The sequence below is a fragment of the Amycolatopsis acidicola genome (assembly GCF_007713735.2).
Classification (GTDB): domain Bacteria; phylum Actinomycetota; class Actinomycetes; order Mycobacteriales; family Pseudonocardiaceae; genus Amycolatopsis_E; species Amycolatopsis_E acidicola.
Genome location: NZ_VMNW02000019.1, coordinates 56,526 through 113,227, shown reverse-complemented (window position 1 = coordinate 113,227; position 56,702 = coordinate 56,526). Strand labels below are relative to the sequence as shown.

The window sequence follows — 56,702 nt, the reverse complement described above, 5'->3', positions numbered from 1 at the left end:
CAGGCCCGACGACGGAGGGCTGCTCGCGTCGGTCGTCAACACGCCGATCGACGGGCACGAAGCGAGCGACCGGGAGCTGCTGAAGTTCGTGCTGCTGCTGATCGCGGCAGGCAACCTGACGACCACGGATCAGCTCGCGAGCACCTTGCTCGTCCTGGCGCGTGACCACGAACTCCGCGCCCGCGTGGCGGCGGATCCGGCGTTGATCCCCGCGCTGGTCGAGGAAAGCGTGCGCTTCGAGTCCGCCGTCGCGGCCACCGGACGCACTGTGCGCGCGGAGACCAGGCTCAACGGCGTCGGCCTGTCGCCGGGCGATCGGCTCCTGCTCACCTGGGGCTCGGGCAACCGCGACGAGGACCATTTCCCCGACGGCGCGAGCTTCCGCCTCGACCGCGGCCGGGTGCGGCACCTCGGCTGGGGCGCGGGCCCGCACCGCTGCATCGGCCTGCACCTGGCCCGGATGCAGCTGCGCGTGATCTGCGAAGAACTCCTCGCGGCGATCCCCGAGTTCCGGCTGCCACCGGATTTCGTGCCGGAGCTGACCTACGGCGTGATCCGCGGCGTGCGCTCGCTGCCCGTCACCTGGCCACCGCCGCTACGGCCCGCGTGACGAACGGCATCGTGAAGCTGCCGCCGATGCTGTCGACGGCCGCGCCCACTTCGCCCAGGATGTCGGCCAGTTGCGCGGGCGTGACGCGGGTGAGGCCGCCCGTGGTGGGCAGGAAATCCAGCCACTCGTCCCGGGTGTAGCGGCCTTCCCATTCGAAGGACCACTGCTCGGGCTCGCCGACCGCCTGGCCGAGACCTTCGCCGAACTTGGCGAACATCGCCTCGTAGATCTCCGCCGTGCTCCGCGAAGACACAGCGTTGAACAGCGCATCGGGCAGCACGCGGCGGAACGCGGACTTGAGCGCAGCCCCGACTTCGGGCGGCGGCTCGTAGACGTGCGCGAACAGGCACACCAGCCCACCGGGCCGCAGCAGCTTCGCCGCTTTCGCCGGACCGGCGACGGGGTCGACCCAGTGCCACGCCTGCCCGGCGACGACGGCGTCGAAGGTGCGGCGGAGCGGGTCCCAGTCCTCGAAAGTCGCCACCTCGACCTCGGTTCCCTTGCGGCGCGCGAACTCCGCCATCCGCTCGTCGGGGTCGACGCCGAGCACGCGGCAGCCGGCGGCCTGAAGCTGACGGGCCTCGATACCGGTGCCGCAGCCGACGTCGAGCACGTCCGGGCCGGGACTGGCCTCGACGATGCGTTTCACCAGCGCATCGGGATAGGGGGCGCGCGTGCGGTCGTAGCGTTCGGCGTCCGTGCCGAACGACTCGGCCATCCGTCTGGCCCGGTGCGGTTCGGGGGACGGCGGTAAAGTGGTCATGCGCCCACTTTAGTGGGCAAGCGCCCACTATCCAACCGGCCGCCGGTTCGCGCTGAGCGAAAAGGAGAATGGACCGTATGCCGACAGGGGTCCACCTTCGCGACGCGCGCCAGCAACTGTTCGACGCCGCCGAGCGCATCCTGCGCCGGGACGGGCCGAGCGCGCTGACGAGCCGCGCCGTCACCACCGAGGCGGACTGCGCGAAAGGCGTGCTGCACAAGCATTTCACGGACTTCGACGCGTTCCTCGCCGAGCTGGTGCGCGACCGCGTCGCCCGGGTCGGCGGCCAGTCCGCGGCCCTGCGCGGCTCGGCGGGCACCGGCACCGTCGAGGGCAACCTGACCGACGCGCTGCTGAACGTCTTCGACCCGGTGGCCGTCGGCATCGTCGCCCTCGTCGTCTTCCGCGACGAGTTGCGAGCGCGCCTGGGTGGCCCCGGTATCCCGGTCCTCACCGAGGCCACGGCGATGATCTCCGGCTATCTCACCGACGAATGCGAACTCGGCCGCATCGCCCCCGACACCGACGCGCACTCGCTCGCGCTCGCACTCATCGGCGCCGGCCATCTGCTCTTCGCCGACGAAAACCCGGACACCGAAGCCGTGGAAGCCGTGGTGCGCGCGGTAATCGCCGACGTGACCCAACGACGCCTGCTCTGAACGGTCAATCCTCGTCCCGCCGCGTAAGCTCCTCGTCCAGGATCGCACCGACCCTGGCAGACGCACCGGCCAACGTGCGCAGGCAGTACCACGCAAGCCCAGCGGCCGAGGAGACGAGCAACGCCAGCCTCGGTGACGGCAGCAGCCCGGCGGCTCCGCACGCACCCACGCCGACCATCACCACCGAGACCGGTAACACCGTCCACATCGGACTCTGGGCGGTCATCAGTCCGCCGCCGCTCCGGCACGCACGACGTCCGCGCCCCGCCGCGACGGGCTCTTCCAGCGGCCGGTGGACCGCGCCCGCCACGCGAGCGGGATGGCGGCGAGCCCGATCACCGCGTCGAGCACCCGCAGTGGCAACAGGAACGGCGCCGCCAGCAGGTACCGGCCCCGGCGTTCCACTGCGGCGACGGCCACCGTCAGCACCACGTCCGGCAGGAGGACGCCGAGGCCGATCGTGCTGAGCGACAGGTACTGGTGCACCCCGTGATACGCCTCGGCGAGACCGGGCACGGTGCCCAGCGGCGGCACCAGATCCGGCAGCGAGAGCACCAAGACCATCACCGGCAACAGGATCAGCAGCACGCTCGCCAGCACCATTTCCGTGATGTAGCACAACAACATCACCGAGAACAGGTTCCACCCCGGCCGGAACCGCCGCACGGTCTGCCAGAACCCGAGCGCCCACCGGCGGGTCTGCCGGACGTAGTCGCGCCAGACGTCCGGATCCTGGGTCAGCGCCCGCGCGCCGAGCGAGAACCCGACCTTCCCGAGCCGCCGCCGGTACACCTCGAAGGTCATGTTGAAGTCCTCGATCACCAGCCCCGGCGGGTTGATGTCGATCCGCGGCAGCACGCGGCCGCGGTACAGGCTCGCGAACCCGGGCACGATGTAGGTCGCGTTGGTGTGGCGCCAGGTCTGCCCGAACTTCAGCAGCCGCTGCAGCAGCGCGTAGACCCGCGACCGGTGCGCGGTCAGCAGGAACGCCGCCGCGCCACGCCGGGACGAGCTCCAGTCGGTCACCGCGCATCCGGCCACGGCCACCACGTCGGGGTCGTCGAACTCCGGCAGCGCCGCGGCGAAGTAGCCCGGGTCCAGACGGGTGTCCGCGTCCAGCAACAGCACCGCGCCGTAGCGCTCGGCCAGCACGAACCGCCGCACGCCTTCCTGCAACGCGCCGGCCTTGCCCACGTTGTGCGGGGTCTCGGCGACGTGAACCCCTTGGCGCATCGCGATTTCCACCGTGCGGTCGGTCGAGCCGTCCGACACCACGTACACGTTTTCCGCCGGCACGAGCGCGGTGATGGCGGCCAGCGAGTCCGCGATCACCACCTCCTCGTCGTGCGCCGCCATCAGCACCGCGACCTCGCTGAGGCTGACCTGGCACGAAGGCACGTCGAAATCCCGCTCCGGCCACGGCCCCGGCGGTTCCGGCGGATGCGGGCCCAGCCGCCGTTCGATCGCGCGCAGCAACCCTGCCGTGCCCCACACCGTGAAGTTCACGCCGAAGAGGAAGATCGCGAGCAGGAAGACCGGGATCACGACGACTCCCGGCGCCCGCGCCCGGCCAGGTACCAGTGCTGCCCCAGCTTCGCCCAGATGAGATCGTCCTCGGGCCCGAACATCCACAGGAACACCCCGCCGATCCGGAACTCCCGCGCCAGATCGAGCTTCGCCGACGCGCTGTAGGCGTTCTCGAACCACAGCTCGTGCCGCACCTGCTGACCGTCCACATAGGTCAGATGCGGCGATTCGCTCACGCCGTCCCATTCGACCTGCGCCTGGAACTCCCGCGACCGGCCGTACACCTGCAGCCAGCTGACCGGGGTGCCGTCATGGCCCACCCAGTCGTAGCCGTAGAGCGGGATGCCGAGCACGATCTTGGCGCGCGGGATCTGCGTCACGGCGTACTCCAGCACCGAACGCACCCACGACACGGGCGCGATCGGGCCGGGAGCCGAGGTCTGCCAGTGGTAGTCGTAGGCCATCAGCCGCACCTGATCCGCCGCGCGGCCCAGCGCGGCGTAGTCCTGTGCCTGGTTCCGCTGGTCGTAACCGGCGTCGGTGGTCTTCGCGAAAACGTCCACGGAGAGCCGTTTCCCGTTCGCGTGCAGCGCGTCGGCGAGCTGCGTCACGAACCCGCTGAATGCGTCACGGTCCGCGCCCGTCAGCTCCTCGTAGTCGATGTCGATCCCCGTGTACCGCTCACGCTCGACGAGCGCCACGACGTCGGTCACGTGCCGGCGCGCCGCTTCGGGGTCGTGCAGGATCCGGGACACCAGCGCCGACTGCCAGTGCCCGTCCGACACGTTCGCGATCGTCGGGGTGACCTCGATCCCGGCGTCGCGCAGCCGCGCGATCTGCGCCGCGCCGTCCGTGCGCGCCTGACCTTGTTGCAGCACCACGTTCCCGCGCTCGTCCAGGCCGTAGAGCCAGGGCGAGGCCTCGGTCAGCTCGTCGGGGTGCGCGAGCACGGAATCCGTGCCGCCCCTGATGTTCCAGTACGGCGTCGACGCGATCGTGTGGATCGCCGACGACGCGCCCGCGCCGGAGTCCGGCAGCAGCGTCACCGCCAGCAGTTCACAGGCCAGCAGCAGCGCGATCGGACCCCGGCGCGGGCCGGGTGGCGCGTAGTAGGTCATCTGTTCACCACGGCCGCCCGTCGTTCCGCCAGCACGCTGTCCAGGATGTCGGCGAGCCGCCGCGCGGGCCGGAACCCGATCGCCTGGAAAGCCCTGGTGCAGTCGGGAATCCGGCGTTCCATGTCCTCGTAACCCGGCCCGTAGGCCTCGGCGTAGGGGACGTGCACGATCCCGGCCGCCGATCCCGTCCTGGTGAGCACCGCCTGTGCGAGCTGCTCGATCGTGACCGGTTCCGGGTTGCCGAGGTTGTAGACCGTGCCGTGCGCGCTCTCGTCTTCGAGCAGCATGACCAGCGCGGGCACGATGTCGAGCACGTGGCAGAAGCACCTCGACTGCCGCCCGGTGCCGAACACCGTCAGCGGCTCGCCCGCGAGCGCCTGGTCGACGAAGCGCGGCACCACCATTCCGTAGCGCCCGCTCTGGCGCGGGCCGACGGTGTTGAACAGCCGCACGATGACCATCCGCAGCCCGTGTTCGACGGCGTGCAGGTGGGCGAAGGTCTCGTCGAGCGCTTTCGCCTCGGCGTAGGACCACCGGTTCTTCAGCGGGGAGCCGAGCACGCGGTCGTCGTCCTCACGCAGGCCCGGCTTGGTGTTCTTGCCGTAGACCTCGCTGGTCGACGCGACCAGCACCCGCGCGCCCGCCCGGCCGGCCTCGGTCAGCACGGTCTCGGTGCCGGTCAGGTTGGTGCGCAGGCTTCCCAGCGTCCGGTCGAGGATCGTGAACACCCCCACCGCGGCGGCCAGGTGGTAGACGGCGTCCGCCCCGGCCACGCAGGCCGCCACGGTCTCGGCGTCACACACCGAACCCGTGACCACGCGCAGCCGCGGATTCCCGGCCACCCCAGTCAGGTTGCGCACACTGCCGGTGCTGAAATCGTCCAGCACCGTGACCTCGTGGCCGCGGCCCAGCAGGTGTTCGGTCAGGTACGAGCCGATGAAACCGGCCCCGCCGGTCACCACACATCGCATCGTCGTAGGCCTTTCAGACGAGCGCGCGACCGGGCGCGGCGGTGAACGTGTAGGTGGCGTCGAGCACGATCGGGCATTGGCGCACCCAGTCGTAGTCGTAACCGGGATGCACGGTGTGCACGAGCGCGAGATCCCACTCGGCGCCGTGCGGTTCGGGCACGTTCTCCAGTACGCGACCGCCGCGCAGCAGCACGTGCCCGACCATCGGATCGTGGTAGTCGACCTTGGCGCCGAGCGCGAGCAGGCCGGTGATGATCTCGAGCGCGGACGACTCCCGCAGGTCCGCGACCCCGGGCTTGTAGCTGACGCCGATCACGACGACGCGCGCGCCCGCGAGCCCCCGCCCGGCCGCGGAAAGCGTTTCCAGCGCACGGGTGACCACGTGCCGCGGCCGGTCCGCGATCAGCGTCATCGCTTTGTCGACCAGTGGCGCGGTGACGCGGGCGGCGCGCAACTGCCACAGCAGGTACTGCGGATCACACGGGATGCAGTGCCCGCCGACGCCAGGGCCGGGGTAGAAGGGCATGAACCCGTAGGGTTTCGTGGCCGCCGCCTTCGTGACTTCCACCGGGTCCAGCGAAAGCGTGCCGCAGATCCCGGCGAACTCGTTGGCCAGCGCGATGTTCACGGCCCGGAACGAGTTCTCGTACAGCTTCGTCAGCTCCGCCGCCTCCGCCGAGCTGACGACGTGCAGCGAGGGTGTGAGCAGTTCCAGTACCGCGCGCGCTTTCTCGGCACAACGCCACGTGCTGCCGCCCACCACGCGCGGAGTCGCGCGCTGCGTGTGCTCGGGGTGGCCGGGGTCGATCCGCTCCGGGCTGAACGCGACGAAAACGTCCTCCCCCACCGTGAAACCCCGCTCCGCCAACGGTTCCGCCAGCAACTGCCGCGTGGTGCCGACGAAACTCGTCGAGGTCAGGATCAGCACCTGGCCGAGCCGGGCCTGCTCGACGACGGCGCGGCAGGCCGCCCGCAACGGGCTCAGCTCGGGGCCGAGGTGCTCGTCGAGCGGGGTGGGCACGCAGATGATGACCGCGTCGGCTTCGGTGATGCTGCTCTGGTCGGTGGTCAGCGTGAAGCCGGTGTCGCCGCGGGCGCGGGACAGGCGCTCCCGGTCCGCCTCCACGAGGTCGGGCTCGCCCGAGGCGATCGTGCCGAGCCGTTCGGCGCTGACGTCGAGTCCGGTCGTCCGGGCACCGGACTCGTGCAGGGCCAGCGCGGTCGGCAGGCCCACATAGCCCAGTCCCACGACGGCGACTGCTGGTGTACGGGGGATCGTCAAGGCGACTCACTCTTTCCGTGGTGGTGGGGTGAATTCCGCGGGCGCACCCGGTTCGATCCCGGCGGCGCGCGCCAGCTTGACCAGTTCGAGTCCACTGTGGACGTCAAGCTTCTTGAAGATGTTGCGCATGTGCGTGCGCACGGTGTGCCGGGAAAGCCGCAGCCGCACGGCGATTTCGGGTGCGCCGGCGCCGCTCACGACGGCACGGAGCACCTCGTTCTCCCGTTCGCTGAGGCTGTCGAACGGCTGCACGCGGCGCAGGTCCGCGGAACGCCACCTGGTGAACACCGCCGCCAGCAAGGACGGTGGGTACCAGGCGTGCCCGTGCCACGCGAGCCGCACGAGCGAAACGAGCCGTTCCGTGGAGCTTTCCTTGGGAATCCACACATCGAGCCCGGCGTGCGCGGCCTCCGCGGCCAGCTCGGTGTCACTGCTGCCGGTCAGCGCCGCGAACCGCGCGTTCGGTACGACGCGGCGCCAATCCCCCACGTGCGTGGCCAGCCGCCCGGCGAGTTGCTCGACCTCGACGGTCACCACGTCCGGCCGGGCCCCGCCGAGGAAACCGGCCAGCTGTGGATCGCACGCCGGCCGGTGCCCGGCCACCCGCACGCCGGGCACGGCCCGCAGGCCCGCCGCGAGCACATCGGCGAACAACTGCTGGTCCTCGACGAGGAACAGGCGCGCAATGTCCACGGTGCACAGCAAATAGGGCGGCGGCAGCGCTGTCGTCGTCCAGCTGCACGAGATTCGTCTCCCGCAAATGAATGAGGATCGGCCGCTTGCGGTAGCGGCGCTCATCCCCGCGGGCGAGTCGCCGCCCCGCCCCGCCGCCCTATCGTCGGCGCACAAGCGATCCGCCCACACTCTGGTGGCATGACATGAAAAGAAAGAGAAAACTCTTCGGGGTGGCCGTGCTCGCGGCCGCGGCTTCGTTGACGCTGGGCCTGTTCACCGTGCCCGCGGCCGCCGCGACCACGACCGCGGTCAGCCTGACCTTCGACGACGGCAACGCCGATCAGCTGCAGGCGAAGCCGATCCTCGACAAGTACGGCATGAAGGGCACCTTCTACATCATCACCGGTTCCATCGGCGCGCCCGGCTACCTCACGCGCACCGACCTGCAAACCCTGTCCACGGGCGGGAACGAGATCGCCGGGCACACCGTGACCCACCCCGATCTGACCACCGTCCCCGCCGACGAGGCCAGGCGGCAGATCTGCAACGGCAGGGCCACGCTCGCGAGCTGGGGCTACCAGGTCACGAGCTTCGCCTACCCGTACGCGGCGCTGAACAGCTCCGTGGAGAGCATCGCGCAGCAATGCGGTTACAACAGCGCACGCGGGCTCGGCGACCTGCGCTCGGCGCACGGCTGTTCCGGCTGCCCGTTCGCGGAAACCGTGCCACCGCCGGATCCCTACGCGGTGAAGGCGCTCGACGAGATCGACACCACGTGGACGCTCGCGCAGCTGCAGAGCGCGGTGACCAACGCCGAACGCACCGGCGGCTGGGTGCCGTTCACCTTCCACCACGTGTGCTCGGGCACCGGCTGCGACTCGCTGTCGATCAGCCCGACGGTGCTCGACCAGTTCCTGGCGTGGCTGTCCGCGCGCGCTTCCCGCGGGACGACGGTGAAAACGGTGAACCAGGTCGTCGGCGGCACGGTGAAACCGATCGTCACCGCGCCGGCGTCGACGAACACCGGGCTGGTGAACACCTCGCTGGAGAGCTCGACCAGCGGCACCGGGTTCCCGGACTGCTACATGCCGGGCGGGTTCGGCACCAACACCCCGACCTGGGCGCGCACCACCGACGCGCACACCGGCACGGCCGCGCAACGGCTGACCGTCACCGGGTATTCCAACGGTGACGCGAAACTGCTGCCCACGTTCGATCTCGGGGCGTGCACGCCGAAGGTGACCGCCGGCCAGACCTACACGGTTTCGGTCTGGTACAAGTCCACCGCCATCACGCAGTTCGCGTTGTACTACCGGACGGCGGACGGGTTCTGGACCTACTGGACGTCGGGGCCGTGGCTGGCCGCGGCGGCGAACTGGACCCAGGGCACGTTCACCACGCCGGCGGTGCCCACGGGCGCGGTCGGGGTCAGCTTCGGGCTGGCGCTGATCGCCAACGGCACCCTCACCACCGACGACTACGGGTTCGCCTCGGGCACGACGGCCGCGGCGCTCTCGGCTTCGGCGGCGGTGCCCAACAGCGCCCCGGCGATCGCGGGGCCGATGCAGAGTCACAAGTGGGGCCAGCACGCCAAACCGTCCGTGCCTCGCGTACCCGGCCAGATCATCCCGGCTCCCGCTCCGGGTGACTGACCGGTTCCTGGTGGCCGCCGTCGTCCTGGTGGCCGCCTGCTCCGGGCCCGCTCCCGCACCGGGACCGGGCCCGGAGCCCTACCCGTGGCACACCCGCATCGTGTCGACCACGTTCTGGGTCGGCGAGGTGTTCGACCCGCGCGCCGAGGACGGCAGCCAGGTCGAATCCAGCTACGACGCCCAGTGGCTCGCCCATTACGGAGGCTGCGACGGCGTCGAACGGGACGAGCGGTGCGACACCGAACCGAGAACCGCCGCGAACGGCTATTTCCCGACCGTTCTGGCCCCACGGGAAAATCCCTTCTACCTCGATCTGCCCTTCGACGACGTGAATGATCCGGGCGCATTCGGTGAGCGGGCCGTGGTGGTGCCATGGGCCGGCCGTCCGGAATTCGCGGGAAAGGCCACCGACCCGTCGGTGAGCCTCATGAAGAACCGCTGGGTGGAAGTCCGCCGCGGTGACCGCGTTTGTTACGGCCAGATCGAAGACGCCGGTCCTGGCGTCTACGACGACTCCGCGTACGTCTTCTCCACCACCGACACCCGCCCCGCGAACAGCCGTTACAACGGTGCCGGGCTCGACGTCTCCCCCGCGCTCAACGGCTGTCTCGGCTTCGGCGAGCTCAACGGGGAAACGGATCTCGTGGACTGGAGATTCGCGGAGAACGACGAAGTACCGCCCGGCCCCTGGCAAAGAATCATCACCACGAGCGGGGTCACCGGATAGCACGGGAAATCTCCGAAAACAATTCGGTGAACACCACGGAAAAACGTCGGCGCACCGGCCTTTCGTGTAACGTCCGCGTTTCGGCAGCGACTTCGTCTTGGGGGAGCGAGCCCGCCGGCGGAAGCGGGCCCGGGCGGGGAGGCGAGGGGATGGACGGTGCACGCGCCCGGCAGGCCGCCGAGGCGACCGGGAACACCACACCGCGGGACGTGCTGCACGACATCGGGCACGAGATCGTCACCCTCGGCTACCTGATCGAATCGATCCTGGCCGAAGTGGCGCTGCCGGTGCCGGTGCGCCGCCGCGCGCTGCTGATTTCGCAGCAGGCCGACCGGCTCCGGGCACTGGTCGACGACACGATCTCCGGCGTGCACCGGCAGGAGGTCGTGGCGGTGCGGCCGTTGCTCGAAGAACTGGTGACCCAGGCGGAACTCGCGCACCCGGCGCGCGTCGTCCTCGCGCCGGCCGGCTCGCTGTCCCTGGAAGTCGACCGGACGGCGTTGTGGCGCATCCTGTCGAACCTGCTGACCAACGCCGTGCACGCGGCCGGGCCCGGCGGCAGGGTGGACGTCGCGATCACCCGGCAGCTGCCGCCGACGATCGAGATCTCCGACGACGGCCCCGGTTTCGACGGGATGCCGGCACGGCGGGCCGGACGGGGGCTGGCCACCGTCGCGCGACTGAGCCGCGCTTGCGGCGCGACGACGAGGACTTCCGCGCGCGAGCCGCGCGGAACCCGGGTGGAGATCGTCTTCACCGGGGTGGCGGCGGAAGGGGTGGAGCATGACGACGATCGTGTGCGGTGACGACCACGCTGTGTTCCTCGAAGCACTCGTGCCCGTGCTGGAAAGCCGCGGGATGAAGGTGGTCGGCACGGGACTGAACCTGGCCGAGGTCGTCCACCAGGTGGTCCAGACCACCCCGGACGTCTGCCTGCTGGACCGGCGGTTCGGCGACACCAGGGCCGACGGGGTGGCCTCCGTGCTCGCGGCGAGCCCGCGCACCAGGGTGATCATGCTGACCGCCGACCCGGACCCGGCCGCCGTCCTCGGCGCGCTGCGCTCAGGCGCGACGGGGTACGTGCACAAGACGAGGGGACTGGAGCATCTGATCGGCACCATCGACCGCGTGGTGCGCGGCGAGGTTCTCGTCGAACTGCCCGCCCCGCGCCAGTCGTCCGGGATGCCGCAGGACCTCGCGCTGCGGGCGCGGCAGCTGACCACCCGCGAACGGCAGTGCCTCGCCCTGCTCGTCGACGGGCACACGACGGTCGCGATGGCCACCCGGCTCGGCGTTTCCGTCGCGACGATCCGCACGCACGTCCGCGCGCTGCTCACGAAACTGGGCGCGCATTCACGCCTGGAGGCCGCGTCACTGGCGGTGCGGCACGGTCTGGTCGAGCCCGAGGACGAAAGGCCGGAAGCCGCGGCGCTCTGAAGGCCGATCACGACTACGCATCGTTGAGCGGCCATCCGGGTGATTCGCCTCGGGCATCCGGGGTTTGGCGGGAATTCCGCGCACAAGCGCGGCGCACCCGTTCTAATGTGCCTTCCCGGTGAGCGCCGAGGGTGGTTTTCTCCTGGGGCGCCCGGACGATCCCGACACGTGGCGCGCGAGGGTGCACGACCGCGAAGGCCGGATCCTGGGCGCCGGCGTCCTCCTGGCCGGGGGCGCCGTCCTGACGTGCGCGCACGTCATCGCCGCGGCCGTGGGCGATCCGCTGGAGACCGAATTGTCCGTGCACCCCATCGGTTTGCCCGGGGTGCCGTCGATGCCCGCGCGCGTGCTGCCCGGCTGCTGGGCCCCGCCGGACAAAGACGACGGCGCCGACGTTGCCGTACTGGGGCTTGATGGGCACAACCTGGCGGGCCTGCCCGGGGCGTCGCTGCGCGAGCTCGCGCGGCCGCGGCGCCGCAAGGTGCGCATGTACGGCTTCCCCGACTCCCACGACAACGGCATCGAGGCGACGGCCGTCGTGTCGGCGCGCAGCGGGCCGGACGGGCAGTGGTTCCAGCTCAACGTCGTGGAGAACGGGAGCCTGCTGCGCAAGGGGTTCAGCGGCGCCGGGGTGGTCGACGAGCGCACCGGGGCCGTCATCGGGATGCTCGTCGCCGCCTACCGCGCGCCGCAGGATCAGGTGGCCTGGATGATCCCGGTGAACACGCTCGCCGAGCATGTGCCGGCGCTCGGCAAATGGGTCGGCGCCCCGGTGCCGGCGCGGCGGTGGGAGCCCTCGATCGGCGTGATCGTGATCGTGCAGGCGCTGGCCGGCGGGCCCGGCCTGGTCGTGGACGCCGCCGGCAAATCGGTCGACGAAGTCTCCCGTGTGGTCCAGGAATCCGAGCACGCGGGCTCGTTCGGCCTGGCAGGGCTGGAAAGCGCGAGCGACCCGCGGGAAGTTCTCGACGGCGTGGTCGAACCGCTCGTGCGCAGCGGCGCCAGGGTGGTGCTGCAGCTGGATGACGAAGACTCCCCCGCCGCGCGGCTGGCGCGCCGCCGACAACGCGAGGCCTTGCGGGCGCGGGTCGGAGCGCTCGGGCACGGCGTGGCGGAGCTGGCCGAACGCGAGGCGATCGCGCGGGACAACCGCACGCGCATCGCCGCACGCCTCTCCCCCGCGCCCGAACTGCCCGGGATCCCCGCCCTCGCGGCGCCGCTCCAGTTCTCCCTGCCCGCGTTGGAGTCCATTGTGGACGACCACGACTCGGTCAGGATGCACCGCAGGCTGCGGCATTACGAGAAGAAGCTCGAACGGGCACTCGACACCGTGGACAACCTCGACGACGAGAACGACGAAGCGATGCTCGAACACGAACGCCTGCACGGCCTGCTCGTCGCGTACGACGCGAGATCCGTGCAGCACGGGCTGATGGAGGACGAGGAGCTGGGCGCGCTCTTCCGCGCGGCGCACGCGGCGCTCGAAGCCGAGCCCTGCGTACTCAGCGTGGCGGCCGGGCACGTCCGGGCGTATGTCGAGGCCGTACGCGAGAAAGTGGCAGGTGCCCGATGACAGCGGAACCACCGGAGGAAGAACCGACCACCGAAGAACAGCCGGCGGACCTGTTTCCCGGCCCCGGTTCCTCGTGGTCAGCCCTGTGGTCCGACGACGAGATCTTCGCGCTGCAGGAGATCGAAACCGCCGAGCCGGGCCTCGACCGGACCAAGGACTACCCGGTGTCGCGGCAGTTCTGCGGCAATCCGGACTGCCGCAAGCCGGTCGGCCGCGCGATCGGCAGCCAGCCGCCGATCCGCCAGGGCTTCTGCCCGTACTGCGGCACCCCGTTCTCGTTCCTGCCCAAACTCGCCCGCGGCGACGTGGTGGCCGGCCGCTACGAGGTCGACGGCAGGCTCGCGCACGGCGGGCTCGGCTGGATCTACCTCGCGCGGGACCGCAGGCTGCAGGGAATGCCGGTGGTGCTCAAGGGAATCATCAACGCCACCGACGGGCGGGCGCTGCGCCTCGCGCACGTCGAGCGGGACGCGCTGATCCGGCTGGACCACCCCAACATCGTCCGGATCATCAGCTACGTCGAGCACCCCGACCCGCACAGCGGGCGCACCGACGAGTACATCGTCATGGAGTTCGTCCGCGGCCACACCCTCCAGGCCGTACTCGACACCGGCGCGCCCGAGCTGCGGCTGGAGGACGTCACCGCCTACGGCCACTGGATCCTCGCCGCGCTGCAGTACCTGCACGGCGAGCAGCTGCTCTACTGCGACCTGAAACCGGAAAACGTGATGCACGGCGGGAACCGGCTCAAGATCATCGACCTCGGCGCCACCCGCGGGATCGGCGAGACCGGCGGCAGCATCATCGGCACCGACGGTTTCCGGGTCGACCGCGACGAGATCCGGCGGCACGGGCTGACCGAGCGTTCGGACGTGCACACGGTCGGCCGTACGCTGGAGAAACTGTTCGACGCTGCCCGCGCGAGGGAAGCCGACCCGCGCGTGGCGTTCGGCGTGGAATCCTTGCGGCGGCTGCTGAATCGCGCGGTGGCGTCGTTCGAAAGCCGGTTCGCCTCGGCCGCCGAGATGGCCGAACAGCTCGACGGGGTGCACCGGGAACTGCTCTCGCTGCGCCGGGGCAAACCGTACGGGATGGCGTCGACGCGGTTCGAGAACACCGCCGAGCTGCTGGACGCCGGGCTCGGCGTGGTGCCGGGCCTGGACCGCTGGACGGCGGAGGAAACCCCGGACGGCACGATCCACGACGGGCTGCCGCCGCCCAAACTGGCCGCGAGCAGGCTCCCGGTGCCGCGGGTCGCCGAATCCGACCCGGCCGCCGCGCACCTCGCGAACGCGCGTGTCCTCGCCGAACCACGGAAACTGTTGTCCCGCTACGAGGATTTCGGCGACCGGTCCGTGGAGCTGGACCTCGCGCTGGCGAGGGTGCACATCGAGCTCGACGGGCTCGTCGCCGCCGCGTACCGGGTGACGAAGGCCGCGGAGCAGCTCGGCGAATGGGCCGCCCACGACTGGCGGATCACCTGGCACTACGGCCTGCTCGGGCTGGCGAAGGGCAACATCGGCGAGGCGTTCAAGGCCTTCGATTCGGTGTACTCGCAGGTGCCCGGCGAGGCCGCGCCGAAGCTCGCGCTCGGGTTCTGCTTCGAGCACCTGGAGGACGACGAACAGGCCCGGCGGCACTACGAAGTGGTGTGGCGCCGCGACAACGAGCAGGCGAGCGCGGCGTTCGGACTGGCCAGGGTCGCGCTGCGGCAGGGAGATCGCGACGCGGCTGTGCACATCCTGGACCGCGTCCCGCGCTCGTCACGCCACTACGACGCCGCGCGGATCGGCGCCGTGCGGGTACTGCTGGCCCGGTTCGACGGCGCGCTGCCGGGCATGCACGACATCGCCACGGCCGCGGAACGGTTGCCGGACCTGTACCTCGACAACGGCGAGCCGGACGGCGAAGCGCGACAACGGCTGGTGGCCATCCTGCGCGAAACAGCGCTGGCGCGGGTGCTCGCTTCCGGCCCGGGCGCCGGGGCCGACCGGAGCGGCGGACTGCTCGGCGAGCACGTCGCCGAACCCGAGCTGCGTGTGCTGCTCGAACGGTCCTACCACGAACTGGCGCGGCATGCGCGGGACAGGCAGGAGCACGGGGTGCTCATCGACGCCGCCAACACGGTGCGGCCCTGGACGAAGAGGTGACGGTGAGCCGGTTCTCCCTCGAGCTGGACCAGAACAAATATCTGTCCTCTTCGGACACTCACGTGCACGCGGTGCTGACCGTGTGCGCCGAGGACACCAGCGTGCCGGGCACCACGCCTCCGGCGGGCGCGGAGGTGCTGCTGATCGACTGCTCCAGTTCGATGGGCTGGCCCCCGACGAAGATCGCCGCCGCGCGCCGGGCCGCGGCGGCGGCGATCGACGTGCTCCCGGAGGGCACGCGCTTCGCCGTCGTCGAGGGTACGGGCGCCGCCAGGATGTGTTACCCGGCAACCGAAACGCTCGTCGTGGCCGACGAAAACACCCGTGCCGAAGCGAAAGCGGCGGCGAACCGCCTCATCGCGAGCGGCGGCACCGCGATGAGCACCTGGCTTTCCCTGGCGGGACGGCTGTTCGAGGCGCATCCCGACACCGTGCGGCACGCCCTGCTGCTCACCGACGGCCGCAACGAAAGCGAGTCCCCAGTGCGCCTGTCCGGTGTCCTCGGCGAGGTCGAGGGCCGGTTCACCTGCGACGCACGAGGAATCGGCGACGACTGGGAGCCCGAGGAGCTGCGGCGGATCGCGGCCGCGCTGCGCGGCACGGCGGACGCGGTGGTCGACGAAAGCCGTCTCGCCGAGCATTTCCGGGAGCTGATCGGTTCCTCGGTCGCCCGCACGGTGCCGGATCTGCGGCTGCGGATCGGCGTCGCTCCGCACGCGCGGATCAGTTTCCTGCGCCAGGTCGCGCCCGTGGAAACCGAGCTGGTGAAGGACGCCGACCACGGCATCGAGCTGTCCACCGGCGCCTGGGGCGACGAATGCCGCGAGTACCACCTGTGCCTGGAGGTCGATCTCGCCGATCTGCCGCACGACCAGGACCAGGAGCTCGGCTGGGTCGAACTGGTGCCGGTCACCCAGGACACGCGGGTACCCGCCGGGCCGGCGCGGCTGCTCGGCCACATCACCGGCGACCTCGCGCTTTCCGCGCCCCTGCACGAAAAAGTCGAGCACTACACCGTGCAGGGCGAGCTGGGCCAGCGCCTGCGGGCGGGCTGGGCACGGTTCCGGGCGAACGACCGGGACGGTGCCGCGGCCGAATGGGGCGAAGCCGCCCGCCTCGCCGTCCGGCTCGGCAACGACGAGGTGCTGGCACGGCTGCGGCGGATCGCCGACATCGAGGACGCGGCGGCAAGCCGGCTGCGGATCAAGGACGAAGTGCAACCGCGTAACGCGATGTCCGTGGCGCTGACAAACCCGAGCAGCGAATTGTCCGATGTGGACAGAGAACCGGCGGGCAACACCGTCGCCGAAGGAGATCCCCTGGCCTGCCCGAACTGCTCGCTGCTGTCACCAGCGGGCGCCGCGGTGTGCATGCACTGCGGGCACCGGTTCGCGGAGCCGTCCCGGTGAACCGCCGCACCAGCACCACCCGCCGCGCCCTCGTCCGCCTGCGCGCCGGGTTGCTGCTGCTGACAGCGGTGACGCTCACGATGTCGGTATGGTCCTTCGCGGGCACCATCGGCGTGCTCGAATCGGTGCGCGACCGGACGGCACCGGCCGTACTCGACGTCACCTCGGCGCGTGCGTCCCTGTTGGAGGCGAACAGCGACGCGATCAGGTCGTTCCACGGCGGCGGGGCGCAGCTCGTCGGTGCCGGGGAACAGTACGAAACCGGGCTCGCGGTGGCGAACCAGGACCTGGCGCGCGCGGCCGAGCACAACGCCGCGGGCGAGCCGGGCAGCCGTGAACTGCAACTGGTCGCGGGACTGCTCACCGCCTACAACGCGTGGATGGGCGAGTCCGGGGCGCAGCTGCGCGCCAGCGGTGGGGCGGAACAGAGCGCGGTCTACCTCTGGTACGCCGAACGCCTGCTGACCGGCGACGATCAGGTCGTCTCGCATCTCGACGCGCTCGCGAACGATCAGCGCGCCCAGCTGGACCACCAGGTTTCCTCGGGCTGGCTGTCGCCCGCGTCCACGGCCGCGTGGGCGGTGCCCGCGCTGGCGCTGCTCGTGCTCGTCGTGTGGACGCAGCTGTACCTGCGCCGCCGCTTTCGCCGGCACTTCAACGAATGGCTCATCGCCGCCACAGTGCTCGTGCTCGGGCTGGGCGCCGCGACGTCGACCGGTCTCGTGCTGGCGGCGCGGGCACACGACGCGACGCAGGCGCTGCACCAGTACGCGCAGAGCGCGGACCAGCAAGCGCTGACGCAGGCCGCCTCGGGCGAGAGCTCCCTCATCGAATTGGTGCGCGCGCAATGCGACGCCAACGGCCCGCAAGGCTGCGGCGAGACACTGCCCGCAGCGGGTCCCTCGGCGGACGCCACAGCAGGCGGCGTCTCGGCCAGCTCCGCCGCGGCCGTGACAGCCGGGTTCACCGACGCGACCGCCTTCGCCTGGTTACTGTGGCTCATCCCCGCGCTCGCCGTCGCGGCGGGCGGCTGCGTGCTGGTGGGCCTGCAACCTCGCATCGACGAATACAGGTACCGCACATGAAACGTCTCGCCACACTGCTGGCCGCGACCGTGCTCGCCGCCGCCACGCTTGTGGGCTGCAGCACGAGCACAGAGACGCTGACCGTGCTCGGACCGTGGACCGGCGCGGAGGAACAGTCGTTCCGCGCGCTGCTGGACGCCTACACCGCGCAGACCCACGTCGAGGTGAACTACCAGGGAAACGCGGCGGTGAACCAGGTTCTGCTCGCGGATGTCCGAAAAGGACAGGCGCCGGACGTCGCCGTGCTCTCCAGTCCCGGCGAGCTCGCCCGCTACGCGCACTCCCGCGACCTGCACCCGATCACCGACGTGGTGACCCTGCCGGACACGGAGTACAGCAGCCAATGGCGTTCCCTGCTGCAGCTGGGCACGGCGGATCTGTATGCGGTGCCGGTGAAAGCCGACCTGAAGAGCCTCGTGTGGTACGACCCCGCGCGCTCCCCCGGCCCGAAGCCCGCCACGTGGGACGAGCTGCTCGCCTACACCACCGACGCCGCGTCGCACGGGGTTTCGCCGTGGTGCCTGGGGGTTGAGGCGTACTCGACGTCCGGCTGGCCCGGCACGGACTGGATCGAGGACATCCTGCTGCACCGGCACGGCGCCAAGTACGAACAATGGGCGGCGGGCGAGCTCCCGTGGACCTCGCCGGAGGTGCGCGACGCGTGGGAGTCCTGGGGCAGGCTGCTGCGGACCCCGAACGCTGTCCAAGGTGGACGGTCGGGTGCGCTGCTGACGTACTTCGGGGACGCCGGCAAACCGATGTTCACGAACCCGCCCGGCTGCCTGCTGGAGCACCAGGCTTCCTTCGCGCCCGGGGCGTACCCCGCCACGGCGAAACCCGACTACTTCCCGTTCCCGGGTGGGGATCCCGAGGAAGCTTCGGTCAACCTCGCGGGCATGTTCACCGACAGTCCGGCCGCGCGCGACCTGATGGCCTTCCTCGCGAGCGCGAGGGCGCAGGCGATCTGGCCGATGCAGACGGGCAGCCGCGCGTACTCGGTGAACCAGCGCGTGCTCGCCGACGGCGTCTACCAGGACGACGTGAGCCGCCGCATCGGGCGCACGCTCGCCACGGGAAAGCTGTGCCTCGACGCGTCCGACGTGATGCCCGCCGACATGGCGGACGCCTTCTCCCGCGGGGTGCTGGAGTACCTCGCCGACCCGGGGCAGCTGGACGCGATCCTGGCCGGCCTGGAGGAAGTCCGCGCGGCCCTGCCCTCGGACGAGCACCTCGCCGTACCCTGCGCGCGTTAGCTCCGCGTGTTGGCCCCTCGCGTTCGCATGTTGGCCGCCGCAGGTGGCCAACACACGCGCCACGCCAGCCAACACACGCGCCCCGTGGGCCAACACGCCCGCGGGAGGGGCAAACACGCCCGGAGAGCTACCCCGCCGCCACCAGGGCCCGATGCACCACGGCACGCGTGTCGGCGGGGTCGATCACGTCGTCGATCTCGCCGACGGTCGCCACGCTGAGGGCCTTGCCGCGTTCGTAGTAGCTGTGCAGCAGTTCCTCGTACCGGGCGCGGCGTTCCCCGGGGTCGGCGATGGCTTCCAGCTCGTTGCGGTAGCCCAGCCGCACGGCGCCTTCGAGGCCCATACCGCCGAACTCGCCGGTCGGCCACGCGACCGTGAGCGCCGCGGCGTGCAGGTCGCCGCCGGTCATCGCCATCGCGCCGAGGCCGTAACCCTTGCGCAGCACCACAGCGACCAGCGGCGTCGAAAGCCGTGCCCCGGCAACGAACATCGCGCCGAAGCGGCGGACGGTGGCGGTGCGCTCGGCGTCCGGGCCGACCATGAACCCCGGAGTGTCCACAAGCGACACCACCGGCAGCCGCCGTTCCTCGCACAGCTGCAGGAAACGCGTCGCCTTGTCCGCGGCATCACCGTCGATGGCGCCGCCGAGGTGACCGGGATCGTTCGCGAGCACACCGACCGCCCGGCCTTCCAGCCGCGCGAAAGCCGTCACGATCCCGACGCCGAACTCCCGCCGGACCTCCAGCACACTCCCGGTGTCGAACAACGTCTCCACCACCGGCCGGATCGCGTACACCCGCACGCGGTTCTCGGGCACCAGGTGCCTCAGCGCACGCTGGTCGGCGCATCCGACCTCCGCGGGCGCCCCGGTGACATCCCGCAGGTAGCGCCGGGCGGTGGCGACGGCGGCCGGTTCGTCCGGGACGAGCACGTCCACCACACCGTTGGGCACCTGCACGGACATCGGCCCGACATCCTTGGGCGCCACCACGCCCAGCCCAGCGCCCTCGATCATCGCGGGCCCGGACATGCCCAGGCTGCTGCCCTCGGTGGCGATGATCAGATCGCACGACGCGGCCAGCGCCGCGTTCCCGGCGAAGCAGTAGCCCGCGACGATCGCGACCGTCGGCACCCGCCCGGCGAGCTGCGCCATGAGCCGGAATGTCGGCACGTCGAGCTGCGCGACCGCGGACGTGTCGGTGTCCCCGGGCCGCCCGCCGCCCCCTTCGGCGAACACGACGACCGGCAGGTTCTGCCGTAGCGCGAGCTGCAAAAGCCGGTCCTTCTTGCGGTGGTTGTGCACGCCCTGCGTGCCCGCGAGCACGGTGTAGTCGTAGGCCAGGATCGCCACCGGGACGCCGTCGACGGTCGCCGTGCCGGTGAGCAGCCCGTCGGCGGGGGTGGCCGTGATGAGGTCGTCGACGGCGCGGCGCTGTCGCTGCGCGGCGATGACGAAGCCTCCGTACTCGGTGAAGCTGCCGGGGTCGACGAGGTCCGCGACGTTCTCCCGCGCCGTGCGCATTCCCTTGCCACGCCTGCGTTCCACGGCTGCCGGACGGGCTTCGTCCAGGGTGATCCGCTTGCGCTCGTGCACCTCGGCGAGATCGGGGCGGATGTGTGCCGGGTCGGCGTCGACAGCCCCGGCATCGTGCTCGGCCGCTTCGCCGTCACCGTCGAGGACCAGCAACGGCGCATCCCGCGCGACGGTGTCTCCGGCCTTGACGAACAGTTCCGTGACGGTGCCCGCCCGGTCGGCGCGGACGACGTGCTCCATCTTCATCGCCTCGAGCACGACCAGCTCCGCCCCGGCCGCGACCTGGTCGCCGGGACTCACCGCGACCTGCACGACCACGCCCGGCTGCGGCGCCGCGACCGCACCGTCGATGTCTTGCACGCCAACGGTTTCCGGCTCCACGTCGGCGACGAGTTCCGCCGTGTGCGCGTCGACGTAGCCGGTGTCGATGCCGCCCGTGGTCAATCCTGGTTCGGCCAGCAGCGCGCGCAGCAACCCGCGGTTGGTGGCGACACCGGCGAGGTCGAACTCGGCGAGCGCCCGGTCGGCACGCCCGGCGATCGACGCGGCGTCGCCGTGCACGATTACCTTGGCCAGCAAAGAGTCGTAGCGAGGGCTCACGGTGTAGCCCACGTAGGCGTGCGTATCGACACGGACGCCGCGCCCGGCCGGCGGCTGGAAGCGCGTGAGAGTGCCCGCGCCCGGCGAGACGGTGCCGTCCGCCTGGACGGTCTCGGCGTTCACGCGGGCCTGCAACGCGGCGCCACGGCTCGTGACGTCGTCGAGCCCCAACTCGGCGAGGGTGCGGCCGACCGCGAGCCCGATCCCGATCTCGACCAGGTCCAGGCCGGTGACCTCTTCGGTGACCGTGTGCTCGACCTGCAGCCGGGGGTTGACCTCGAGGAACACGAAGTCCTTGCCGGACACCAGGAATTCCACCGTCGCGAGCCCGCGGTACGCCCCAGCCAGGTCGGTCGCGGCGCGGTGCAGGGCAGCCCGCAGCTCATCAGACAGCGCAGGAGCCGGGGCGATCTCGACGAGCTTCTGCCGCCGTCGCTGCACGCTGCAGTCCCGGTCGCCGAGCGCGACGGCACGCTGCCCGTCGCCCGCGACCTGGACCTCGATGTGCCGCGCGTTCAAGAGCAGTTGCTCGACATACACGGCGCCGTCGCCGAAAGCCTTCTCCGCCTCCGACGCGCACCGCCGCAACGCTTCGTCGAGGTCCGCCGGATCGGTGACCGGCCGCATCCCGCGCCCGCCGCCACCGGCCCGCGCCTTCACCATGACAGCGCCATACTCGGCGAGGAAGCGATGCGCGTCTTCGGCGGGCGCGCCCGCCGCCACCGGGACGCCGGTTTCTTCCGCCCGCGCCCGCGCGGCGGTCTTGTCGCCGAACAACGCCAACGCCTCCGGCGAAGGCCCCACGAACGTCACGCCGCTCTCCGCGCACCGCCGGGCGAGCGCCGGATTCTCCGACAGGAAGCCATATCCGGGGTGCAGCAGCGTGCAGCCCGTACGGACAGCCGCGGCGACGATCGCCTCGACGTCCAAGTACGCGGCCGCTCCTTCGCCGGGCAACTCCACCGCTTCGTCCGCGCGCGCGACGTGCGCCGACTCGGCGTCGTCGGCCGGGTGGACGGCAACGGTCCTGATCCCGAGCGCCGCGGCGGTCGAGATGATGCGGACGGCGACCTCGCCCCGGTTGGCGATCAGCACCGCGCTCATCGATCACTCCTGCGCAGCACGATCCCGGCCGCCTCGCGATCCCAGACTTCCTTGTGCACCCCCGTTTCCCGCAGGACGTGCTTGTGCACCTTCTGCGTCGGGGTCTTCGGCAATGCGTCGGCGAACTCCAGGTAGCGCGGCACCATGAAGTAGGGCATGCGGTCGATCAGGAAACGGATCAGGTCCTCCGGGTCGATGGTCGTGTCCTCGCGGGGCACGACGACGGCTTTGATCTCGTCCTCGGTCAGTTCCGAGGGCACGGCGACGACCGCGCTCTCGTACACGCCGGGATGGCTGTTGATCACGCTCTCCACCTCGAAGCTGGAGATGTTCTCGCCGCGGCGGCGAAGCGCGTCCTTCATCCGGTCACTGAAGAAGAACCGGCCTTCCTCGTCGGCGCGGAAGGCGTCGCCGGTGTGCACCCAGCCGTCGACGAGCGTCTCGGCGGTTTTCCCCGGCAGGTTGTGGTAGCCGGCCATGACCGTCAGCGGCTCGTCGGGGCGCACCCACAGTTCACCGACTTCGCCCGCGGGGACGTCGTTTCCGGCGCCGTCGACCAGCCGGAGCGTGAAGCCTGGGCGCGGGAACCCGCATTCGCCACCGACGATCGTCCCCGGCGGGCCGTTGAGCACGCAGCCGATTTCGCTCATGCCGTAGACGGACGCGACGTCGATGCCGAACCGGCGCCGGAACGAGGGCACGTCACTGGCGAGCGGCGCCATGATCGCGAGTTCGAGCGGGTTGTCGGCGTCGTCGGGCTGCGGCGGGCGCTGCTGGAGCAGTTCCGCCATCGCGCCGAGCAGCACGGTGACAGTGATGCCGTGTTCGCGGATGGTCGGCCAGAACCGGCTCACCGAGAACGCGGGCTCGACAACGCAGCGGGCGTCGTGGATCAGTGCCTGGTAGACGCCGTACCACTGGCCGGCGAGGTGGAACAACGGGAGCGTGACGAGGATCCGGTCCCCGGCGCGAGGCCGTTCCTGGTCCTCGCGGGAGGCGTAGGTATAGGCGTGCGCGTGCGAGATCAGCACGCCTTTGGACGGGCCGGTGGTGCCCGAGGTGTACATGTACGCCATCAGGTCGGCCGCGTCGATCCGTTGTGGTGCAACGGGATCCGCCGCGGCGATCTCGTCGAATCCGACGACGCGGAAGCGGCCGCGCAGGTCGTCGGCCGCGGCGGGGTCGCCGTGGACGACGATCGTGCGCAACGCTGTGAGGCCGTCGGCGACGCGCGCCACGCGCTCGATCTGCGCCGCCTCGACGATCAAGGTGGCGGCGCCGGAGTCGTTGAGGATGTGGCTGAGGAACGTGCCCTTGTACGTCGAGTTGACGGGTACCTCGACCATGCCGCCGAGCGCGGCCCCGCTCCAGGCGTGCACCGCGTCGAGCGAGTTGTCCAGCAGCAGCGCGACGGGCTGCTGCCGCTCGACACCCAGCCCCGTGAGACCGCCCGCGATGCGCAAGGAGCGCGCGTAACTCTCCGCGACGGTGTACTCGCCGTCCGGGCCGAGCTGGGCGATCTCGTCCGGGCTGGTGGCCAGCACACGCTCGTAGACCGCGCTGATCGTCCGACGCTGGACATCGGGAAGTCCCATACCCTGATACTTTACATCATTGTCAAGTATCGGGAGGTGTCATGCGGGGAATCGGCGGACGGACGCTGGACGAGTCCGAGAAGCGCGCGCTTCTGCTCGACTCGGCCGAGCGGACGTTCTGCCGGCTCGGGTTCACCCGCACGACCATCGGCACACTGGCGGACGACGCCGGGGTCACGCGGCCCACGGTGTACTCGTATTTCCCGTCGAAGGACGACGTCTTCCGCGCGCTCGCCGAGCGGGTGCGGGATGAATTCCTTGCGCTGCAGGAGATGCGCGATACGCGTTCGCCCAGGGAGACGGGCCGCGCCGGGGTGGTCGGCTATCTGCACGCCTATGTGCGGCATCGCGGGATGCTCACGGTGATCGCGCACCAGGCCCTGTCCGACCCCGAAATGCGGGCGCTACGGGCGGAAATCCACGACCGGCCCACGCGTCGGCACGCCCGTTTCCTGGAACGCCTGCAAGCGCGGGGGCTCGCGTCACTGGCCGTCCCGGCGCCCGCACTGGCCGAGATGGTCACCGGCCTAGTCATGCGCTCCGCAGAACTCGCCGACGACGAACCCCGCCGCCTCCCCGAACTGACCACCGACCTGGTCGCCGCCTACGAACGACTCACGGGTCTCGGTTAACCGTTGGCGATCTTTCGGCGTGGTGCCGGATACTCCGTTCTGTGCAAGGCTTTGTGGACGACCGGTTCGCACCGGTCGGTGCGTTGTTCGAGGAGAGTTTGAACGACGGCGCCGGCGCCTCGGTGTGCGTGAACGTCGACGGCCGGACGGTGCTGGACCTGTGGGGCGGATTCGCCGACGCGGCCCGAACCAGGCCCTGGCAACAGAACACGATCGTCGACGTCCATTCGGTCACGAAGACCATGACGGCACTGACCGCCCTGCTGCTCGCGGATCGCGGGGAGATCGACCTCGCCGCACCGGTTTCGCGCTACTGGCCGGAGTTCGCGGCGAACGGCAAGGAGCACGTTACCGTCGCGCAGGTGTTGAGCCACTCGTCGGGCCTGTCCGGCTGGGCGGAGCCGATCGCGTTGGCCGATCTATGCGACTGGGAAAAGATGACCGGGTTGCTGGCGGCGCAAGCACCGTTCTGGTCGCCCGGCACGGCCGGCGGCTACCACGTCCTGACACATGGTTTCCTGGTCGGGGAAGTGATCCGGCGAGTGACCGGGCGGACCGTGGGCACGGTGTTCCGGGAGGAGATCGCGGAGCCGCTGGGCGCCGACTTCCACATCGGCCTGCCGGTGGAGGAGGACGGCCGGGTGGCCGACCTGATCCCGCCTGCGACCGATGTGCAACTGTTCCCCGATCCGACGCCGTTGCAGACCAACGCCGCGACCAACCCCCGATTCGATGTGGCAGTCACCCGCACCCGCGCCTGGCGCGGCGCCGAAATCCCGGCGGGCAACGGAATCGGCAACGCCCGGTCGATGACGGATGCCCTGTCGGTCCTGGCCTGTGGCGGCGGGGGCCTGTTGTCCGAGTCGGGCTGCCGCCGGGCACTCGAAATCCAGGTCGAAGGGGAAGATCTCATTCTCGGCATACCGCTGCGGTTCGGCCTCGGTTTCGCGGTGTCGGGTGGGCTGATGCCCAACCCGAACACCCTGTACTGGGGCGGCCTCGGTGGTTCGCTCGTGCTGGTCGACCTCGATGCCCGGACCACGTTCGCCTACGCGCCGAGCCGGATGGCCGACACGCTCGCCGACGTCCGCGGCCTGGGCCTGGCGATGGCGATGTGGGAAGCGATGGCGCTGCTTTAGAGGATCTCCGCGATCACCGTGGCGGGATCGGGAAGCCCGGCGCTCGGTGGTGAGTCCGCCGGGCTTCGCGGCCCTCGACTCCTCCAGCCCGATGCAGCCAGCGACCGACGTTTCGCAAGTCCGCCTCCGAACCGGATACGCAGAATAAGGTTGCAGCCGCGAGAGGGTCGCAGACGACGTGGGCCACCTACGCTCGGGGCGCCAGACCAGCCTGTGCATCCCTAGCGAAGGACGGTCCCATCACCATGTGCGACACGACGACGTGCCGTCACCAGGACGCCGCGCCACAATCCCGGCATTCACGCCGGAGTGTGCTGGCGGCGCTCGCCGCGACCACGGGAACGGCCGCCGTAGCCGCGGGCGTTCCCGGAATCGCCGACGCCCAGCCGTCGGCCTCACGGCTGTCCGAATCGCAGTCCTCCGGCGCGCAGCCCGGGAGAAACACGCGCCTGGCGGTCACTCTCCTCGGCACGGCCGCCGGGCCACCGCCCTTGGCGGCCCGTTACGGGACCTCCTCCGCCATCACCGTCGACGGGCGAACCTATGTCGTCGACTGCGGACGCGGTTCACTCACCCAGTACCTGAAGGCGGGGCTGCGGCTGCCGTCGTTGGCCGGAATCTTCTTGACCCATCTGCATTCCGACCACACCGTCGACTACTTCTCCTACGCGCTGCTCGCCGGCGGCGCCGCGGGCACCAGTGGCTTCCCCAGCCCGATCGACGTCTACGGCCCCGGCCCCGGCCCGGTTCCCAGCGGTACCCCCACCACCGGGCAGCAATGGGTTCTGCCCGGCGTGCCCTCCCCCGGGACGACCCAGCTGACCGAATCCGCCAACCTGGCTTTCGCGCAGTCCAGCGATGCCTTCATGGCCGAGCATTTCGGCGTCGACCCGGCCACCATGCTGCGCGTCCACGACATCCGGCTCCCCACCGGCATCGACCCCACACCCCAGGATCCGGCCCCGGCCATGGCACCGTTCACGATCCTGGAGAACGACGACCTCAAGGTGACGGCCGTATTGGTCCCGCACGGCGCGGCCGTCCCGTCCTACGCCTACCGCTTCGACACCGACCACGGAAGCGTCGTGTTCTCCGGCGACACCGCGCGCACCCCGAACATCCCCCGTATCGCGCACGGCGCCGACCTGCTCGTCCACGAAGCCACGGCCACGGACGTACTCGCCCGAACCGGGCTGCCGCCCGCGCTGCTCGATCACATCCGCGCCGTGCACACCGAAATCGACGACCTCGGCACCGTCGCCGCCGAGTCCGACGTCCGCGCGGTCGTGGCGACACACCTAGGGCCGGGCGACCCGGCCCTGATGTCCACACAGGACTGGACACGACGACTCCGGCGCAGCGCCCACATCGCCGGCTTCCCGGGAAAGACCACAGTGGGCACCGACCTGCTCGACATCCCACTGCCCTGAAACCAGACTCTTCGCCCGGTTCCCCGCGCCCTCGCACCGGCGAAAGGGTGGACTTTTCCTTGTCAGCGGGCCGCCCGGTATGCGAATCTGTCGGGGCGGCGGCAGTTCGATGAGAGTACAACTGTTCGCCACTGTGCTACATGGAGGTGGCAGAGGTGCGGACGACGTCGGCGGGACCGGACTCACCCCGCGCCGCGGCCTTCTCCACAGTGGGTCTGCCGGCCGCGCAGCGCCTGGAAAAATGGGAGGCCTACAACGCCAGTGCGCTGGTGGCGCTCGCCTGCCGGACCATCAACGGCGCTCCCCTCGAGGCCACCGAGCGCAACCTCTGGCTGCCGCACGTCGAGGTCGCCCAGGTCACCGGCACCCCGCACGTCGTCGAGCGGACGGCCCGGCAGATCGACCGGCATCCCAGCCGCGCCGTCGTGCTGTATCTGGCGATGGCAGGCGAGGCGTTCTTCTACCACGACGACGGAGTCCGGGTGCTCAAGCCGGGACAGGCCGTCCTGTGCGACGCGGATGTGCCCTTCGTCCGCGGCTTCGCCCAAGGGCTGACCGAGCTGGTGCTGAAGGTGCCGCGCCCGGTCTTCGACGGGCTTTCGGAAGGGACAGCGCTGCGCACCCCGCGCGTGTTCGACATCGCGGGCCCGGCGGGTGCGGGTGGCCACGGCTACGCGCTGGCGCGCAGGCTGCGGTCGATGGTGCGGGGAGAAGCGGGCGAAGACCGCCAACTGCTGGAGCGCGAGTTGCTGGGTCTGCTGCGAACCATGGTGTGCGGTGCCCGTGCCGGTGATACGCGGTCTCAGCTGCACGCCGCCCAAGCCTTCGTCGAGCGGGACCTGACCGACCGGAACCTGTCGGCGGCCCGGATCGCCGCGGGCATCGGGATCAGCGAACGCCAGCTGTCCCGGATCTTCAGCGAACACGGCGGGGTCGCGCGGTGGATCACCGATCGCCGGCTGGATCGGGCGAAGGCGATGCTCGCCGCCGGTGACGACAGGCTGTCCATCGGAGAGGTCTCGCACGAGTGCGGCTTCGCTTCGCAGTCGTACTTCGCCCGCGTGTTCAAACAGCGCTTCGCCATGACGCCTCTGGAGTTCGTCCGCGGCGCGCGGTCCTGAGCCTTTTCCCGCCACGGCCTCGACCGATTCCGCCAAGGGCGGCTGTCTCGCGGGGCGCCGTGACAGGCTCGGGGGCACGGAAGTCCGGGAAAGAGGAAGCAATGACGCGAACTGATGTCCTCGTGGTGGGCGCCGGGCCGGTCGGCGTGCTCAACGCGCTCGGGCTGGCGAAGGCGGGCCTGTCGGTGCGGGTGCTGGAAGCGCAGCCGGGAGTGGTGCGCTCGCCGCGGGCGATGGTGTACCACTGGGCTGTCCTGGACGGGCTCGAACGGCTGGGCGTGCTCGACGACGCCGAGCGCGCCGGGTTCACCAAACAGGAGTACGACTACTACGTGTTCGCGACCCGTGAGCGGATCTCGCTCAACCTGAACGTGCTCGACGGTCTGGTCGCCCACCCCTACAACGTCCACCTCGGCCAGGACCGGCTCGCCGACATCGCACTCGCGCACCTGGACCGGACCGGTGCGGCCGAGGTCGCGTTCGACACGCACGTGAGCGGCGTGACCCAGCACGACGACGGCGTCACGGTGCGGGCCGAAACCCCGGACGGCACAAGGGAATTCTCCGCCGGGTGGGTGATCGCCGCGGACGGGGCGGGCAGCGGGGTGCGCAAGGCGCTCGGCCTGGGCTTCGACGGGATGACCTGGCCGGAAGGGTTCGTGGCGACCAACGTCCGCTACGACTTCGAGGCGCACGGCTACGCCCGCTCGACGCTGCAGGTCGATCCCCGGTACGGCGCGATCATCGCGAAGATCGACAACACGAACCTGTGGCGGGTCACCTACTGCGAGGGGCCGGGCCTCGACGAAGCCGGGATCCTCGACCGGATGCCGTCGTTCTTCGACGCGATCCTGCCCGGGGACAAGGATTACGAGCTCGTGCAGTACAGCCCGTACCGGATGCACCAGCGGGCGGCGAACACGATGCGGGCAGGCCGGGTGCTGCTCGCCGGCGACGCCGCGCACGCCACCAATCCGATCGGGGGCCTCGGGCTGACCTCCGGACTGTTCGACACGTTCGTGCTCTACGACGCGCTCGCGGCCGTCATCCGCGGCACGGCGCCGGACGAGGTGCTGGACCGCTACGCGGAGCAGCGGCTTCGTACGTTCCTTGAACTCGCTTCGCCGATGGCCGGCAAGAACAAGGAATTCCTGTACCACACGGCGGATCCGGAGCAGCTGGAGTCCCTGCGTGAGACCGCCAAGGACGAGCAGCTGCAGATCGAGCGGCTCAAGGCACCGGCGCGACTGAGCACGCCCGCGCTCGTCTGAACCCAAAACCGTCCACAGTGGACCGCGCGGTCAGCTCGCGGTGCCGCGCCGGTTCGTCCTCGCCAGTGTCGTCGAGATCGTCCGCGCCACCTCGCGGAGCCTGGGCAGGCAGCGGTTTCGCAGGTCCGCCAACGAGGTGCGGGCCGAGTTCGACGAAACGCTCAGCGCTGCCGCGGTGTGCCCCGTGCTGTCGAAGACCGGCGCGGACACGGCACGCAGGCCGATCTCCAGTTGCTGGTCGACGAGCGCCCAGCCACGACGGCGAACCTCGGCGATGTCCTCCCGGAACCTCGCGGGATCGGTGACCGTGCGGGCGGTGTGCGCGGTCAACGGGGCGCTTTCGAGGTACTCGTCAAGATGCTCGTCGGCCAGGCCCGCGAGGAGAACGTGCCCCGCGGCGGTGGCGTGCGCGGGCAGCCTGCTGCCGACGCCGCCGGCGATGGTCATGATGTGGCGCGTGTGCACGCGGGCCACGTAGACGATGTCGGGCAGGTCCAGGGTGGCCATCGAGCAGGATTCGTCGATCTCCCGCACGAGTTCGGTCATCAGCGGCTTGGCTATCTCGTCGACGCCCAGTGACGCGAAGTAGTTCCAGCCGAGGTTGAGCACCTTCGGCGCGAGCGAGAAGTACCGGCCGTCGGATTTGACGTGCCCCAGTGCTTTGAACGTCAGCAGGATGCGGCGCGCGCTCGCCCGGGAGGTACCGGCCAGCGCGGCCACTTCGCTCAGGGTCAGCGCGGGGTGGTCGCGGTCAAACGCCTCGAGCACGGCGATCGCGCGTTCGAGCTGTTCCAGCCGTTCGCCGGAATCGGGGGTTTCCTCGCTGGCCATCGCCGCATCATACCGGCCGTGCGCTCAGCGAACACCTGGCTCACCCTCGCAGCGCCGGGAGCACCTCCCTGCCCAGCAGCCGGATCGACTCGGCGGCGTCCTCGACCGGCATGCCGGACCAGTGCGTCCGGAAGATGAAGTGGTTCGCGCCGAGTTCGTCGCGCCAGGGCAGGAGCGCGCGCACGCAGTCCTCCGGTGAGCCGACGACGAAGCGCTGCCGGGCGAGTTCGCCGTAGTCGATGTCGAACGATTCCCGGCCCGGCATGACCTTGTCCTGGCCCCACCGCGCGTAGGTCCGGTACTTCTCGGCGAGATGGGGCCGCGCCTGCTCCAGCGCGGTCGCGCTGTCCTTGGCGCAGAAGACTTCCCGGAACGCCGGCAGCACGCGGGGCGCGGACCGGCCTGCCTCGGCACGTTCGGCGTGGAACAGCCGCAGCTGGTCCCGCACCGTGTCGATCGTGGCGTGCGGGTTGATCATCCAGGCGTCGCTCAGCCGCGCCGCGCGGCGGACGGCGCTGTCACTGTTGGCCGCGAGCCACACCGGCGGCCCGGGACGCTGGACCGGCAGCAGGTTCAGGCGCACCCGGTCGAGCCGGCACCACGGCAGGTCCGCGCTCACCGTTTCCCCGGCCCAAAGCCGCCTCACGAGGTCGAGATTGGTTTCGAACCGGTGCACCTTCCGATCGGCCGGGACGCCGAGCGCGTCGAACTCGACCTGCCGGTAGCCCAGGCCCGCGCCGTAGATCAGCCTGCCGCCGGTCACCACGTCGAGCGCGGCGTAGTTTTCCGCCACCTCGACGGGATTGTGCAGTGCCAGCAAGTGAATTCCCACGCCCACCCGCAGCTCCCCCGCCTCGGCGGCGAGCCGGGCGAGGTAGGGCAGCGGCTGGATGTGCGAGACGCCCTCGCTGAGGTAGTGCTGCCCGGCGAACACCGAAGTGAAGCCGTGGTCGCGGGCGAGACGAAGCAGGTGCAGCTGCTCGTCGAGCGCCCGCGGTTGATCGGTGCCCGGCGGCTGCTGGTTGGTCAGGAAGATCCCGAAGTCCATGATCACCTCGCGATCTCGTCGAGGGGGCGGTTGGTGGTGCGTTCGCCTGCGGCGACGATCACGATGCCGAGCAGGAGTGTCGCGGCGGCGAGGTAGCCGAACACCGCGGTGAACCCGAAGGCGCTGAACACCCCGCTGACGATGAAGGCACCGACGATGCCCGCGATGCGGCCGAACCCGTTGGCGATCCCGGAGCCCACGCCGCGCAGTGGCGTCGGGTAGATCTCCGGCAGGTAGGTGTAGAGCACCGCGACGATCGCCTGCTGGCACATCGAGAAGACGAACCCGGCCACGACCATGACCACGTTCTGCTCGACCAGTCCGAAGCACAGCACTCCGGCCGCGGCGACCACGGCGAGCACGAAGATCAGCGTCTTGCGCTCCACGCGGTCAACGAACGGATAGGCCAGCAGCGCGCCCGGTACCGAAGCCACGGCGAGGATCGTGACGATGGTGAGCGCCTGCTGCTGCGTGTATCCACGTTCCACGAGCAACGTGGGCACCCAGGCGTTGAACCCGTACAGGCTCAGGATGAGCATGACCATCGTGACCGAGGCGACGATGGTGCGCTTGAGGTTCCGTGTGGTGAACAGGTCGCGCACCTTGCCGGCGGGCACCGGAGCCTGCGGGGCGGGCGGAGGGAGTTCCTTCCCGGTGGCTTCCACGGCCTCCGCCTCCAGCCGCCCGACGAGCACGAGCGCCCGTTCTCCCTTGCCGTGCAAGGAAAGCCAGCGCGTCGTCTCGGGCACGAGCTTCGCCGCGAAGACCACGCCCACGAGCCCCACCGCGCCGATGACGAAGACCCAGCGCCACGCGCCCGCCCCGCTGGGCACGATCAGCCGGGAGACGAACGCGGCGATGGGCACGCCGCTGATCCCGATCGCCAGGAGCATCGCCTGGTACCGCCCGCGCAGGTGCCGGGGGAACATTTCGCTCACGAAGACCAGCAGCACCCCGGTCATGGCCTGCAGGCCGAAACCGGTGAGCAGCCGGAACGCGACCAGCAGCCCGAAGTTCGGCGCCGCCGCGGTCAGCAGGGAGAACACCGAGTAGAACAACGCGGCGCCCAGCAGCACCGGGCGCCGCCCGTACCGGTCGGACAGCCGCCCGCCGACCAACGCCCCGGCGAACATGCCCGCGAACGCGACCGACGTGGCTGTGCTGATCTGGCCGAGGGAAAGCCCCCACTCCGATCGCAGTGCCGGCGCCGTGTAGGCGAGCGTGTTGAGGTCGAAGGTGTCGAAGAGGAAGAAGAACCCGAGCAGCCAGGCCAGCCTGCGGTGGGTCCGGGTGGCGACGGGCAGGCGGTCGATGCGCGCGGCGAAGGTGTCCGGGCTCGCGATCGAATCCTGTTTTTCGGAGTGCGGTGAAGACGGCGTTGTCATGGCGTTCTCCGGTCGGTCGGGGAAGGGGCGGGACTCAGCCGATGGTGGCTTTACCGCTGACGAGGGATTTGGCGATCACGGTGCGCAGCACGTCGTTCGTGCCCTCCCCGATCGCCATCAGCGGCGCGTCGCGGTAGAGCCGTTCGACCTCGAACTCCTGGGAATAGCCGTAACCGCCGTGCACGCGCAGGGATTCGAGCGCACAGTAGAGCGCGGTTTCCGACGCGAACATCTTGGCCATCCCGGTTTCGGTGTCGGCGCGGGCGCCCGCGTCGAGCCGGGACGCCGCCCAGTAGGTGAGCAGCCTTGCCGACTGGACCCGGGTGGCCATCTCCGCGATCTGGAGCTGGATGGCCTGGAATTCGCTGATGGCGCGGTCGAAAGCCGTGCGGTCGCGGGAGTACTTCAGTGCTTCTTCGTAAGCGCGTTGCGCGACGCCGATCGCCCGTGCGGCCACGTTGATCCGTCCCGTCTCCAGCGCCGACAACGCCTGCTGCATACCGCGGCCTTCGACGCCGCCGAGCAACTGCCCGGCGGGCACCCGGACATCGGTGAGGACGACTTCGCAGGACTCGGTGCCCTTGTAGCCGAGCTTGGGAATGTCCTTGGTGACCTCGAAACCCGGGGTGTCCGCTTCGATCAGCAGGATGCTCATCCCGCGGTGCGCTGGCGTGGCGGCGGGATCGGTCTTGACGAGCACCGGCAGCGGATCGGCGTGCCGCGCGTTGGTGATCCACATCTTCGTGCCGTTCACGACGTAGTGGTCACCGTCGCGTCGCGCCGAGGTGGAGATGCCCTGCAGATCCGTGCCCGCACCGGGTTCCGTGAGCGCGATGCCGGTGCGGCGGCGTCCGGCGGCGAGCTCGGGAAGGTACCTGGTCTTCTGGTCCTCCGTGCCGTGACCGGCGATCATCCAGCAGGAGACCGAATGGCTGCCGAGGATCCCGGCGATGCCCATCCAGCCGCGGGCGATCTCTTCGAAGGTGAGCGCGAACGACACGCTGTCGGCGCCCATCCCGCCGTAGGCCTCCGGGACCAGCAACCCGAAGAGACCGAGCTCCTTCATCTTCTCGACGATCTCGGTGGGATAGCGGCCCGACTGCTCCCAGTCGCGTGCCACCGGGACGATCTCTTTGTCCACAAAGGACCTCAGTGAGTCCCGGTACAGGCGCTGTTCGTCGGTGAAGGTGAAGTCCACGGGGTTTCTCCTAGTTCTCGGAAGAGGTGCCGAACGCGCCTTCGGCACGGAGGCGGGCCAGTGCGGCTTCGTCGTAGCCGAGCAGGCTGTCGAGGAGGTCGCCGGTGTCCTCTCCCAGTTGGGGTGCCCGGCGGTGGTCCCGGGGCGGCGGGCCGACCCGGACCGGGGAGCTGACCTGTTCCACGGTCCCGAACCGGGGATGCTCGGTCGCCACGATCAGGTCACGGGCACGGGTGTGCTCCTCGGCCATCGCCTGCGCCACGTCGTTGACCGGCGCGCACGGCACCGTCGCCGCACGCAGTTCGGTCAGCCACTCCTCCACGGCGCGCGTGCCCAGGACCGCGTCGAGGAGGTCCTCGAGTTCCGCGCGGTGCTCGTGCCGGTCGGTGAACGTGGCGAACCGGGGATCGTCCGCCAGTTCGGGCACCCCGAGCGCCGCGACGAGGCGGTGCCAGAACTTCTCCTTGGGGCAGGCGATGATGAGCCAGCCGTCCTTCGCGGGAAACGCCTGGAACGGCACCAGCGACGGATGCGCCGAACGGCGGGTCCGGCCCGGGGTGTAGTCCGCGGTCAGGTGCCAGGTCGCCGGGTAGGTGAGCAGGCTGATGGCGGTGTCGTAGAGGCTCACGTCGCAGTCCATGCCCACTCCGTCACGCCGCGCCTGATGCACGCCCGCAAGCAGCGAAAGCGCGGCGACGAAGCCACCGCTGTAGTCCACAAGGGACGGTCCGGTCTTCTCCGGCGGCCCGTCGGGCGAGCCGGTCAGCGACATCCAGCCCGCGTAACCCTGGAGCACGTAGTCGTATCCCGGTTCGGTGGCACGCGGGCCCGTCATGCCGAAGCCGGACAGCGAGCAGCACACGATCTTCGGGTTGAGGTGCTTGAGATCGTCGTAGCGGATCCCGAGCTTCGCCGGCACGTCCCCGCGCAGGTTCGAGTACACGGCGTCGGCGTGCCGGACGAGCTCCTCGAACACCTTGCGCCCGCTGGGATTGCTCACGTCCAGGCTGATGCTTCGCTTGTCCCGGTTGAAGGATTCGAAGAACAGGGAGTCCTGCCCTTCGGCGTAGGGCAGCACGTAGCGGCCGATGTCGCCACCCGCCGACGGATCCTCGATCTTGATGACCTCCGCCCCGAGATGGGCCAGGTGCAGGGACCCGAACGGGCCGGCACCGTACTGCTCGAGCGCGAGTATCCGGATGTCCGCGAGTGGTTTCATCACGGCTCCAGCGGTTTCTTCGCCACCGGGAACGTGCCGCGTGCCCGGTCCGCGCCCCGCTTGTGGACGTAGAAGGTGCGCTCGAAGGACAGCACCTCGTCACCGTCCTGGTTGAGGGTCCTCGTCTTGATCGTCACGATGCCCGCCTGCGGCCTGCTCGCCGAATCGCGTTTGCGCAGCACCAAGGATTCGGAGAACAGCGTGTCGCCGTCGAACACGGGATGGGTGAGTTTCACCTTGTCCACCCCCAGATTGGCGAAGGCGTTCTGGGTGGTGTCGGTGACGGACTGCCCGATCGCGATCGCGATGGTCAGGGTCGAAACCACCAGCGGGCGCCCGAACTCCGATGCCTTGCCCGCCTCCGCGTTGAAATGGGCTTCGTTCGTGTTCATCGTCAGCAAGGTGAACCACGTGTTGTCCGCCTCGGTCACCGTGCGGCCCAAGGGATGCCGGTACACGTCGCCGATCTCGAAGTCCTCGTGGAACCGCCCTTGCCAGCCCTGCCGGATCCTGGTTGCCGCGTCGTCGCTCACGATCCGTGAGTGTAAAAATCAGACGTTTACAGGTCAATGCTTTGGCGGATTCTTGCGAACTTGTCCGGGGTTATCCGGGCTCGCGGCGCGGGAGCTGCGGTACCGTCGGGTCGGCCGGGCAGTGAGCCTGCCGACGAGCGACGGAAGTGGCGGCATGAGCGCGAACGGTTCCCACGAGTCCGCCGGCCGTCCGGGCGACTCGGGCCGGGGCGCCGGATCTACGGCCGGGCTGCGGGTCCAGCGGCTGCGCCCGGCGTACCGGCAGGTCGCCGACGAGCTGCGGGCGCAGATCGTGGCCGGGGTGCTCCCGGCGGGTGAGCGGCTGCCGCCGGAGCCGGAGCTGGCCCAGCTGTTCGGGGTCAGCAGGGGGACCGTGCGCGAGGCCCTGCGCGTGCTCGCCAGTCAGCATCTGCTCGAAACCGCCCGCGGCGTGCAGGGCGGTTCCTTCGTGGCCGAACCGGATCCGGCCCAGCTCATCGAAGACCTGGGTGGCGCGCTCGGGTTGCTGGTCATGACACCGCGACTGTCGGTCGCCGATCTGCTCGAAGCACGTCTCCTGCTGGAACCCGCCGCGGCCAGGCTCGCCGCCGAGCGGGCGGACCCCGAGACGATCGAAGCCGTGCTCGCCGCGGCGAAAGCGCCCCGGGATGCCCGTGACCCCAGCGGTTTCGCCCCGCACATCGACTTCCACACCACGGTGCTCATGGCGACCGGCAACGCCATGCTCGCGATGATGCTGCAGCCGGTCAGCGACGTGCTGCGGACGAGGCTGGAACGGTCGCGGGCACACGACCACGAGCTGTGGGCCGAGATCGACGCCTGCCACCTCGTACTCGCCGAGGCGATCGGCGATGGCGACGGCGAGCGCGCCGAAACCCTCATGCGCGAGCACCTCGGCCGGCTGCGGCCCCTGTACGAGGAGATCGACCGGCTGCAGCGCGCGGAGTCCGGCGAGAGCCGCTGAACCGGCGCCGCTCACGCGCCCGTCCGGTAAACGTCAAACTTTTTCAGCCAGGCGACCTGCGTGGATGCTGCGCCGGCTCGTCGCCGTCCTGGACCCGGCACCGGAACGGAGTTACGTTCAACGAACAGATGTTCTTTCACCGGACATGAGGAGGACAACCGTGACGACCGCGGCGCAGCGGCTCGGGGACTTCATCGCACAGTTGAAGGCCGGGCGGATTCCGGAACCCGTTCTCCGGGCGGGAAAACTCCACGCACTGGACGCGCTCGGGGGCGGCCTCGCCGCACAGGCGCTCGGCGAAGCCGGGTATGCGGCGCAATCGGTGCGGGAAGCCGGGACGTCGGGCCCGGCCACGGCGATCGGCGTCGCCGACGGGCTCCCCGCCACCGACGCCGCGTTCGTCAACGGCACTTTGTGCCACGCGCTGGACTTCGACGACACGCACCCGAACTCGGTCGTCCACGTCAGCGCCGGCGTGGTGCCCGCGGCGCTCGCCGCGGCGCAGGCGCACGGCGCGCGGGGAGCGGACCTGCTGGTGGCGATCATCGCGGGCAACGAAACCTCGATCCGGATCGGCAACGCCGGCAGCGGCCTGTTCCACGCGCGCGGCTTCCACCCCACCGGCGTGTGCGGGGTCTTCGGTGCCACCGCCGCGGCCGCGTGGCTCCGGGGGCTGGACAGCGCGGCCACCGCGCACGCACTCGGCATCGCCGGGAGCATGGCGTCGGGACTGCTGGAATTCCTCGCCGACGGAGCGGAAACGAAACGCCTGCACCCGGGCTGGGCCGCGCAGGCCGGCATCGCCGCCGCCAGGCTGGCGGCGTACGGGGCGACCGGGCCCGCGACCGTGCTCGACGGTGCCCGCGGTTTCCTGGCCGCCTACCTGCACGGCGACGAAACGGACATCGGCGGCCAGGTGGCGACATTGGGCGAGCACTGGGTCACGCCGGAGATCGCGTACAAGCCATACCCGGCGTGCCACTACACGCACGCGCCGGTGGACGCGCTCGCCCAGGTCCTCGCCGCGAACCCGGTGCGGCCGGAGGAAGTCGCCGGTATCACCGCGTACACGGATGCCACCGGGGTTTCGCTCGTCTGCGCTCCGGCGGAGGACAAGGTCCGGCCGCGCACGCCGTACGACGCGAAGTTCAGCCTGCCCTACTGCCTCGCTTACCGCCTGGTGCACGGAAAGCTGGACGTCACGAGTTTCACCGCGGAGGCGATCAAGGACGAGCTTGTGCTGGCGCTCACCCCGAAGATCGGGTACGAGCTGCGGCAGTACGCGCCGGCACCGGACGCGTTCGGCGGCGGTGTCAGCGTGTCCACAGTGGACGGGAAGGTGCATGAGGCGGAGCTGCGTTACCAGCGCGGCGGTTCCGAGAACCCCTTGTCCGACGAAGACGTGATCGGCAAGTACCGCGCCAACGCCGAACTGGCGCTCGGGAGCGACCGGGCCGCGGCGCTCGAACACGCCGTGCTCGGACTGGAGGAACAGAACGACCTGGCCGCACTGGCGGCACTCGCCGGCGCAGGCGGCTGACCTCCGGGGGTTTTCGGGGCGGTGCCCGGAAAACAGGCCGTCCGGCCCCTGGACTCGCCGACCGGACACGATGTACATTCAGCGCACATACGGTCGGACAGCGAACAAGCCCCCGGCCGTCCTGGCCGGACGCGACAGCCGGGCACCATCCGGAAAAACTCCCGAGCCGAGGAATGCTCATGAACACCACCAGAGTCGTCGTCGCCGGCGCCGGGCCGGTCGGCCTGATCACCGCGCTCGGGCTCGCCAGGGCCGGCGTGGCGGTCACCGTGCTCGAGCGCGAGTCGGCCATCGTCTCCTCGCCGCGGGCGATGGTGTACCACAGCGGGGTCATCGGCGGCCTCGACCGGCTCGGCCTGCTCGGCGACGCGCTGCGGACCGGGGTCAAGGCCGGCAGCCTGGACTTCCTCGCCTACCGCACCGGCGAGCGCATCTCGATGAACGTCGACGTGCTCGCCGGGCACGAACCGTATCCGTACAACCTCCATCTGGGACAGGACAAACTGGCCGCGATCGCGCTGGAGCACCTGCGCCGCCTTCCCGGCACCGAAGTCCGGTTCGACACCACCGTGACCGGCCTGGCGCAGGACTCCGAAGGGGTCACGCTCACCGTGGCGAGCGGCGGCGAATCCACGGAACTGCGCGCCGGCTGGGTGGTCGGGGCCGACGGCGCCGGCAGCGCCGTCCGGCGGCTGCTCGGCCTGGACTTCGAAGGTATGACCTGGCCGGAGCGGTTCGTCGCGACGAACGTCCGGTTCGACTACGGCGCGCACGGTTTCGCGGACGCGAACATGGTGCTGGACCCGGAGTACGGCGCGATCATCGCGCGGATCGACCACGACGGCCTGTGGCGCTGCACGTTTTCGGAGGACTCCTCGCTGCCGCTGGAGGACCTCCGGCAGCGGATCGACGCGTACTTCGCGGAAACCCTTCCCGGTGACCGGAAATACGAGCTGGTGCACTATTCGCCCTACAAGATGCACCAGCGCGCGGCGACCACGTTCCGCGCCGGGCGGGTGGTCCTCGCGGGCGACGCCGCCCACGTGACCAACCCCAGTGGCGGGCTGGGCCTCACCTCCGGCCTGTTCGACTCCTACGTCCTGTCCGAAGCACTCGCCGCGGTCGCGCTCGGGCAGGCCGAGGACGACGTACTCGACCTCTACGCCGACGAGCGCCGCGCGGCGTTCCTCGACCAGGCTTCCCCGCGCGCCATCGGATTCAAGCAGCTCGTCTTCCACTGCGCCGATCCCGCGCAGCTCGAGCAGGCCCTCACCGGCCTGCGCGCCGCCGCTTCCGACGTGGCCGTGCAACGGGAACAACTGAAGGTCAGCGAACCGCTGGCGACCCCCTCGCTGCTCGGCCGGGACTGAGCGCACGAATCAGTCCACTGAGGACGATGAGATCTTCCCCGGACAACCTGACGAGGAGCTGGCAATGGCGCGTGGTTTCTTCTGGATCGGCACCGAGGCGCGTGCCGGGGCCGGGTCCATGCCGTGTGGACAGATGTACGTGGAATGGGAAACCCCGCGTGAGGTGACCCAGCCCTGCCCCGTCGTGCTGGTGCACGGTGGCGGTGGACAGGGGCTCGACTACCTCGGTACCCCGGACGGCCGGCCGGGCTGGGCGAGCATGCTGGTGGACGAGGGTTTCCCGGTCTATGTGGTCGACCGGCCCGGGCACGGCCGCTCCCCGCACCACCCGGACGTCATGGGCGCGATGGGCCCGATGATGACCGCCGAAGGGTTCCTGGACATCTTCGCCCCGGCGGCGGCCGCGAACGAGCACACGCAATGGCCGGGCGGGCGGACGCCCGACGACGAGATCGTCCGGCAGCTGACCGCCGGACTGGGCCCGATGCTCGCGGACCCGGCCGCCATGCACGCGCTGGAACAGGCCCGGCTGGCGGAACTGCTCGACCGGATCGGCCCGGCGATCGTCTTCTGCCATTCCGCCGGTGGCCCGGCCGGTTACCTCGCGGCGGATGCGAGGCCCGGACTCGTGCGGGCGCTGGTGGCCATCGAGACACTCGGGCCGCCGTTCCTCGAACGGCCGGGGCTCTCGCTGGACTGGGGCCTCGCGGCGGCTCCCCTGACCTTCGATCCGCCCGCCGCCGAACCGGGCGAGCTGCGGCTGGTCACGGATGACAGCGGGCCGATTCCGCTTGTCCTGCAGGAGGAACCGGCCCGCAAGCTGGTGAACCTCGCCCGCCTGCCGATCGCGGTGGTCACCGCCGAGACCTCCCCGTTCATCCATTTCGACGGCCATCTGCTGGCGTTCCTGCGCCAGGCCGGCTGCGCCGCCGACCGGATCCGGCCCGCCGAGCACGGCGTGCGGGGCAACGGGCACGGGATGATGTTCGAGAAGAACAACCGCGAGGTGCTGCGGGTGATCCTCGACTGGCTCGCCGGGAAGGTGGGCTGATCCATGGAGAATCGGCGTTTCGTGCTCGCGAGCAGGCCGGACGGGCTGCCCCGGCCGGAGAACTTCCGGCTCGAATCCGGGCCGGTGCCCACCCCGGCCGACGGGCAGATCCTGGTCAGGAACGTCTACCTTGGCGTGGATCCGGGTCTTCGCCCGGCGCTCGCCGACGCGCATACCGGCGACGAAGTCGACGACGAGTTCGAACCCATCCCGCTCGGTGAGCTCGTCGGCTACTTCGACGCTGGCATCGTCGAGCGGTCACGGCATCCCGGCTTCGCGCCGGGCGACTGGGTGACGGGGATGCTCAAATGGCAGGAGTACGGCGTGCTCGACGGAGCCGCGGCGCGGAAGCTGCCGCCTGAGTTGCCCCCGTCGACGGGCCTCGGCGTACTGGGTATTCCGGGCCTCAGCGCATACTTCGGCCTGCTCGAACTCGGCGCGGCGCAGAAGGGCGAAACCGTCCTCGTCACCTCGGCGGCCGGCACGGTGGGGTCGATCGCCGGGCAGATCGCCGCGCTCCGCGGCTGCCGCGTGCTCGGGACGGCGGGCACCGACGAGAAATGCCGTCGCCTGCGGGAAGAGTTCGGTTTCGCGGCGGCGGTCAACTACCGCACGGAGAAGAACCTCGCGGCGGCGATCCGCTTGGCGGCCCCGGAAGGCGTCGACGTCCTGTTCGACAACGTGGGCACCCGGATGGTCAGCGACATCCTGCCGCTGATGCGCCCCTTCGGCCGGATCGTGGCCTGCGGCCAGATCGCCGACTACGGCGTGCCGCCGGAGCAGCTGCCGGGGCTCCGCAACACGAACCGGTTCATCACGCACCGGCTCACGCTGCGCGGACTGTTCGTCCACGACTTCGCGGAGTCGTTCCCCCGTGCGCTCGCGGAGCTGTCGGAATGGGCGGGCGCGGGGCTGCTCCGCTGCCACGAGGACATCGAGACCGGGTTCGAGCGCCTGCCTGCCGCGTTCGCGCAGTTGTTCACCGGCGAGAACGCCGGCCGCAAGCTCGTGAAGATCGACGAAAGGGACCGGGATGGCCACTGACGTGAAGGAGGTCGTCCGCGCGTACGTGGACGCGGTCAACCGCAAGGATTGGGACCGGGCGGGCGAACTGCTCGCGCCCGACGTCGGCTACACCATCCTGGGCTACGACTTCCCCGGCTCGGGCACGATGGACCGGGAAACCGCGCTGCGCACGCTGCCCGGCGTGATGAGTCTCTTCGACGAAAACAGCCCGAGGCTGGAGATCACGCACCTGATCGCCGAAGGCCCGTGGGCGCTCGTGGAGGCCCAAGGCAGCGGCACCTTCCTCGACGGCACCCCGTACGAAAACCGGTACGCCACCGTGTACGAGGTCGTCGACGGCCGGATCAGGACAGTGCGGGAATACATGGACACCCAGCACATGGCCGGCCTGCTCGCCACCGTGACGGCGAAGTCCTCTTAGGACTCTCGAAGGACGGTGCACTTTACCGCCATCTTGGTGTCGAAATCCGCCATCGGCCGCTCCCCGCCCCTCCGGCGTGTGACCGTTGCCCTGCGCTGGGAAACCCGGCGGCGCAGCCACGCGGAGGGAAACGATGCCGATCTTCGACGACGGTCCGGCCACCGAGACGGTGGAGACAGAGGTGCTCGTGGTCGGCTCGGGTCCGGCCGGGGCGTCGGCCGCCCTGTTCCTCGCCGCCCTCGGGGTGGAGACGATCATGGTCACCAAGTACCGGTGGACGGCCGACACCCCGCGGGCGCACATCACCAACCAGCGCACCATGGAGATCTTCCGTGACCTCGGTATCGAGGACCAGGTGCTGCGCGAAGCGACCCCGCACGAACTCATGGGCGACACCGTCTTCTGCACGGCGATCGCGGGTGACGAGATCGGCCGCATCCGCACGTGGGGCACGCATCCCGCGCGGCACGCCGACTACGAACTGGCCTCGCCCTCGCTGAACTGCGACATCCCGCAGACCTACCTCGAACCGATCCTGGTGCGCAACGCGACCGTACGCGGCGCGCAGACCCGGTTCTCCACTGAATACCTCTCGCACGTCCAGGACGCCGACGGCGTGACCGCCACCGTGCTCGACCGGCTGACCGGCCGCGAGTACCGGATCCGCGCGAAGTACCTGATCGGCGCCGACGGAGCACGGTCGCGAGTGGCGGCCGGGCTCGCGCTGCCGTTGGAAGGCGAGATGGACATCGCCGGGTCGATGAACATCACCTTCAAGGCCGACCTCGGCGAGCTCGTCGGGCACCGGCCCTCGGTCCTGTACTGGGTGATCCAGCCGGGTTCGAACATCGGCGGTATCGGCGCGGGCCTCGTGCGGATGGTCCGCCCCTGGCACGAGTGGCTCATCGTGTGGGGCTACGACATCACCCGGGAGCCGCCGGTGGTCGGCACCGAGGCGGCGACGCGGATCGTGCGCAACCTCGTCGGCGTCCCGGACCTGGACGTGACGATCACCGGAACTTCCTTGTGGGGCAACAACGAGCAGTACGCGACCCATCTGCACAGCGGCCGGGTGTTCTGCGCCGGCGACGCCGTCCACAAGCATCCGCCGAGCAACGGGCTCGGTTCCAACACCTCCATCCAGGACTCCTACAACCTCGCCTGGAAGCTCGCGGCGGTCCTGCGCGGCCAGGCCGGCGCCGGGCTGCTGGAGACCTATTCGGCGGAGCGGGCACCGGTCGCCGAGCAGATCGTCAAGCGGGCCAACAAATCCGCGCGCGAGTTCTCCGCGTTGTTCGACGCGCTCGGCATCGCCGGCACCGAAACCGAGGCCGAGATGATCGCCAGGATGGAGGAGCGCAAGGCGAACACGCCGGAAGGGGCCGCCAAACGGGCGGCGGTCCGGCAGGCGATGGACCTCAAGAACTACGAGTTCAACGCGCACGGCGTCGAACTGGGCCAGCACTACACCTCCACCGCGGTGGCGGGCGACGGCGTGCCACGACCGGAACCGGAGCGGGATCCCGAGCTGTACTACCAGCCCTCCACCACGCCGGGCGCGCGGCTGCCCCACGCCTGGGTCGGCAACAGCAACCGCAAGGTCTCGACGCACGATCTCGCGCCCTACGGGCAGTTCACCCTGCTCACCGGGATCACCGGCGAACGCTGGGCCGAGGCCGCCGCGAAGGTGGGCGCCACGCTCGGCGTTCCGCTCGAGACGGTGGTGATCGGCCCGGGCCGGGAGAACACCGACCTGTACTTCGACTGGGCCGGGCTCCGGGAGGTCGAGGAGGACGGCGCGCTGCTGGTGCGCCCGGACAAGCACATCGGCTGGCGCGCGCACCGGCTCCCGGAAGATCCGGAAACCGTGCTGTCGCGGGCATTGTCGGCGATCCTGAGCCGGAAAGGCTGAAGTTCTCATGCGGTTCGAACACCAGACCCTGGGCCAGCGCGTGCTGTTCGGCACCGGGAAGGCCGCCGAATTCGTCGCCGCCGAGGTCGGCCGTCTCGGCGCGAGCACCGTCATGGTCGTCGCCGCGCCCGCGGAGCGTGAGCTCGCCGAGCGGGTGGCCGCGTCCGTCGAGGTCGCCGTCACCTTCGACGACGTCGTGCGGCACGTACCGGCGGACACGGCGGCCAAAGCACGCCAGGTGGCCGCCGAGAGCGGCGCGGACCTGCTCGTCAGCATCGGCGGCGGGTCCACCACCGGACTGGCCAAGGCGGTCGCGCTCAGCTCGGGGCTGCCGATCGTCTCCGTGCCCACCACCTACGCCGGTTCGGAGGCCACCAACGTCTGGGGGCTCACCGAAAACGCCCGCAAGACGACCGGTACCGACGACCGGGTCCTGCCGGTCACGGTGGTCTACGACGCCGAGCTGACCATGTCGCTGCCGGTCGGGCTGTCCGTCGCGTCCGGGCTCAACGCACTGGCGCACTGCGTGGATTCACTGTGGGCACCGCGAGCGGACCCGATCAACGCCGCATTCGCCACCGAGGGGCTCCGCACGCTCGCGGCCGGACTTCCCTCCATTGTGGACGATCCGGGCGACGTCGAGGCCCGGGAAAGCCTGCTCTACGGCGCTTATCTGGCGGCGGTCGCGTTCTCCTCCGCGGGCTCGGGCCTGCACCACAAGATCTGCCACGTGCTGGGCGGCGCCTACAACCTGCCGCACGCGGGAACCCACGCTGTCGTCCTGCCGCACGTGCTCGATCTCAACGCCGCAGCCGCTCCCGCCGCGGCGGAGCGCATCGCCACGGCACTGGGCGGCACCGACGCTGTCACCGCCCTCACCGCGTTGTACGCGCGCATCGGCGCGCCGACCGCGCTTCGCGATTTGGGCCTGGCACAGGAAAACCTCGACGAAGCCGCCGACCTCGTCCTGCCCGTCGTCCCGCCGACGAACCCGCGCCCGGTCACCCGTGAGGAGCTACGAGCGCTCCTGGGGGCCGCGTGGTCCGGCGACGTCCCCGGGGAACAAGGGCGGCGCGAAGAGGACCTGACCGCCACCGTGCTGGCCAGTTTCGAGCGCACTTCCGACGAGCGGCTGAAGACGGTGCTGCGGTCGCTGACCACGCATCTGCACGCGTTCATCCGCGAGGTCCGGCTGACCGAGGCGGAGTGGAACGCCGCCATCGGGTTCCTGACCGCGGCCGGCCACATCACCGACGACAAGCGGCAGGAGTTCATCCTGCTCTCCGACGTGCTCGGCGCCTCGATGCAGACCATCACCGTCAACAACGAGGCCCACGGCGACGCCACCGAGGCGACCGTGTTCGGCCCGTTCTTCGTCGAGGACTCGCCCCGGATCGAGCTGGGCGGCGACCTCGCCGGTGGCGCCAGTGGCGAGCCGTGCTGGGTGGAAGGCGTGGTGCGCGATGTCGGCGGTGCCCCGGTGCCCGGCGCGCGGATCGAGGTGTGGGAAGCGGACGAGGACGGGTTCTACGACGTCCAGTACTCCGACGAACGAGTGGCGGGCCGCGGGCACCTGTTCGCCGACGCCGAGGGCGCCTACCGGTTCTGGGGCCTGACGCCCGTTCCGTACCCCATCCCGCATGACGGCCCCGTCGGACGGCTACTGACGGCCACGGGCCGCTCGCCGATGCGGGCGTCGCACCTGCATTTCCTGGTCACCGCACCGGGAATGCGCACGCTCGTCACGCACATCTTCGTCCGCGGCGACGAACTCCTGGACAGTGACGCGGTGTTCGGCGTGCGCCCGTCCCTGATCAAGGAGTTCACCCGCCAGCGGCCGGGAACGTCCACACCGGACGGACGCGCGCTCGGAGACCGTCCCTGGTCCCGGGTGCGCTTCGACATCGTCCTGGCACCCGCCCTCAGATCAGCGGAGTGATCAGCTCGTCCACACCCAGCAACGCCTTGCCGTACACCTCGTACCCCACGACCGGACTGCTCCCCGCATGCCGCGCACCGACCGCCGAGTCACGCCAAAAGCGTTGCAGCACATTGGCTTCAGCGAAACTACCCGCGCCATGCGAATACAACAGGATGTCCACGGCCTTCGTCACGTGCTCGACAACCCACCCGATGTCGGCACGAATCCGGGCCCTGGTGAGAAAATCCAGCCGCTCGCCCCTGGCGGCCGCCGAGTCGATGTCGTCCGCGGCCCGGTACGCGTGCAGGTGCGCGGTGTCGAGTGACATCGCGGCCTCGGCCAGCTTGAGCTGGAATCCCACGGAGGATGCCTGCGTGCTGTAGCTGGTGTGGGAAACCGCCTTCGTGGCGGCCTTTTCGCGAACGATCTCCAGGACCTTGCGCCCCATCCCCAGGTGTGGACCCGCCACCACAAGGGTCAGGAAAGGAGCGAACGCGGACCGGTAGAGCGCTTCGCCGGTGTGCTCGGTGCCGAACTCCCCCTTGACCGCCGCGGGCACGGAAAGCACGCGGTGCGCGGGCACGAACCGGTCGGTGACGACGACGCAGTTCGACCCGGTGGACTTCATGCCGGCCACGAACCAGGTTTCCTCCACCGTGTAGTCGCTTTTGGGCATGAGCGCCAGCCCTTGGTCGACGACCTGTCCGGCGTCGTCGGTGACCGGGAAGCCGAGCAGTGCCCAGTCGGAATGCCACGACCCCGAGTTGAAGAACCACTTGCCCGTGACCCGGTAGCCACCGTCCACTTTGGTCGCTTCGGCCGTGGGGGCCAGCACACCGGTGACCTTCGCCCGCGGATCGTCTGCCCACACCTCGTCCTGTGCCCGCTGCGGGAACAACCCGGCCATCCACGCGGAGACGTTGCAGATACTGACCACCCAAGCCGTTCCGCCGTCCGCTTCACCGACGGCGGACGAGACGTCGAGCAGCGTGCGCATGGGCGTCTGGAAGCCGCCGTACCGCTCCGGCTGGGCGAGCCGGAAGACGCCGGCCTCGTCGAGCGCCTTGATGCTCTCGTCGGCGACCCGCCGCTCGGCTTCGCCCTGCGCCGCGTTCGCGGCGAGCAGCGGGTGCAGCTCGCGCACGCGGGCGACGAGTTCCGCCGAGGTGGGTGTGATCGTCATGGGGTGAACTCCTTACGGGGTGCGACCGGGCCAGATGCCCTGCTTGCCGGGCGACAGGATGCCGTGGGGGTCGAGCGCGTCCTTGATCTTCTGGTTGAAGCGGCGCTGGGCGTGGTCGTTGAAGTCGAACCGGCCGGACACGTGATCCATGACGTCCAGATGCGACCGGTACTCGCCGTACCCGTGCCTGCCCGCCGTTTCCACCATCTCGCGGCAAGCGGCGAAGGCCCGCTCGACCTGGTCGTGGTCGTCGGAGTCGTAGACCAGCCCGAAGATCGCGATACCGCTTCGCGGGGTCAGCATCACGGCGCTCAGGCAGTCGAACCCGGCGTCGTGCATGACCGGGCGCAGCAGGTCGATCAGCCGCCGGATGTGCGTACCGGACAGCGGTGCCACCGGGGAGAAGTTGAGGTTGCCCGCCCTGCCGCCGCGCCAGTTCAGCGCGCCGAGCATTTCCCGGTTGGGGATGCCCGCCTGTACGTGGTCGGGCACCGGGATGTCCGCCGGTGCGGCGTCGCCGGAATGTTCGGCGGCGATCAGCTCGGCGCCGGGGATGCCCGAAACGGCCTCGCGGATCGTGGAGAGCTGGGCGTCCACGATGTGCTCGGAGCCGTAGAGCGCGAACCGCACGTTCCACCGGCCGAGCCCGAGCTCGTCCAGGATGCGGGTGATCACGTCGTCGGGTACCGGCCCGGGCCCCGGCCACCACCGGTCGCGCCGTGCCACGGCCGACGCCAGCATGAGACCGTCGGCGAGGAGCGGGATGTTCTGGATGGTCCGGTCGAGCAGCAGCCCGCGGACGATGCCGACGAGTCGTTCCAGATCCGAGTCCGCCGGCACCTTGAGGAAGCACGGCGCGTAGCACTCGGGAGTCGGCATGAGCCAGACGCCCATCCTCGTCACGATGCCGAAGTTGGACTGCATGAACAGCGACTCCGCCGCCGGGCCGAAACCGCGCCGGTGCACGTGCCACGCGTGGCCGCCGGTGAGCGCGCCCATGCCCGTGCGCAGGAGGTCCCCGTCGGGGAGCACGACCTCCATGCCGCAGGCTCGTTCCGCGTGGTCGCCGTACCAGGTGAACCCGTAGCCGTGGTCCAGGGTGTTGCCGATGATGCTGCCCCAGCCGATGTCGGGCACCGAGACGGTCAGCCGGTGGTTGCCGGCGCGCAGGGTTTCGTACAGTTTCTCGAACGACACCCCGGGCTCGACCACCGCGTAGGCGAGGTCCTCGTTGACCTCCAGCACCCGGTCCATCCGTCGCAGGCTGACGATGACCGAGCCCGGGACACGGGGCGAACCGCCGCCGTAGCCGAAGTTCCTGCCCTGGGAAACCGTCCACAGTGGAATCCGATACCGGTTCGCGAGGCGGACGACGGCTTGCACCTCCGCCACCGAGCCGGGCAGCAGAACCGCCGAGGCGCGGGTGCCCGTGCCCGCCGGGCGGTAGGGGTCGCCGTACTCGGCAAGAGTTTCGGCGTCAGTGTGGGTATGCTCCTCGCCGATCGCCGCCGCGAAATCCGCGAGCGCTCGGGCGAAGTCCGCTGTCGTGAGGCCCGCGGGGAGGATGCCGGCGGAGTGGGGTAGCTCGGTCATCGGCGTCGTTGCCCTTCTCCAGCCGCACGGCCGGTCGCTGGTTCAGCGGAACACCCTGGCACGCAAGGATTTCCGCGTGCGCTGGCCGGACCTTTGTTCCCTCAACGTACTTCCCGGCGCGAGGACCTGTCGAGCGCAACTTTCCGCCAGGGGTTGACCTTTTCCGCCAGCCGCAACACCCGACGCGAGGGCGCGGTCACCACGCCGCGCCCCGAACATTCGGCGCGGGTCGTCGTGTCGGTATTTCAGGACTTCCTGGACCGCCTCACCGAACTGTGTCCACGAGCACGACGCGGGTGGCCTGGCACGAGACGTTGTTGGGGGTGCCGTCGTCCGGGCCGCCGGACAGTTGCAGCACGTGCCCGTCGCCGTATTCGAAACTTTCCGTGCAGCGCGAGGCATCCTGCTCGACGCGCAGGTTGTCACGGCCGAGCTTGGTGTTGGTCAGCAGGACGGTGACCTTCGTGCCCTGCGATTGATAGTGCACGAGGAGCCCAGCGGTGACGTACCCGGCACCGCGGCGTCACGGGAGACCCCGAGCTGGAAGATGCGCAATTTCGCAGTGCCGCTCGGCGTGTCGCGGGGTGGCGCGGCCCGGAATCCCCGCGAGGGTCACCGGATAGACGAACCGCGGCACCTCGTCCATCCGGTTCCACGATTCCCACATGCGGATCTGCAGGAACGTCCGGTGGTCGGCGAACCAGTACTGGCAGCCGCTGGAGGCGGCCCGGGTCTCCACGATCCCGCCGCCCAGCCCTTGCCAGGCCGGCGTCAGATCCTTCATCCACGCGCAGCTGCCCGCCGGGACCGGGTCCGATCACCGGCACCCGCCTCGGCACCGGCGCCTGCGGCGGGAACGGCGCGGGCCCACCCTCCGGCCGGGGGGCGCTGCCAGCGTGGAGGGGAGCCGCACGGTTGCGGCGGCTCGCCTCGCCGGCACTTTCGGCCAGGAACGATGGCGCGTTGAAAGACGGACTGGCGACCGTGCCGGATTCGAAAAAGCCGTGTACTGCGCTACTCCCCCTCGTCGCGCCGCGCCCCCCGCGCGGCATTGATAGTCGTCTCTCGAAATACGGGACTCTCGCGGGTTCCCGGTCTGCTGAGGGCCGATCGCGCTTCCGCACACCCGCATCCTGATGCACCAGCGCTCGGCGGGAATCGGCGAATCGGCGGTCGAGGTTGAGATACAGGCGGACGACCTCGGCCCTGCCGGCCCAACCCGGGGGTCAGCATGAGGTGGATGTCGCGTATCCGAGCCGCCCCTGCACCACGAGTTCGGACACCCCGGCCAGCAGCACCGCAGCGGCGTGGCCGCGCAGGAACCGGCGGCTCCTCAGGCGGCGCGCCCAGGCTGGCGCCGGGCCCTCCACATCGGACGGTGCGGACGGGCTCGCCGGGCCGCGGGTGATTTGTTCTCGGACCAGAGTGACCGAGACCACTCGTCGATCAACGACTGGAACGGCTCCGGAGCCTGCGAAGAGTGCGCGGGTTGCATAGAAAAACCCTCTAAGCGGATTGTCACTGAGCGGTGCGCTAGCTCCCGCGCCGTGTCCGACGACCCGAAAAAGGGGTATATTCGCAGGCCACAAGCCTGTGGTCGGGATGACAGGATTTGAACCTGCGACCCTCCGCTCCCAAAGCGGATGCGCTACCAAGCTGCGCCACATCCCGGTCGCCCCGGCGGGGCGGTGTGATCACTCTAGCGTGACCCGCTAAACTGGCTTCGCGCACGGTGGTACCGGGCGCATGCGGGCGTAGCTCAATGGTAGAGCCCCAGTCTTCCAAACTGGCTACGCGGGTTCGATTCCCGTCGCCCGCTCCAGCACGAACATGCAGGTCAGACGCAGAATATGAGCGGTGGTTCTCGATCACGGGGGCCGCCGCTCGTCGCGTTTGTGCCCGCAACGTGCCCTTATTTGACCGAGGCCAGCACGCCCGCAGCTCCGTCGTCCGGTTCGTCATCGTCATTCCGCTCAGCTCCCCGCAACAGCTCGACTCGGGCGTTCAACTCGTCCGCGATCTGCCGGTCCCGAGCACTGGTCGCGTGCTGGTAGATCATCGCTGCCCGGACCGTGCTCTGGCCCATCCGCTGCATCAGCTCACGAGTGGTCGCCCCGGCCTCGGCCGCCATCTGGTTACCGGTGTGCCGAAGGTCGTGAAAGTGGAAGCCCTCGGGCAAGCCCGCCTTGACCACCGTTCGCACCCAATCCGTCTCTCGATGGAAGTTGCCTCGCCGCAGGACACCACCGCGCTTTCCCGTGAAGAGCAGACCGTCGCGGCCAGGTTCTGCGAACTCCGGAAGATGCTCCACGAGGTCGGCGTCCAGGAAAGACGGCAACGCCACCGTGCGCACGCCAGCCACGGACTTCGTAGGTCCCATTACCAGGGCGCCGTCCCTCAGTTGAGCAACCTTCCGCCAAACCCGGACGCACATCTTCGTCCGGTCGATGTCGCGCGCCCGCAGCGCGGCCAGCTCGCCCCACCTCAGCCCGGAGAACGCGGCGAGGAGCACGAGGAACCGGTATCGACGCGGCACCAGGTCGGCGAGCCGGTAGACCTCGGCAATCGAGGCGTGCGGCCGCTCGGGTGTCCGATACTGGTCGGCTCCCTTGATCCGGCAGGGATTGCGCTTGAGCCGCTCGTCATCGACAGCCGTCGAGAACATCGAGCGGACGAGCCGGTAAGCCTTCGCCGTACGATCTTCGGAGCGCCCGTTCTCCAGCAGTTCGGATCGCCACCTCCTGATCACAGCCGGGCCGATCGAATCCAGTCGGTAGTTTCCGAGAAAAGGCTCGACATGGTTACGCCACACGCTTTCGTGCTCTTCGCGCGTACGTTGGGATACTTTCCTTTCCTTAAGCCAAGCCCGACCGAACTCGCCGAACGGAATCTTGCTCAGCTCCGGGTTTTGCCACTCACCGCGGAGAATCTCCGCTTCGACAACCGACAGCCACTGCTCCGCTTCACGCTTGCTTGCGAAGGTTCTGGGCGCAGGGTGCCTCAAGCCGTCCGGACCGTGGTAACGAGCCTGCCACTGCCCGGAGGCCAGCCGCCGTACCGCTCCGAAACGGCGATGTGTCTTCTTGTTCGCCACTTATGCAACCTCTCCGCGAGCCCGGGAGCGCACGATCGGATCTACTTTCCCGGACTGCACATACGAATCGAGATCTTCGACAGCCAGCCGGACGTGCCTGCCCACCCGGTAGAAAGTGATGCGGCGTTCGGAGATCAAACGCCGTACAAACCGGACGGACGTGTGCAAGTACTCGGCGGCTTCTTCAACTCCCACATAGGTTTTCAGTGCGCTCACCTCCCAGATGGCCAATGGCGTGCTCGACTTCTTCGCGCGCGGTCAACCTGCGCTCACGAGCTTTCGCAGCAGCGGTATTGGCAAGGGCGGCATCGCCGATGGTGAGCCAGCCGACTCCGTCGAAGAGCCAGTTGAGGGTTACCGCGGATTCGTCACCCGGCGCGTCGGCATCGGACGGCATTCCCGGGTCAGGGTGATCAGCCGCCTCACCGAGGCGGAAGGCCCTACGGACAGCGCGAAGGGCTGTCAGGGTGGTGGAGTAGCGGCGGCTCTTGGTGGAGAAGTGGCCGCCGAAGCCGAGCATGTGAGCCCACTTTTGGAGCTTGCCCCAGCCTTCGTCCCAGGCTTCGCGCTGAGTCGTCGAGGTGTAGTACCAAGGACGTTGCCCGAGGGACCAGCAGGCCGTGAGTTGCCGGGCTTGGTGGGTGTCTTGGTCGGCGTAGATGTTGGCGGTCTGCTGGGTCAGCTTCCTCGATACGTGCCCGGCTGCCTCGGTGGCTTTCGTGGCGTACTTGGCGAGGTACGCCGCCACGGCGGCTGTCGTCAGGGCGCCGTGGTCGTCATGGTCACCGGCAGCGAGGCGGACGCGGCGGATGTCGGTTTGCTTGCCCCAGGCCAGGGTCCAGCCGGTGCGGTGCCGGGGGTGGGACGCCGTGGTGAAGCGCGTGACGGTCGCAGCGGTGTCGATGAGGCTGCTCAGCAGCTCCGGCGTGATCGAGGCATCCGGCGCCACAATGGTATCCGGGTCATCGGGGTTGAGGCCATCGAACCGGATCAGGGCGTGGAAGTGGACGGTTCCGCGCCGCTGGTACTCGGCCACCTTCGCGAACGACAGGCGCACCTTCACGCCCCGGTCCTTGGCCGCAGCCCTGATGTAGCGGTTCAGCGTGATCGTGGTGCGCCGCCACAACTCCCCCGCGTGGAAGTTCCACACCGCCTGGGTGTCGTAGTCGTAGCAGTCCCGGCAGATCGGCTCACCGACACACGAGTCGTCCTCGGCGTGCCGCACACGACATTCAGTCGAGCGGCCATGCGGACAGAGCAGCGCGAACCGGCGCGGCCGGCACGGGCGGACCTGCCCATTCGCCCCCGCAACCCGCGTGTGGACGGGCCCGAACGCGGGTGCGGTGAGGGTGACGAAGAAGCACGGGTGATCCGTGACGGTCGTCGGGACGCCCTTGCCGCCGACGAGCCCGGCTTTCACGAGCTGGTAGGTGTCGGCCCGGTAGGTCTCCGCACAGGCCGGGCAGACCGAGGCCCGCCGGTTTTTGCAGGCGACGTAGAGGACCCCGTCGGGCATGTCGTCGGTGACGCGCTCCGTAGTGCCGTCGTCCCAGGTCGCTTCCACCCGCAGGCGTACAGGGCGGGAGCAGGCCGCTGCGGGCATGACGTGCGAGAGCCACCACGAATACCCATGCTGTGCGGCACGAGCTGTGGCTTCTCGAACAAGCTGTGTGGTGGTCACGGAACCACCCCCGAAACGGGGTGACCGAACCCGAGGCGGCGCGGCAAGATGTGGTGGTGCGCAACCATCTTGAGGAGCCCGAGCTTGGCGCGATCGTCAGCCGGTACGTCACGCCCGACACGCGTTACCTCAAGCTGGGCCACGCCGGGGTTCTCGGGATGAACCACGCGGAGCGCGCTGAGTTCGGGCACGCGCTTGCCGTCGACGCCCGCGCGATCACCGACCACGAACTGACTGAATTGCTCGACTATGACTGGCGTGCGCGGCTGACCGCCGGATGGCTCATCGCTCTCGACCGCCGCACCGCACATCGCGGCCGCGTCAGGGAACTCTTCCTCGCCAGCGAGGATGAAGGCGCGGGTCAGGGTTATTGCATCGCCCTGGCGCGTTTCGGCACGTCGGAGGACGCGACGATCCTCGGCGAGTATCTCGACAAATACCTTCCGCGGATCGACCTGAACCTTGAGCAGTTCTGGGCACTCGGCGCCTTGCTGTACTTGGATTCGGAGCTGGGAAGCGACGAGGCGACGCAGTATCTGGAGGGCGGCTGGCAGAAGTGGCTCGCATCGGGCCCGACGATGCAGCTCATCCCCGACGTGGAATTTCACCTGATGCGGAAGCTGTGCTACCTCGCGGAGCAGTGGATGAACACCGTCTCGTGACAGCGGCTCGGCAACGGCTTCCAGCCCCACGGCCATAGCTGTGGGGCTCGAAGTCACGGTCGAGACGGTCAAAGGTTTTCAGTCCTGTGCGCGAACAGGTAGGCGTATTCGTCGATATCGGCGGCGGTGGCCCAGCGATAGCCCTCGACGAGTTCGCCGGTCGCGCTGTAAGTCGGCAGCACGGAGGCGGGGTCGAATGCCTCGATCGACAGCCCGAGGAATCGCGGGGAGCCGGGAGCGTGGGCCAGGCGAACCACGTCGACAGCGCCGCTTGTGGCCGACACGAACACCCAGACCTGGTCGGGACTGGTCGCGATCGGCTGGCTTGCAGTGAGCATTGTGGACAGTCCTCTCCTGCGAAACGAATGGGGGAATTGCGGAATCAGGCAGCGTTTTTCTTGGTGCGCAACTGTCGCGCGTAATCCACGAGGGAATAGATGTGCGCGTCGGTGAGGTACGCGGTCTTCATGCGGCGGGGAAAGCCGCCTTCGGCCAGGAGCAGCGCCACGCCCCGTTCTTCCGGGGTGATGGTGGACGCGTCATAGCCCTGGCTGGCCCAGCCACGACCGAGGATGATGTCGGACGAGGAATCGGTGGTGCACCGGTAGGCCATCCGGTAGCCGAACAGATCCCGCAGCGACGTCGGGATGATGTCGGCGGAGGGCCGCTGAGTCGCGGCAACCACGATGATCCCGGCGGCCCGGCCCCGGGCGACGAGATCGCGCAGCAGGCGCACGAAGGCGTCTTGCTGGTCCCTGGTGCCCATCGTGGCGGAGAACAAGGCCAGCTCGTCGATGACGACCATGATGACGTCGATGGGGTCGCGCCGGTCGATCTTGCGGCGCCGCACGCGGTCGAGTTCGCGGTAGCGGCGGTTCATCTCCTCTTGGAGACGCTCCAAAGCGGACAGTGCGCCGTCGATTTCGGGGCCGACGAACAGGTCGGCGATGTCCCGCCACAGGCCGAGTTCGACTTGCTTGCCGTCGAAGAGCCAGAGCGACAGATCAGGACACAGCGCCCCGTGCGCCACGATGTTGTTGAGCCCCACGGACTTGCCCGCGCCGGGCTCTCCGGCGAGCAGGATGTTGTGCCAGATCAGTTCGATGTCGACGCCGTGCCCGTCCTCGTAGATGCCGAGGTGCACCGGGTCGTAGATGGACAGTCCGGCAACGGGGATCGTTTCCTTACGAGACATGACGTTTCCCCTCAGTCGATGTAGTCGGACAGGTCTTCGCCACCGACGACGCGAGCCGGAGTCTCGGCTGGCTTTTTCACATCGAGCGGTGTGATGGTGGCGCCGGTGATCGGCTCTTCCGGCTCGTCAGGAGTCCGGCCGAACAGGGACGCGACCTTCGCGAGCGGAGAGTCGATCGGTGTCGACTTGTCGAGCGGGTCACGCCGGACCACGTCGACCGCAAACAAGGTGGACAGCTTGCGCACGGTGTGCACCCGCGCTTCCCGGGCGTAGCAGGCCGGAGCGATGTACTCGAGAACCTCTTCCAGGTCCCCGGACGAGGAGCCTGCGCGAGCCCACAGCCAGACGCGTTCGCCGGTCTTGGTGGGCCGGGCCCAGAGCATGAACGGAAAAGCGCCGTCCAGGTTGGCGGTGCGCGGCCGGGATTGCCGCAGGCAGGTCCGTAGGCGGTGACGGTCGAGGACGCACCAGACACGCGAGTACACGAACCACCGCGTCTGCGGAACGACCGCGATGACCACGACCAGTGCCGCGAAGATCACCCAGGCCCACGCCTGGCTCAGTTCGTGTTGCACCCAGGCCATGCCCAGCAGGAAGCCGACGCCGAGCACCATCTCGGCCCGCCAGCGGATCAGCATGCAGATGAGCACCACGGGCCAAGCCCGCTTCGGCGCTTCCCAGATTTCCATCACATCGAGCCGTCGCATCCGACGCGACCGGCCGTTAGACTTCGCCATGACTCTCGTCCTCCAAGACAGAGTTGGTGGGCGACGCGGGGCCGGGCAGGAACCGCCAAGAACCGGACCGGCCCCGTGTCACTCGTGATCAGACAGAATTGGTGCTGTACAAAAAGGACCAGAGCGCCTGCCGGAGGCGGATGAGGTCCGCGCCGGTACGGATTCTCGGATAGCCCTGCTCCTGAAGCACGGCTGCTACGTCGAGCAGCAGCCCGAAAGTGAACCGCGGATCGTTGTTCTCTTCCAGGGGTTTGACCGGATATTGCACGTCGTCGTTGAGCACAGGTTGCTCCTCGGTGCTTCCGTTGGGGTGGCTCAAGAAGCCGCCGAGGACTTCGAGCCGGTCACAGCTTTGATGTCGCTCGCACGAAACGCCACTCCGTTGCGGCCGTTCTGCGCCCACGGAATCGCCTGCAACTCCACCGGGACGACCGGCGAACCAATCGAGACCTTCGGCGGCGCGGGAGCCGCCACAGTCACGCTGATCACCTCAGCCCCGCCGTTGTCCATCGCAACCAGCTGCACAGACCACATGGGAATGTTCGTGCTGCGCTCGACACGCTGCACACCGTTCTGGTCCGTCTTCGGCTGGGCCTCACGCCCGACCGTGAACGTGACCTGAGTAGTGTCGATCATCAATCGCATCTCTGTTGCCCTCCAAGGCAGTTACTTGGTTCCACCGCCCGCTGTGGGTCGCGGTATGAAGCGGTGTGTAGGGCCAAGATCTCTCGAAAGGCGGGGACCACTTCACCACACAGAAGGACTTCTCAGGACGTCTTCACGTGGCTAAAGTCGTCCCTATGGGGAATGAACGACTTCGC

At 69.7% G+C, this 56,702-nt stretch carries 53 protein-coding genes, 2 tRNA genes and 1 pseudogene (2 of these 56 cut by a window edge); 28 read left to right on the top strand and 28 right to left on the bottom strand.

Annotated features, from left to right (window positions below; translation table 11 throughout):
* Window positions 1-610, top strand: partial view of a cytochrome P450 gene (locus FPZ12_RS16060; protein ID WP_243769872.1) — the 3' portion only. The gene continues 569 nt to the left of window position 1, outside the view; 610 of the gene's 1,179 nt are visible here — the last part of the coding sequence; its start codon lies beyond the left edge, outside the window; its stop codon occupies window positions 608-610.
* On the opposite strand, the gene FPZ12_RS16055 is transcribed toward FPZ12_RS16060, so the two are convergent.
* Window positions 579-1,328 (bottom strand): class I SAM-dependent methyltransferase, encoded by a 750-nt coding sequence (locus FPZ12_RS16055; RefSeq protein ID WP_144753927.1) that lies wholly within the window; start codon window positions 1,326-1,328, stop codon window positions 579-581. The genes FPZ12_RS16060 and FPZ12_RS16055 overlap by 32 nt on opposite strands.
* A 122-nt stretch (window positions 1,329-1,450) precedes the next feature.
* Between FPZ12_RS16055 and FPZ12_RS16050 the strand changes: the two genes are divergently transcribed.
* On the top strand, window positions 1,451-2,032 hold the full coding sequence (locus FPZ12_RS16050; RefSeq protein WP_144753892.1) for a TetR/AcrR family transcriptional regulator: 582 nt from the start codon (window positions 1,451-1,453) through the stop codon (window positions 2,030-2,032).
* A 4-nt stretch (window positions 2,033-2,036) separates the two neighbouring features.
* Here the strand turns inward: FPZ12_RS16050 and FPZ12_RS16045 are convergent, their stop codons facing one another.
* The 6 genes from FPZ12_RS16045 to FPZ12_RS16020 are packed head-to-tail and all read right to left on the bottom strand — an operon-like array spanning window position 2,037 to window position 7,623.
* On the bottom strand, window positions 2,037-2,258 hold the full coding sequence (locus FPZ12_RS16045) for a hypothetical protein (protein ID WP_144753888.1): 222 nt from the start codon (window positions 2,256-2,258) through the stop codon (window positions 2,037-2,039).
* Window positions 2,258-3,577 carry a glycosyltransferase family 2 protein gene (locus FPZ12_RS16040; protein ID WP_243769871.1) on the bottom strand — a complete coding sequence of 440 codons (1,320 nt, stop codon included), beginning with the start codon at window positions 3,575-3,577 and terminating at the stop codon, window positions 2,258-2,260. Before FPZ12_RS16040 ends, FPZ12_RS16045 begins: the two co-directional genes overlap by 1 nt.
* Window positions 3,574-4,677, bottom strand: a complete 1,104-nt coding sequence (locus FPZ12_RS16035) for a glycosyl hydrolase family 18 protein (protein ID WP_144753885.1) — start codon at window positions 4,675-4,677, stop codon at window positions 3,574-3,576. The genes FPZ12_RS16040 and FPZ12_RS16035 overlap by 4 nt, the downstream gene beginning before the upstream one ends.
* Window positions 4,674-5,648, bottom strand: coding sequence for an NAD-dependent epimerase/dehydratase family protein (locus FPZ12_RS16030; protein ID WP_144753882.1), 975 nt, complete (start codon window positions 5,646-5,648; stop codon window positions 4,674-4,676). The genes FPZ12_RS16035 and FPZ12_RS16030 overlap by 4 nt, the downstream gene beginning before the upstream one ends.
* Before the next feature lie 13 nt (window positions 5,649-5,661).
* Window positions 5,662-6,930 carry a nucleotide sugar dehydrogenase gene (locus tag FPZ12_RS16025; protein ID WP_208025862.1) on the bottom strand — a complete coding sequence of 423 codons (1,269 nt, stop codon included), beginning with the start codon at window positions 6,928-6,930 and terminating at the stop codon, window positions 5,662-5,664.
* Between the two features lie 6 nt (window positions 6,931-6,936).
* Complete coding sequence (locus FPZ12_RS16020; protein ID WP_166462762.1) at window positions 6,937-7,623, bottom strand: response regulator transcription factor; 687 nt, start codon at window positions 7,621-7,623, stop codon at window positions 6,937-6,939.
* 185 nt (window positions 7,624-7,808) lie between these two features.
* Here FPZ12_RS16020 and FPZ12_RS45595 point away from each other — a divergent pair, with 185 nt between their 5' ends.
* The 9 genes from FPZ12_RS45595 to FPZ12_RS15970 all read left to right on the top strand — a co-directional run bounded on the left by FPZ12_RS45595 (window position 7,809) and on the right by FPZ12_RS15970 (window position 18,891).
* Complete coding sequence (locus FPZ12_RS45595) at window positions 7,809-9,257, top strand: polysaccharide deacetylase family protein (protein WP_166462761.1); 1,449 nt, start codon at window positions 7,809-7,811, stop codon at window positions 9,255-9,257.
* The gene (locus FPZ12_RS16005; protein WP_144753876.1) at window positions 9,250-9,984 is read left to right on the top strand and encodes a hypothetical protein; all 735 of its coding nucleotides are present in this window, start codon (window positions 9,250-9,252) and stop codon (window positions 9,982-9,984) included. The genes FPZ12_RS45595 and FPZ12_RS16005 overlap by 8 nt, the downstream gene beginning before the upstream one ends.
* Window positions 9,985-10,133: 149 nt before the next feature.
* Window positions 10,134-10,790, top strand: a complete 657-nt coding sequence (locus tag FPZ12_RS16000; protein WP_144753873.1) for a sensor histidine kinase — start codon at window positions 10,134-10,136, stop codon at window positions 10,788-10,790.
* Entirely contained in the window at window positions 10,768-11,421 is a 654-nt protein-coding gene (locus tag FPZ12_RS15995; RefSeq protein ID WP_144753870.1) for a response regulator transcription factor, read from the top strand. Before FPZ12_RS16000 ends, FPZ12_RS15995 begins: the two co-directional genes overlap by 23 nt.
* A 118-nt stretch (window positions 11,422-11,539) precedes the next feature.
* Entirely contained in the window at window positions 11,540-12,994 is a 1,455-nt protein-coding gene (locus FPZ12_RS15990) for a S1 family peptidase (protein WP_144753867.1), read from the top strand.
* A complete protein-coding gene (locus tag FPZ12_RS15985; RefSeq protein ID WP_144753864.1) occupies window positions 12,991-15,144 on the top strand; it encodes a serine/threonine-protein kinase in 2,154 nt (717 codons plus the stop codon). The genes FPZ12_RS15990 and FPZ12_RS15985 overlap by 4 nt, the downstream gene beginning before the upstream one ends.
* Before the next feature lie 2 nt (window positions 15,145-15,146).
* Complete coding sequence (locus tag FPZ12_RS15980) at window positions 15,147-16,553, top strand: vWA domain-containing protein (RefSeq protein WP_144753861.1); 1,407 nt, start codon at window positions 15,147-15,149, stop codon at window positions 16,551-16,553.
* The gene (locus FPZ12_RS15975) at window positions 16,550-17,638 is read left to right on the top strand and encodes a hypothetical protein (RefSeq protein WP_144753859.1); all 1,089 of its coding nucleotides are present in this window, start codon (window positions 16,550-16,552) and stop codon (window positions 17,636-17,638) included. Before FPZ12_RS15980 ends, FPZ12_RS15975 begins: the two co-directional genes overlap by 4 nt.
* Window positions 17,635-18,891, top strand: a complete 1,257-nt coding sequence (locus tag FPZ12_RS15970) for an ABC transporter substrate-binding protein (protein ID WP_144753856.1) — start codon at window positions 17,635-17,637, stop codon at window positions 18,889-18,891. The genes FPZ12_RS15975 and FPZ12_RS15970 overlap by 4 nt, the downstream gene beginning before the upstream one ends.
* A 127-nt stretch (window positions 18,892-19,018) precedes the next feature.
* Here FPZ12_RS15970 and FPZ12_RS15965 read toward each other — a convergent pair whose 3' ends face one another.
* Both FPZ12_RS15965 and FPZ12_RS15960 read right to left on the bottom strand, forming a co-directional pair.
* Window positions 19,019-22,129, bottom strand: a complete 3,111-nt coding sequence (locus FPZ12_RS15965) for an acetyl-CoA carboxylase family protein (protein WP_144761924.1) — start codon at window positions 22,127-22,129, stop codon at window positions 19,019-19,021.
* Window positions 22,126-23,724 carry an AMP-binding protein gene (locus tag FPZ12_RS15960; RefSeq protein ID WP_144761921.1) on the bottom strand — a complete coding sequence of 533 codons (1,599 nt, stop codon included), beginning with the start codon at window positions 23,722-23,724 and terminating at the stop codon, window positions 22,126-22,128. Before FPZ12_RS15960 ends, FPZ12_RS15965 begins: the two co-directional genes overlap by 4 nt.
* 41 nt (window positions 23,725-23,765) lie before the next feature.
* Between FPZ12_RS15960 and FPZ12_RS15955 the strand changes: the two genes are divergently transcribed.
* The 5 genes from FPZ12_RS15955 (at window position 23,766) to FPZ12_RS15935 (ending at window position 29,317) form a co-directional block, all read left to right on the top strand.
* Entirely contained in the window at window positions 23,766-24,356 is a 591-nt protein-coding gene (locus FPZ12_RS15955; RefSeq protein ID WP_144761918.1) for a TetR/AcrR family transcriptional regulator, read from the top strand.
* 41 nt (window positions 24,357-24,397) lie between these two features.
* A complete protein-coding gene (locus FPZ12_RS15950; protein WP_243769870.1) occupies window positions 24,398-25,495 on the top strand; it encodes a serine hydrolase domain-containing protein in 1,098 nt (365 codons plus the stop codon).
* Between the two features lie 245 nt (window positions 25,496-25,740).
* Window positions 25,741-26,925, top strand: coding sequence for an MBL fold metallo-hydrolase (locus FPZ12_RS15945; RefSeq protein ID WP_150980341.1), 1,185 nt, complete (start codon window positions 25,741-25,743; stop codon window positions 26,923-26,925).
* Window positions 26,926-27,080: 155 nt separating this feature from the next.
* A complete protein-coding gene (locus FPZ12_RS15940) occupies window positions 27,081-28,046 on the top strand; it encodes an AraC family transcriptional regulator (protein ID WP_166462760.1) in 966 nt (321 codons plus the stop codon).
* A gap of 101 nt (window positions 28,047-28,147) precedes the next feature.
* Entirely contained in the window at window positions 28,148-29,317 is a 1,170-nt protein-coding gene (locus tag FPZ12_RS15935) for an FAD-dependent oxidoreductase (RefSeq protein ID WP_144750257.1), read from the top strand.
* A gap of 30 nt (window positions 29,318-29,347) precedes the next feature.
* On the opposite strand, the gene FPZ12_RS15930 is transcribed toward FPZ12_RS15935, so the two are convergent.
* The 6 genes from FPZ12_RS15930 to FPZ12_RS15905 are packed head-to-tail and all read right to left on the bottom strand — an operon-like array spanning window position 29,348 to window position 35,531.
* A complete protein-coding gene (locus tag FPZ12_RS15930) occupies window positions 29,348-30,148 on the bottom strand; it encodes an IclR family transcriptional regulator domain-containing protein (protein ID WP_144750259.1) in 801 nt (266 codons plus the stop codon).
* Window positions 30,149-30,188: 40 nt separating this feature from the next.
* On the bottom strand, window positions 30,189-31,196 hold the full coding sequence (locus tag FPZ12_RS15925; protein ID WP_144750261.1) for an LLM class flavin-dependent oxidoreductase: 1,008 nt from the start codon (window positions 31,194-31,196) through the stop codon (window positions 30,189-30,191).
* Window positions 31,197-31,198: 2 nt separating this feature from the next.
* Window positions 31,199-32,581 carry an MFS transporter gene (locus tag FPZ12_RS15920; RefSeq protein WP_144750263.1) on the bottom strand — a complete coding sequence of 461 codons (1,383 nt, stop codon included), beginning with the start codon at window positions 32,579-32,581 and terminating at the stop codon, window positions 31,199-31,201.
* A 34-nt stretch (window positions 32,582-32,615) separates the two neighbouring features.
* A complete protein-coding gene (locus FPZ12_RS15915) occupies window positions 32,616-33,779 on the bottom strand; it encodes an acyl-CoA dehydrogenase family protein (protein ID WP_144750265.1) in 1,164 nt (387 codons plus the stop codon).
* Window positions 33,780-33,789: 10 nt separating this feature from the next.
* The gene (locus tag FPZ12_RS15910; protein ID WP_144750267.1) at window positions 33,790-34,998 is read right to left on the bottom strand and encodes a CaiB/BaiF CoA transferase family protein; all 1,209 of its coding nucleotides are present in this window, start codon (window positions 34,996-34,998) and stop codon (window positions 33,790-33,792) included.
* The gene (locus FPZ12_RS15905) at window positions 34,998-35,531 is read right to left on the bottom strand and encodes a MaoC family dehydratase (RefSeq protein ID WP_243769869.1); all 534 of its coding nucleotides are present in this window, start codon (window positions 35,529-35,531) and stop codon (window positions 34,998-35,000) included. The genes FPZ12_RS15910 and FPZ12_RS15905 overlap by 1 nt, the downstream gene beginning before the upstream one ends.
* Before the next feature lie 154 nt (window positions 35,532-35,685).
* Here FPZ12_RS15905 and FPZ12_RS15900 point away from each other — a divergent pair, with 154 nt between their 5' ends.
* The 8 genes from FPZ12_RS15900 to FPZ12_RS46415 all read left to right on the top strand — a co-directional run bounded on the left by FPZ12_RS15900 (window position 35,686) and on the right by FPZ12_RS46415 (window position 45,754).
* Window positions 35,686-36,495 (top strand): FadR/GntR family transcriptional regulator, encoded by an 810-nt coding sequence (locus FPZ12_RS15900; protein WP_144750269.1) that lies wholly within the window; start codon window positions 35,686-35,688, stop codon window positions 36,493-36,495.
* 160 nt (window positions 36,496-36,655) lie between these two features.
* On the top strand, window positions 36,656-38,035 hold the full coding sequence (locus FPZ12_RS15895; protein WP_166462759.1) for an MmgE/PrpD family protein: 1,380 nt from the start codon (window positions 36,656-36,658) through the stop codon (window positions 38,033-38,035).
* A gap of 179 nt (window positions 38,036-38,214) precedes the next feature.
* Window positions 38,215-39,405, top strand: coding sequence for an FAD-dependent oxidoreductase (locus FPZ12_RS15890; RefSeq protein ID WP_208025861.1), 1,191 nt, complete (start codon window positions 38,215-38,217; stop codon window positions 39,403-39,405).
* A 64-nt stretch (window positions 39,406-39,469) separates the two neighbouring features.
* Window positions 39,470-40,456, top strand: coding sequence for an alpha/beta fold hydrolase (locus tag FPZ12_RS15885; protein WP_144750274.1), 987 nt, complete (start codon window positions 39,470-39,472; stop codon window positions 40,454-40,456).
* A gap of 3 nt (window positions 40,457-40,459) precedes the next feature.
* Window positions 40,460-41,500: an NADP-dependent oxidoreductase gene (locus FPZ12_RS15880; RefSeq protein WP_144750276.1), complete on the top strand. Its 1,041-nt coding sequence runs from the start codon at window positions 40,460-40,462 to the stop codon at window positions 41,498-41,500.
* Window positions 41,490-41,903, top strand: a complete 414-nt coding sequence (locus FPZ12_RS15875; RefSeq protein ID WP_144750278.1) for a nuclear transport factor 2 family protein — start codon at window positions 41,490-41,492, stop codon at window positions 41,901-41,903. The genes FPZ12_RS15880 and FPZ12_RS15875 overlap by 11 nt, the downstream gene beginning before the upstream one ends.
* A gap of 133 nt (window positions 41,904-42,036) precedes the next feature.
* On the top strand, window positions 42,037-43,815 hold the full coding sequence (locus tag FPZ12_RS15870) for an FAD-dependent oxidoreductase (protein WP_144750280.1): 1,779 nt from the start codon (window positions 42,037-42,039) through the stop codon (window positions 43,813-43,815).
* 7 nt (window positions 43,816-43,822) lie between these two features.
* Window positions 43,823-45,754, top strand: coding sequence for an iron-containing alcohol dehydrogenase (locus tag FPZ12_RS46415; RefSeq protein WP_243769868.1), 1,932 nt, complete (start codon window positions 43,823-43,825; stop codon window positions 45,752-45,754).
* On the opposite strand, the gene FPZ12_RS15860 is transcribed toward FPZ12_RS46415, so the two are convergent.
* The 4 genes from FPZ12_RS15860 to FPZ12_RS15845 form a co-directional block, all read right to left on the bottom strand.
* Window positions 45,738-46,919, bottom strand: coding sequence for an acyl-CoA dehydrogenase family protein (locus FPZ12_RS15860; protein ID WP_144750282.1), 1,182 nt, complete (start codon window positions 46,917-46,919; stop codon window positions 45,738-45,740). The two genes, FPZ12_RS46415 and FPZ12_RS15860, sit on opposite strands and share 17 nt — an antisense overlap.
* Window positions 46,920-46,931: 12 nt before the next feature.
* On the bottom strand, window positions 46,932-48,512 hold the full coding sequence (locus FPZ12_RS15855) for an FAD-binding oxidoreductase (protein WP_144750284.1): 1,581 nt from the start codon (window positions 48,510-48,512) through the stop codon (window positions 46,932-46,934).
* 265 nt (window positions 48,513-48,777) lie between these two features.
* Window positions 48,778-48,999: a hypothetical protein gene (locus FPZ12_RS15850; protein WP_144750286.1), complete on the bottom strand. Its 222-nt coding sequence runs from the start codon at window positions 48,997-48,999 to the stop codon at window positions 48,778-48,780.
* A 36-nt stretch (window positions 49,000-49,035) separates the two neighbouring features.
* Window positions 49,036-49,296, bottom strand: coding sequence for a hypothetical protein (locus tag FPZ12_RS15845; protein ID WP_144750288.1), 261 nt, complete (start codon window positions 49,294-49,296; stop codon window positions 49,036-49,038).
* Between the two features lie 328 nt (window positions 49,297-49,624).
* On the opposite strand from FPZ12_RS15845, the pseudogene FPZ12_RS46410 reads away from it, so the two are divergent.
* A pseudogene (locus FPZ12_RS46410) lies at window positions 49,625-49,714 on the top strand (ATP-dependent Clp protease proteolytic subunit); the annotation flags it as partial.
* Between the two features lie 392 nt (window positions 49,715-50,106).
* On the opposite strand, the gene FPZ12_RS15835 reads toward FPZ12_RS46410, so the two are convergent.
* Window positions 50,107-50,183: transfer RNA gene (locus FPZ12_RS15835), tRNA-Pro, on the bottom strand.
* A 77-nt stretch (window positions 50,184-50,260) separates the two neighbouring features.
* Here FPZ12_RS15835 and FPZ12_RS15830 point away from each other — a divergent pair.
* A tRNA-Gly gene (locus tag FPZ12_RS15830) sits at window positions 50,261-50,334 on the top strand.
* A gap of 90 nt (window positions 50,335-50,424) precedes the next feature.
* Here FPZ12_RS15830 and FPZ12_RS15825 read toward each other — a convergent pair.
* The 3 genes from FPZ12_RS15825 to FPZ12_RS15815 are packed head-to-tail and all read right to left on the bottom strand — an operon-like array spanning window position 50,425 to window position 53,287.
* On the bottom strand, window positions 50,425-51,606 hold the full coding sequence (locus FPZ12_RS15825) for a tyrosine-type recombinase/integrase (RefSeq protein ID WP_144750290.1): 1,182 nt from the start codon (window positions 51,604-51,606) through the stop codon (window positions 50,425-50,427).
* Window positions 51,607-51,801, bottom strand: a complete 195-nt coding sequence (locus FPZ12_RS15820; protein ID WP_341771223.1) for an excisionase family DNA-binding protein — start codon at window positions 51,799-51,801, stop codon at window positions 51,607-51,609. It lies immediately after the preceding gene.
* A complete protein-coding gene (locus FPZ12_RS15815; protein WP_144750292.1) occupies window positions 51,791-53,287 on the bottom strand; it encodes a replication initiator in 1,497 nt (498 codons plus the stop codon). Before FPZ12_RS15815 ends, FPZ12_RS15820 begins: the two co-directional genes overlap by 11 nt.
* 20 nt (window positions 53,288-53,307) lie before the next feature.
* Here FPZ12_RS15815 and FPZ12_RS15810 point away from each other — a divergent pair, with 20 nt between their 5' ends.
* A complete protein-coding gene (locus FPZ12_RS15810; protein ID WP_144750294.1) occupies window positions 53,308-53,949 on the top strand; it encodes a DUF6000 family protein in 642 nt (213 codons plus the stop codon).
* Window positions 53,950-54,017: 68 nt separating this feature from the next.
* On the opposite strand, the gene FPZ12_RS15805 is transcribed toward FPZ12_RS15810, so the two are convergent.
* The 5 genes from FPZ12_RS15805 to FPZ12_RS15785 all read right to left on the bottom strand — a co-directional run bounded on the left by FPZ12_RS15805 (window position 54,018) and on the right by FPZ12_RS15785 (window position 56,517).
* Complete coding sequence (locus FPZ12_RS15805; RefSeq protein ID WP_243769867.1) at window positions 54,018-54,287, bottom strand: hypothetical protein; 270 nt, start codon at window positions 54,285-54,287, stop codon at window positions 54,018-54,020.
* Between the two features lie 44 nt (window positions 54,288-54,331).
* Entirely contained in the window at window positions 54,332-55,144 is an 813-nt protein-coding gene (locus FPZ12_RS15800) for an FtsK/SpoIIIE domain-containing protein (protein ID WP_144750296.1), read from the bottom strand.
* An 11-nt stretch (window positions 55,145-55,155) separates the two neighbouring features.
* Complete coding sequence (locus tag FPZ12_RS15795) at window positions 55,156-55,881, bottom strand: hypothetical protein (RefSeq protein ID WP_243769866.1); 726 nt, start codon at window positions 55,879-55,881, stop codon at window positions 55,156-55,158.
* An 88-nt stretch (window positions 55,882-55,969) separates the two neighbouring features.
* Window positions 55,970-56,164 carry a hypothetical protein gene (locus tag FPZ12_RS15790; RefSeq protein WP_208025865.1) on the bottom strand — a complete coding sequence of 65 codons (195 nt, stop codon included), beginning with the start codon at window positions 56,162-56,164 and terminating at the stop codon, window positions 55,970-55,972.
* A 32-nt stretch (window positions 56,165-56,196) separates the two neighbouring features.
* Window positions 56,197-56,517, bottom strand: a complete 321-nt coding sequence (locus FPZ12_RS15785; protein WP_243769865.1) for a hypothetical protein — start codon at window positions 56,515-56,517, stop codon at window positions 56,197-56,199.
* 164 nt (window positions 56,518-56,681) lie between these two features.
* Between FPZ12_RS15785 and FPZ12_RS15780 the strand changes: the two genes are divergently transcribed.
* A protein-coding gene (locus FPZ12_RS15780) for a DUF5919 domain-containing protein (RefSeq protein ID WP_144750341.1) crosses the window boundary here: on the top strand, window positions 56,682-56,702 show its 5' end (the start). Its footprint extends 747 nt past the window's final position; the window shows 21 of its 768 coding nt (coding positions 1-21); its start codon is at window positions 56,682-56,684; its stop codon lies beyond the right edge, outside the window.

Bases quoted from the DNA above. Each gene is read 5' to 3' on its own strand.
- FPZ12_RS16055 (WP_144753927.1), bottom strand. From the start codon at position 1,328: ATGGCCGAGTCGTTCGGCACGGACGCCGAACGCTACGACCGCACGCGC.
- FPZ12_RS16050 (WP_144753892.1), top strand. From the start codon at position 1,451: ATGCCGACAGGGGTCCACCTTCGCGACGCGCGCCAGCAACTGTTCGAC.
- FPZ12_RS16045 (WP_144753888.1), bottom strand. From the start codon at position 2,258: ATGACCGCCCAGAGTCCGATGTGGACGGTGTTACCGGTCTCGGTGGTG.
- FPZ12_RS16035 (WP_144753885.1), bottom strand. From the start codon at position 4,677: ATGACCTACTACGCGCCACCCGGCCCGCGCCGGGGTCCGATCGCGCTG.
- FPZ12_RS16030 (WP_144753882.1), bottom strand. From the start codon at position 5,648: ATGCGATGTGTGGTGACCGGCGGGGCCGGTTTCATCGGCTCGTACCTG.
- FPZ12_RS45595 (WP_166462761.1), top strand. From the start codon at position 7,809: ATGAAAAGAAAGAGAAAACTCTTCGGGGTGGCCGTGCTCGCGGCCGCG.
- FPZ12_RS16000 (WP_144753873.1), top strand. From the start codon at position 10,134: ATGGACGGTGCACGCGCCCGGCAGGCCGCCGAGGCGACCGGGAACACC.
- FPZ12_RS15995 (WP_144753870.1), top strand. From the start codon at position 10,768: ATGACGACGATCGTGTGCGGTGACGACCACGCTGTGTTCCTCGAAGCA.
- FPZ12_RS15985 (WP_144753864.1), top strand. From the start codon at position 12,991: ATGACAGCGGAACCACCGGAGGAAGAACCGACCACCGAAGAACAGCCG.
- FPZ12_RS15970 (WP_144753856.1), top strand. From the start codon at position 17,635: ATGAAACGTCTCGCCACACTGCTGGCCGCGACCGTGCTCGCCGCCGCC.
- FPZ12_RS15965 (WP_144761924.1), bottom strand. From the start codon at position 22,129: ATGAGCGCGGTGCTGATCGCCAACCGGGGCGAGGTCGCCGTCCGCATC.
- FPZ12_RS15960 (WP_144761921.1), bottom strand. From the start codon at position 23,724: ATGGGACTTCCCGATGTCCAGCGTCGGACGATCAGCGCGGTCTACGAG.
- FPZ12_RS15955 (WP_144761918.1), top strand. From the start codon at position 23,766: ATGCGGGGAATCGGCGGACGGACGCTGGACGAGTCCGAGAAGCGCGCG.
- FPZ12_RS15945 (WP_150980341.1), top strand. From the start codon at position 25,741: ATGTGCGACACGACGACGTGCCGTCACCAGGACGCCGCGCCACAATCC.
- FPZ12_RS15935 (WP_144750257.1), top strand. From the start codon at position 28,148: ATGACGCGAACTGATGTCCTCGTGGTGGGCGCCGGGCCGGTCGGCGTG.
- FPZ12_RS15930 (WP_144750259.1), bottom strand. From the start codon at position 30,148: ATGGCCAGCGAGGAAACCCCCGATTCCGGCGAACGGCTGGAACAGCTC.
- FPZ12_RS15925 (WP_144750261.1), bottom strand. From the start codon at position 31,196: ATGGACTTCGGGATCTTCCTGACCAACCAGCAGCCGCCGGGCACCGAT.
- FPZ12_RS15920 (WP_144750263.1), bottom strand. From the start codon at position 32,581: ATGACAACGCCGTCTTCACCGCACTCCGAAAAACAGGATTCGATCGCG.
- FPZ12_RS15910 (WP_144750267.1), bottom strand. From the start codon at position 34,998: ATGAAACCACTCGCGGACATCCGGATACTCGCGCTCGAGCAGTACGGT.
- FPZ12_RS15900 (WP_144750269.1), top strand. From the start codon at position 35,686: ATGAGCGCGAACGGTTCCCACGAGTCCGCCGGCCGTCCGGGCGACTCG.
- FPZ12_RS15890 (WP_208025861.1), top strand. From the start codon at position 38,215: ATGAACACCACCAGAGTCGTCGTCGCCGGCGCCGGGCCGGTCGGCCTG.
- FPZ12_RS15885 (WP_144750274.1), top strand. From the start codon at position 39,470: ATGGCGCGTGGTTTCTTCTGGATCGGCACCGAGGCGCGTGCCGGGGCC.
- FPZ12_RS15880 (WP_144750276.1), top strand. From the start codon at position 40,460: ATGGAGAATCGGCGTTTCGTGCTCGCGAGCAGGCCGGACGGGCTGCCC.
- FPZ12_RS15875 (WP_144750278.1), top strand. From the start codon at position 41,490: ATGGCCACTGACGTGAAGGAGGTCGTCCGCGCGTACGTGGACGCGGTC.
- FPZ12_RS15870 (WP_144750280.1), top strand. From the start codon at position 42,037: ATGCCGATCTTCGACGACGGTCCGGCCACCGAGACGGTGGAGACAGAG.
- FPZ12_RS46415 (WP_243769868.1), top strand. From the start codon at position 43,823: ATGCGGTTCGAACACCAGACCCTGGGCCAGCGCGTGCTGTTCGGCACC.
- FPZ12_RS15860 (WP_144750282.1), bottom strand. From the start codon at position 46,919: ATGACGATCACACCCACCTCGGCGGAACTCGTCGCCCGCGTGCGCGAG.
- FPZ12_RS15855 (WP_144750284.1), bottom strand. From the start codon at position 48,512: ATGACCGAGCTACCCCACTCCGCCGGCATCCTCCCCGCGGGCCTCACG.
- FPZ12_RS15845 (WP_144750288.1), bottom strand. From the start codon at position 49,296: ATGAAGGATCTGACGCCGGCCTGGCAAGGGCTGGGCGGCGGGATCGTG.
- FPZ12_RS15805 (WP_243769867.1), bottom strand. From the start codon at position 54,287: ATGCTCACTGCAAGCCAGCCGATCGCGACCAGTCCCGACCAGGTCTGG.
- FPZ12_RS15800 (WP_144750296.1), bottom strand. From the start codon at position 55,144: ATGTCTCGTAAGGAAACGATCCCCGTTGCCGGACTGTCCATCTACGAC.
- FPZ12_RS15795 (WP_243769866.1), bottom strand. From the start codon at position 55,881: ATGGCGAAGTCTAACGGCCGGTCGCGTCGGATGCGACGGCTCGATGTG.
- FPZ12_RS15785 (WP_243769865.1), bottom strand. From the start codon at position 56,517: ATGATCGACACTACTCAGGTCACGTTCACGGTCGGGCGTGAGGCCCAG.